The sequence below is a fragment of the Aneurinibacillus uraniidurans genome (assembly GCF_028471905.1).
Lineage (GTDB): Bacteria > Bacillota > Bacilli > Aneurinibacillales > Aneurinibacillaceae > Aneurinibacillus > Aneurinibacillus uraniidurans.
In genome coordinates, this window is sequence record NZ_CP116902.1 from 3,740,001 (window position 1) to 3,797,671 (window position 57,671).

The 57,671-nt window shown below is 47.1% G+C and carries 54 protein-coding genes, 2 rRNA genes, 1 pseudogene and 1 other annotated feature (1 of these 58 only partly in view); of the genes and pseudogenes, 2 read left to right on the plus strand and 55 right to left on the minus strand.

Translation table 11 applies throughout. The features are described 5' to 3' along the window. From PO771_RS18840 to metG, 45 genes and pseudogenes are all read right to left on the minus strand, one after another. Window positions 1-609 (minus strand): 16S ribosomal RNA (locus PO771_RS18840); it reaches 929 nt to the left of the window's first position. A 342-nt stretch (window positions 610-951) separates the two neighbouring features. Beyond that, on the minus strand, window positions 952-2,487 hold the full coding sequence (gene lysS, locus PO771_RS18845) for a lysine--tRNA ligase (RefSeq protein ID WP_272561148.1): 1,536 nt from the start codon (window positions 2,485-2,487) through the stop codon (window positions 952-954). Between the two features lie 99 nt (window positions 2,488-2,586). Further along, a complete protein-coding gene (greA, locus tag PO771_RS18850) occupies window positions 2,587-3,066 on the minus strand; it encodes a transcription elongation factor GreA (protein ID WP_272561149.1) in 480 nt (159 codons plus the stop codon). 161 nt (window positions 3,067-3,227) lie between these two features. Next, window positions 3,228-4,241 carry a tRNA dihydrouridine synthase DusB gene (gene dusB, locus PO771_RS18855; RefSeq protein ID WP_272563219.1) on the minus strand — a complete coding sequence of 338 codons (1,014 nt, stop codon included), beginning with the start codon at window positions 4,239-4,241 and terminating at the stop codon, window positions 3,228-3,230. Window positions 4,242-4,319: 78 nt separating this feature from the next. Next, entirely contained in the window at window positions 4,320-4,838 is a 519-nt protein-coding gene (gene folK / locus PO771_RS18860) for a 2-amino-4-hydroxy-6-hydroxymethyldihydropteridine diphosphokinase (RefSeq protein WP_272561151.1), read from the minus strand. Between the two features lies 1 nt (window position 4,839). Beyond that, a complete protein-coding gene (folB, locus tag PO771_RS18865) occupies window positions 4,840-5,202 on the minus strand; it encodes a dihydroneopterin aldolase (RefSeq protein WP_272561152.1) in 363 nt (120 codons plus the stop codon). 2 nt (window positions 5,203-5,204) lie between these two features. Beyond that, a complete protein-coding gene (folP, locus tag PO771_RS18870) occupies window positions 5,205-6,053 on the minus strand; it encodes a dihydropteroate synthase (protein WP_272561153.1) in 849 nt (282 codons plus the stop codon). 27 nt (window positions 6,054-6,080) lie between these two features. Further along, window positions 6,081-6,923 carry an aminodeoxychorismate lyase gene (gene pabC / locus PO771_RS18875; RefSeq protein WP_272561154.1) on the minus strand — a complete coding sequence of 281 codons (843 nt, stop codon included), beginning with the start codon at window positions 6,921-6,923 and terminating at the stop codon, window positions 6,081-6,083. A 24-nt stretch (window positions 6,924-6,947) separates the two neighbouring features. Further along, a complete protein-coding gene (gene pabA, locus PO771_RS18880) occupies window positions 6,948-7,529 on the minus strand; it encodes an aminodeoxychorismate/anthranilate synthase component II (RefSeq protein WP_272561156.1) in 582 nt (193 codons plus the stop codon). 16 nt (window positions 7,530-7,545) lie between these two features. Beyond that, window positions 7,546-9,045, minus strand: a complete 1,500-nt coding sequence (locus tag PO771_RS18885; RefSeq protein ID WP_272561158.1) for an anthranilate synthase component I family protein — start codon at window positions 9,043-9,045, stop codon at window positions 7,546-7,548. Between the two features lie 54 nt (window positions 9,046-9,099). Continuing rightward, the gene (gene cysK / locus PO771_RS18890; RefSeq protein ID WP_272561159.1) at window positions 9,100-10,032 is read right to left on the minus strand and encodes a cysteine synthase A; all 933 of its coding nucleotides are present in this window, start codon (window positions 10,030-10,032) and stop codon (window positions 9,100-9,102) included. 85 nt (window positions 10,033-10,117) lie between these two features. Further along, window positions 10,118-10,993 (minus strand): Hsp33 family molecular chaperone HslO, encoded by an 876-nt coding sequence (gene hslO, locus PO771_RS18895; RefSeq protein ID WP_272561161.1) that lies wholly within the window; start codon window positions 10,991-10,993, stop codon window positions 10,118-10,120. 107 nt (window positions 10,994-11,100) lie between these two features. Then, window positions 11,101-11,868, minus strand: a complete 768-nt coding sequence (locus tag PO771_RS18900) for a type III pantothenate kinase (protein WP_272561163.1) — start codon at window positions 11,866-11,868, stop codon at window positions 11,101-11,103. Window positions 11,869-11,881: 13 nt separating this feature from the next. Then, window positions 11,882-12,736, minus strand: a complete 855-nt coding sequence (nadC, locus tag PO771_RS18905; protein ID WP_272561164.1) for a carboxylating nicotinate-nucleotide diphosphorylase — start codon at window positions 12,734-12,736, stop codon at window positions 11,882-11,884. Next, window positions 12,723-14,348 (minus strand): L-aspartate oxidase, encoded by a 1,626-nt coding sequence (gene nadB, locus PO771_RS18910; RefSeq protein WP_272561165.1) that lies wholly within the window; start codon window positions 14,346-14,348, stop codon window positions 12,723-12,725. The genes nadC and nadB overlap by 14 nt, the downstream gene beginning before the upstream one ends. 69 nt (window positions 14,349-14,417) lie before the next feature. Continuing rightward, window positions 14,418-15,371 (minus strand): annotated as a pseudogene (gene nadA / locus PO771_RS18915) (quinolinate synthase NadA); the annotation flags it as partial. Between the two features lie 137 nt (window positions 15,372-15,508). Next, a complete protein-coding gene (ftsH, locus tag PO771_RS18920; RefSeq protein ID WP_272561167.1) occupies window positions 15,509-17,449 on the minus strand; it encodes an ATP-dependent zinc metalloprotease FtsH in 1,941 nt (646 codons plus the stop codon). A 72-nt stretch (window positions 17,450-17,521) separates the two neighbouring features. Further along, window positions 17,522-18,058, minus strand: a complete 537-nt coding sequence (gene hpt / locus PO771_RS18925) for a hypoxanthine phosphoribosyltransferase (RefSeq protein ID WP_272561169.1) — start codon at window positions 18,056-18,058, stop codon at window positions 17,522-17,524. Window positions 18,059-18,106: 48 nt separating this feature from the next. Continuing rightward, window positions 18,107-19,513: a tRNA lysidine(34) synthetase TilS gene (gene tilS / locus PO771_RS18930; RefSeq protein WP_272561170.1), complete on the minus strand. Its 1,407-nt coding sequence runs from the start codon at window positions 19,511-19,513 to the stop codon at window positions 18,107-18,109. A gap of 124 nt (window positions 19,514-19,637) precedes the next feature. Continuing rightward, complete coding sequence (gene spoIIE, locus PO771_RS18935) at window positions 19,638-22,121, minus strand: stage II sporulation protein E (RefSeq protein ID WP_272561172.1); 2,484 nt, start codon at window positions 22,119-22,121, stop codon at window positions 19,638-19,640. Window positions 22,122-22,314: 193 nt separating this feature from the next. Further along, window positions 22,315-22,638, minus strand: coding sequence for an FtsB family cell division protein (locus PO771_RS18940; RefSeq protein ID WP_272561174.1), 324 nt, complete (start codon window positions 22,636-22,638; stop codon window positions 22,315-22,317). Window positions 22,639-22,666: 28 nt separating this feature from the next. Continuing rightward, window positions 22,667-23,245: a spore cortex biosynthesis protein YabQ gene (gene yabQ / locus PO771_RS18945; protein WP_272561175.1), complete on the minus strand. Its 579-nt coding sequence runs from the start codon at window positions 23,243-23,245 to the stop codon at window positions 22,667-22,669. Next, window positions 23,242-23,532, minus strand: a complete 291-nt coding sequence (gene yabP, locus PO771_RS18950; protein WP_422664967.1) for a sporulation protein YabP — start codon at window positions 23,530-23,532, stop codon at window positions 23,242-23,244. Before yabP ends, yabQ begins: the two co-directional genes overlap by 4 nt. Before the next feature lie 96 nt (window positions 23,533-23,628). After that, complete coding sequence (locus PO771_RS18955; RefSeq protein WP_096463254.1) at window positions 23,629-23,922, minus strand: RNA-binding S4 domain-containing protein; 294 nt, start codon at window positions 23,920-23,922, stop codon at window positions 23,629-23,631. After that, window positions 23,919-25,400, minus strand: coding sequence for a bifunctional methyltransferase/pyrophosphohydrolase YabN (yabN, locus tag PO771_RS18960; RefSeq protein ID WP_272561178.1), 1,482 nt, complete (start codon window positions 25,398-25,400; stop codon window positions 23,919-23,921). The genes PO771_RS18955 and yabN overlap by 4 nt, the downstream gene beginning before the upstream one ends. Before the next feature lie 26 nt (window positions 25,401-25,426). Next, a complete protein-coding gene (locus PO771_RS18965) occupies window positions 25,427-27,061 on the minus strand; it encodes a putative polysaccharide biosynthesis protein (RefSeq protein ID WP_272561179.1) in 1,635 nt (544 codons plus the stop codon). Window positions 27,062-27,244: 183 nt separating this feature from the next. Next, window positions 27,245-27,787: a stage V sporulation protein T gene (gene spoVT / locus PO771_RS18970; protein ID WP_272561181.1), complete on the minus strand. Its 543-nt coding sequence runs from the start codon at window positions 27,785-27,787 to the stop codon at window positions 27,245-27,247. Between the two features lie 170 nt (window positions 27,788-27,957). Next, window positions 27,958-29,007: a peptidylprolyl isomerase gene (locus PO771_RS18975; protein ID WP_272561182.1), complete on the minus strand. Its 1,050-nt coding sequence runs from the start codon at window positions 29,005-29,007 to the stop codon at window positions 27,958-27,960. Continuing rightward, a complete protein-coding gene (mfd, locus tag PO771_RS18980) occupies window positions 28,994-32,551 on the minus strand; it encodes a transcription-repair coupling factor (protein WP_272561183.1) in 3,558 nt (1,185 codons plus the stop codon). Before mfd ends, PO771_RS18975 begins: the two co-directional genes overlap by 14 nt. 77 nt (window positions 32,552-32,628) lie before the next feature. Next, window positions 32,629-32,850 (minus strand): anti-sigma-F factor Fin, encoded by a 222-nt coding sequence (locus tag PO771_RS18985; protein WP_272561185.1) that lies wholly within the window; start codon window positions 32,848-32,850, stop codon window positions 32,629-32,631. Window positions 32,851-32,915: 65 nt separating this feature from the next. After that, a complete protein-coding gene (gene pth / locus PO771_RS18990) occupies window positions 32,916-33,479 on the minus strand; it encodes an aminoacyl-tRNA hydrolase (protein WP_272561186.1) in 564 nt (187 codons plus the stop codon). A 59-nt stretch (window positions 33,480-33,538) separates the two neighbouring features. Beyond that, a complete protein-coding gene (locus PO771_RS18995) occupies window positions 33,539-34,489 on the minus strand; it encodes a ribose-phosphate diphosphokinase (protein ID WP_272561187.1) in 951 nt (316 codons plus the stop codon). Between the two features lie 30 nt (window positions 34,490-34,519). After that, window positions 34,520-35,884 (minus strand): bifunctional UDP-N-acetylglucosamine diphosphorylase/glucosamine-1-phosphate N-acetyltransferase GlmU, encoded by a 1,365-nt coding sequence (gene glmU / locus PO771_RS19000; protein ID WP_272561188.1) that lies wholly within the window; start codon window positions 35,882-35,884, stop codon window positions 34,520-34,522. A gap of 114 nt (window positions 35,885-35,998) precedes the next feature. After that, the gene (gene spoVG, locus PO771_RS19005) at window positions 35,999-36,292 is read right to left on the minus strand and encodes a septation regulator SpoVG (protein ID WP_272561189.1); all 294 of its coding nucleotides are present in this window, start codon (window positions 36,290-36,292) and stop codon (window positions 35,999-36,001) included. Between the two features lie 136 nt (window positions 36,293-36,428). Continuing rightward, the gene (locus tag PO771_RS19010) at window positions 36,429-36,806 is read right to left on the minus strand and encodes a RidA family protein (RefSeq protein ID WP_272563221.1); all 378 of its coding nucleotides are present in this window, start codon (window positions 36,804-36,806) and stop codon (window positions 36,429-36,431) included. A 29-nt stretch (window positions 36,807-36,835) separates the two neighbouring features. After that, entirely contained in the window at window positions 36,836-37,654 is an 819-nt protein-coding gene (gene purR, locus PO771_RS19015) for a pur operon repressor (protein ID WP_272561190.1), read from the minus strand. A 73-nt stretch (window positions 37,655-37,727) separates the two neighbouring features. Beyond that, complete coding sequence (gene ispE / locus PO771_RS19020) at window positions 37,728-38,624, minus strand: 4-(cytidine 5'-diphospho)-2-C-methyl-D-erythritol kinase (protein ID WP_422664968.1); 897 nt, start codon at window positions 38,622-38,624, stop codon at window positions 37,728-37,730. Between the two features lie 101 nt (window positions 38,625-38,725). Continuing rightward, a complete protein-coding gene (locus PO771_RS19025) occupies window positions 38,726-38,905 on the minus strand; it encodes a small, acid-soluble spore protein, alpha/beta type (protein WP_272561192.1) in 180 nt (59 codons plus the stop codon). Window positions 38,906-38,984: 79 nt separating this feature from the next. Next, on the minus strand, window positions 38,985-39,257 hold the full coding sequence (veg, locus tag PO771_RS19030) for a biofilm formation stimulator Veg (RefSeq protein WP_096463269.1): 273 nt from the start codon (window positions 39,255-39,257) through the stop codon (window positions 38,985-38,987). 157 nt (window positions 39,258-39,414) lie between these two features. After that, the gene (gene yabG / locus PO771_RS19035; RefSeq protein WP_272561194.1) at window positions 39,415-40,302 is read right to left on the minus strand and encodes a sporulation peptidase YabG; all 888 of its coding nucleotides are present in this window, start codon (window positions 40,300-40,302) and stop codon (window positions 39,415-39,417) included. Window positions 40,303-40,378: 76 nt separating this feature from the next. Further along, complete coding sequence (rsmA, locus tag PO771_RS19040; RefSeq protein ID WP_272561195.1) at window positions 40,379-41,245, minus strand: 16S rRNA (adenine(1518)-N(6)/adenine(1519)-N(6))-dimethyltransferase RsmA; 867 nt, start codon at window positions 41,243-41,245, stop codon at window positions 40,379-40,381. Window positions 41,246-41,250: 5 nt separating this feature from the next. Next, window positions 41,251-41,799, minus strand: a complete 549-nt coding sequence (rnmV, locus tag PO771_RS19045; protein ID WP_272561196.1) for a ribonuclease M5 — start codon at window positions 41,797-41,799, stop codon at window positions 41,251-41,253. Window positions 41,800-41,862: 63 nt separating this feature from the next. Next, a complete protein-coding gene (locus PO771_RS19050) occupies window positions 41,863-42,927 on the minus strand; it encodes a resuscitation-promoting factor (protein ID WP_272561197.1) in 1,065 nt (354 codons plus the stop codon). A gap of 183 nt (window positions 42,928-43,110) precedes the next feature. Then, window positions 43,111-43,878, minus strand: a complete 768-nt coding sequence (locus PO771_RS19055; protein WP_272561198.1) for a TatD family hydrolase — start codon at window positions 43,876-43,878, stop codon at window positions 43,111-43,113. 29 nt (window positions 43,879-43,907) lie between these two features. Next, entirely contained in the window at window positions 43,908-45,887 is a 1,980-nt protein-coding gene (gene metG / locus PO771_RS19060) for a methionine--tRNA ligase (RefSeq protein WP_272561199.1), read from the minus strand. A gap of 43 nt (window positions 45,888-45,930) precedes the next feature. Continuing rightward, window positions 45,931-46,159: a binding site (T-box leader), on the minus strand. Window positions 46,160-46,570: 411 nt separating this feature from the next. Between metG and PO771_RS19065 the strand changes: the two genes are divergently transcribed. Beyond that, window positions 46,571-46,822 carry an AbrB/MazE/SpoVT family DNA-binding domain-containing protein gene (locus PO771_RS19065; RefSeq protein ID WP_272561200.1) on the plus strand — a complete coding sequence of 84 codons (252 nt, stop codon included), beginning with the start codon at window positions 46,571-46,573 and terminating at the stop codon, window positions 46,820-46,822. Window positions 46,823-46,939: 117 nt separating this feature from the next. Here the strand turns inward: PO771_RS19065 and rsmI are convergent, their stop codons facing one another. From rsmI to PO771_RS19110, 9 genes are all read right to left on the minus strand, one after another. Next, complete coding sequence (gene rsmI, locus PO771_RS19070; RefSeq protein WP_272561201.1) at window positions 46,940-47,812, minus strand: 16S rRNA (cytidine(1402)-2'-O)-methyltransferase; 873 nt, start codon at window positions 47,810-47,812, stop codon at window positions 46,940-46,942. Continuing rightward, window positions 47,812-48,519: a tRNA1(Val) (adenine(37)-N6)-methyltransferase gene (locus tag PO771_RS19075; protein ID WP_272563223.1), complete on the minus strand. Its 708-nt coding sequence runs from the start codon at window positions 48,517-48,519 to the stop codon at window positions 47,812-47,814. The genes rsmI and PO771_RS19075 overlap by 1 nt, the downstream gene beginning before the upstream one ends. A gap of 125 nt (window positions 48,520-48,644) precedes the next feature. Continuing rightward, window positions 48,645-49,028: a DNA replication initiation control protein YabA gene (gene yabA / locus PO771_RS19080; protein ID WP_272561203.1), complete on the minus strand. Its 384-nt coding sequence runs from the start codon at window positions 49,026-49,028 to the stop codon at window positions 48,645-48,647. Between the two features lie 32 nt (window positions 49,029-49,060). Further along, window positions 49,061-49,861: a PSP1 domain-containing protein gene (locus PO771_RS19085; protein ID WP_272561204.1), complete on the minus strand. Its 801-nt coding sequence runs from the start codon at window positions 49,859-49,861 to the stop codon at window positions 49,061-49,063. A gap of 3 nt (window positions 49,862-49,864) precedes the next feature. Continuing rightward, the gene (gene holB, locus PO771_RS19090; RefSeq protein WP_272561205.1) at window positions 49,865-50,845 is read right to left on the minus strand and encodes a DNA polymerase III subunit delta'; all 981 of its coding nucleotides are present in this window, start codon (window positions 50,843-50,845) and stop codon (window positions 49,865-49,867) included. Window positions 50,846-50,868: 23 nt separating this feature from the next. Further along, entirely contained in the window at window positions 50,869-51,312 is a 444-nt protein-coding gene (locus PO771_RS19095) for a YaaR family protein (RefSeq protein ID WP_272561206.1), read from the minus strand. Window positions 51,313-51,367: 55 nt separating this feature from the next. Beyond that, window positions 51,368-52,027, minus strand: a complete 660-nt coding sequence (gene tmk / locus PO771_RS19100) for a dTMP kinase (RefSeq protein ID WP_272561207.1) — start codon at window positions 52,025-52,027, stop codon at window positions 51,368-51,370. A gap of 76 nt (window positions 52,028-52,103) precedes the next feature. Beyond that, on the minus strand, window positions 52,104-53,567 hold the full coding sequence (locus tag PO771_RS19105) for an aminotransferase class I/II-fold pyridoxal phosphate-dependent enzyme (protein WP_272561209.1): 1,464 nt from the start codon (window positions 53,565-53,567) through the stop codon (window positions 52,104-52,106). Between the two features lie 77 nt (window positions 53,568-53,644). Beyond that, window positions 53,645-53,830 carry a sigma factor G inhibitor Gin gene (locus PO771_RS19110; protein WP_272561210.1) on the minus strand — a complete coding sequence of 62 codons (186 nt, stop codon included), beginning with the start codon at window positions 53,828-53,830 and terminating at the stop codon, window positions 53,645-53,647. Window positions 53,831-53,994: 164 nt separating this feature from the next. Between PO771_RS19110 and PO771_RS19115 the strand changes: the two genes are divergently transcribed. After that, the gene (locus PO771_RS19115; RefSeq protein ID WP_272561211.1) at window positions 53,995-54,561 is read left to right on the plus strand and encodes a hypothetical protein; all 567 of its coding nucleotides are present in this window, start codon (window positions 53,995-53,997) and stop codon (window positions 54,559-54,561) included. Between the two features lie 90 nt (window positions 54,562-54,651). Here the strand turns inward: PO771_RS19115 and PO771_RS19120 are convergent. Further along, window positions 54,652-57,588, minus strand: a 23S ribosomal RNA gene (locus tag PO771_RS19120). Window positions 57,589-57,671 lie beyond the last annotated feature (83 nt).

The window sequence follows — 57,671 nt, forward strand, 5'->3', positions numbered from 1 at the left end:
GCTTTCACACCTAACTTAGAAAACCGCCTGCGCGCGCTTTACGCCCAATAATTCCGGACAACGCTTGCCCCCTACGTATTACCGCGGCTGCTGGCACGTAGTTAGCCGGGGCTTTCTCGTAAGGTACCGTCAGACCGGGAGGTCATCCCGGCGGTTCGTCCCTTACAACAGAACTTTACGATCCGAAAACCTTCTTCGTTCACGCGGCGTTGCTCCGTCAGACTTTCGTCCATTGCGGAAGATTCCCTACTGCTGCCTCCCGTAGGAGTCTGGGCCGTGTCTCAGTCCCAGTGTGGCCGATCACCCTCTCAGGTCGGCTACGCATCGTCGCCTTGGTAGGCCTCTACCCCACCAACTAGCTAATGCGCCGCAGGCCCATCCAACAGTGACTCATGGTCTTTCCCAGCAAGGAGATGCCTCCTTGCTGCGTATCAGGTATTAGCACCGGTTTCCCGGAGTTATCCCTGTCTGTCGGGCAGGTTGCCTACGTGTTACTCACCCGTCCGCCGCTAACATCAGGAGTGCAAGCACTCCATCTGTCCGCTCGACTTGCATGTATTAGGCACGCCGCCAGCGTTCGTCCTGAGCCAGGATCAAACTCTCCAATAAAGTTGAAAAGATGATTCACTGAGCTCGAAAGCTAGCTTATAAATAAAATCGAAATTGATTGAACTCGCACACTCGAGTTTCACTGTTCAGTTTTCAAGGAACTTCTTTAGTAGTTCACCGCGTCTCAGCGGCGACTTTATTATCTTATAACATTCTACAGCGTTTGGCAAGTACTTTTTTGAAAAAGTTTTTTTGCTGTTTGTTCTGCTTCATGTTACCGCTACCTATCAGCAGCGACAGGAACTATCTTATCACATTATAAGTATACTTTACAACAAAAGTTTATAAATAAATTAAAAAGCAGGAGTGCATTGCAACCCCCTGCTTTTCTTTCAAACATATTTATACTTCTTCCGTGTTTTCTTCCACTTCTTCTACTTGCTCTGTAGCGCTACGCTCACGCATAAGCGGGAACAGCAGAACATCACGAATGGATGGAGAATCCGTCAACAGCATCACAAGGCGGTCAATCCCGATACCAAGCCCACCTGTTGGCGGCATGCCATATTCAAGCGCCTCCAGGAAATCTTCATCCATCATATGGGCCTCATCATTTCCTGCCTCACGCTCTAGCAGTTGCGATTCAAAGCGCTGACGCTGGTCAATCGGATCATTCAGCTCCGTAAAGGCGTTCGCATGCTCACGACGCACGATAAACAGCTCGAAACGATCCGTAAAACGCTCATCCTCTTCGTTCTTCTTAGCCAGCGGAGATACTTCTACTGGATGTCCATAAATAAAGGTTGGCTGAACAAGCGTTTCTTCAACAAAATGCTCAAAGAACTCGTTCACGATATGTCCGTATTTCGCACCTGGTGGTACCGGAACATTGTGTTTCTTCGCCAGTTCATGTGCTTCCTCATCTGTCATATGCGGCCAGAAGTCAACACCTGTCACTTCCTTGATCGCATCAACCATATGAACTCGTTTCCACTGCGGCTTTAAGTCTACTTCAAGCCCCTGATAGTTAAATGTAGTTATCCCGAATACATCCTGCGCCACATGCGCAATCAATTCTTCGGTTAAACGCATAATATCTTTGTAGTCCACATACGCTTCGTATAACTCAATGGATGTAAACTCCGGATTATGGCGCGTCGAAATGCCTTCGTTACGGAAAATACGTCCGATCTCATACACTTTCTCCAGGCCACCCACAATGAGTCGCTTCAAATGCAGCTCTGTTGCAATACGCATATACAGTTTCATATCCAGAGCATTATGGTGCGTCACAAACGGACGGGCTGCAGCCCCACCCGGAATGCTATGCATCGTTGGTGTTTCCACCTCAAGATATCCACGCTCATCAAGATAACGGCGCATAGATTGCAGGATTAAACTGCGTGCGATAAATGTATCTTTTACGTCTGGATTCATTACCATATCCAGATAACGTTTACGGTAACGGGTTTCTACATCTTTTAACCCGTGGAATTTCTCTGGCAGTGGACGGAGCGACTTACTCAGCATAGTCACTTCATGTGCCTTTACGCTTGTCTCACCTGTTTTTGTTTTAAATACGACCCCTTTAACTCCAAGCCAGTCACCGATGTCGCACATTTTATACATATCATATACATCTTCACCAACCTGATCCTGACGCACATAAATCTGTATACGACCAGATTGATCCTGCAAATGAGCAAAACCAGCTTTCCCCTGACCACGCTTCGCCATCATGCGACCAGCGATTACCACTTCATTTGTCTGCTCAGCTAACTCTTCCTTGTCCACTTCTGCAAACTTATCCAGCACTTCTTTAGCCGTATACGTACGCTCGAACTTTTGGCCGAACGGATCAAATCCTTTTTCACGCAGTGTTGCCAATTTCTCACGCCGTACAACTTCTTGTTCACTTAGTTCTTCCAAACGAGACATGATTACTTTCAACTCCTTACAAACCTTTTACTATTCATGATAGCCTAAAACCGGGCAAAAGCTCCCACGAAAATCGAAGGAGCTCATAAAAAATTCTTATTACTGTACTTTAATATCGACGATCTCGTAGCGAACCGTGCCTGCTGGTACAGCTACATCAACAGTAGAGCCTTTTGCCTTACCAAGCAGCGCCATACCTACTGGAGACTCATTGGAGATTTTATTGTTAATCGGATCAGATTCAGCCGAACCCACGATTGTAAATTCCATTTCATCGCCATACTCAAGGTCTTTCACGATAACAGTAGAACCTACATGTACAACACCTGAATCAAGCTCATCTCCGGAGATCACGCGTGCGTTGCGCAACATTTTCTCAAGCGTAATGATACGCCCCTCGATAAAAGCCTGTTCGTTCTTTGCTTCTTCGTACTCCGAGTTCTCGGACAAGTCACCATAGCTGATCGCTTCTTTAATACGCTGAGCAACTTCGCGACGTTTTACCGATTTTAGTTCTTCAAGCTCATCTTCTAATTTTCTTAAACCTTCGGCGGTTAAAATGACTTCTTTTTCGGCCATTTTCCTGTTCCCCCTATTCATCTTCTATGTCCAATTTATCGTAGAGTGTATGATGAAACCATATTTTTTATGCAAAACATATATGAAACTGCCAGTGGTTCACTGGCAGTTCCGCAGCAGATATTAAGGTATTATATGGTAGGCTGCTATCGTTGTCAAACCTACACCAGACTTGCCTGCTGTCGTGCTTCCCACTCTGCTGTTTTGGCTTCGACGCGCTCCAGATAGGACAGCAATAACTTCGCCATACCCTCTCGTGTTTCCTGCACGTTGACTTCATCACGAATCTGAGCGGATGCAGGCAACCCTTTCAAGTACCAGGCTGCATGCTTGCGCATTTCGAGCACAGCCACTTTCTCACCTTTTACTTTAATCAGGCGATCCAGATGAAGAAGGGCGATCTCGACTTTCTCGCGCGGAGTCGGATCAGGTGGAAGCTCTCCTTTTGTGAGATATTCAACCGTCCGATACAGCATCCACGGATTGCCGAGTGCGGCACGGCCGATCATAACCCCATCACAGCCTGTCTCCTCAATCATCCGCTTCGCATCTTCCGGGGATGCGACATCACCATTCCCGATTACCGGAATGTTCACCGCTTCTTTCGCCTGACGGATGTAACTCCAGTCTGCCTTGCCCTGGTACATCTGTACACGCGTACGACCGTGTACCGCAATGGCAGCCCCACCTGCACGCTCCACTGCTTTTGCATTTTCTACAACATAAATATGGTCGTCATCCCAACCGATACGCATTTTTACCGTAACTGGCTTCGATACGCTCTCGACTACGGCTCCTACCATCTCTTCAATTTTATTCGGATCAAGCAGAAGACGCGCACCTGCATCACAGCTGACGATCTTCGGCACGGGACATCCCATGTTTATATCAATAATATCGGCATTCGTATGCTGATCGACATGCTGTGCCGCCTGAACAAGCGTTTCCTTGTCCCCACCAAAAATCTGCAAACTTAATGGCTTCTCGCGATCGTCTACATACAGCATATCCATCGTTTTCTTGTTGCCGTGGACAATGCCTTTATCGCTAACCATCTCTGCACAGACCAGACCTGTTCCGAATTCTTTCGCAATCAGACGAAACGCCGGGTTGCAGACCCCGGCCATCGGAGCAAGCACAACGTTGTTCTTCAACTCGATATTTCCGATTTTCAGGTTAGCCATACTTTCACCTTCCACGTAAATCTTTTGCTGCGTTCTACACGCAAGTATTCACTATTGTATCACACGTGTCTACTTCCAGCAAAACGATTTACTACGGCGCACACCATCTGTATGTGCCAGCTTCGAAAGTATCTCCTCAATCGATACATTCGTACCTGTAGACAGCGGAATCGCCTGATGCGGCACAAGTTCTGCCAGTGGCACAAGCACAAAAGCACGCTCGATCATCCGTGGATGCGGAATACAAAGCCCTTCTGTATCCACCTGTTGCTCTCCGTATAGCAAAATGTCAATGTCTACCGTGCGTGGACCCCAGCGGATGTCACGCGTTCGCCCCAACTGTTGCTCAATGCGCTGCGTCTCTTCCAGAAGTGTCTGTGGTGGGAGTGTTACATCAGCCTCCAGTACAAGATTATAAAATACATCCTGTTCCACATACCCGACTGGATCGGTTTCGTACAGGGATGAACTTCTAAGCACCTGTATTCCCTGCACCGCTTCAAGCAAACGTACCGCTTCTTGAAGGGTTCTTTCTTTATCCCCCATATTCGAACCAAGCCCAAAAAATACCCGTGTCTCCCCTGTCATTCTATGTACGCTCCCGCTTAATTTCTACAGCTACGGACTGATAATGCCCAGGAATCGGTGGGTCCGGTTTCACAACACGAACGAGTACCTCTACAATTCGTGCATGCTCGGCGAGCAGACGAGTCGCAATCTGCTCCGCTATCGCTTCAATCAACGCATAGCGTTCGTCCTCTACAACCTGCTTTGTAGTTGTATATACATGTGCATAATTTACCGTGTCATTTAAATTGTCACTTCGTCCGGCATCAGACAAATCACAGGCCAACTCCAAATCAACATAAAAACGCTGCCCGAGCTTGTTTTCCTCAGGGAACACGCCATGATAGCCCCAAAATTCCATACGGTTAAACAAAATTTTATCCACGCTTACTCACGTCCTCTCTCCTGACGCCAGCCGTATAGCATCGCGTCCATCATCCGACAGATACGCACCGTCTCTTTTACATCATGAACACGGACAATGTGACAACCACGCTCAATGCCAAGTGCTACGGTTGCCCCGGTTCCTTCCACTCGCTCCGTTACGGGAACTCCACCAAGCGCTTCGCCGATAAATCGTTTGCGCGATGTAGCGAGTAACACTGGATACTCAAGCTCGACGAGTCGATCCAGGCGATACATCATCTCCAAATTGTGCTCGTATGTTTTAGCAAACCCGATACCGGGGTCGAGAATAATATACTGATCTTGCACACCTGCCTGTTTCGCCCGCTCTATACAGTCCCGCATGTCATTCAGCACATCGTCTATGAAGCAGTCATAATTCATGTTATCCCGGTTGTGCATTAAGATAACCGGAACATCCGCTTCTGCCATGACATGCGGCATAGCAGGATCAGCTTTTCCAGCCCATACATCATTAATAATAGAGGCTCCTGCCTGCACAGCTTGTCTAGCTACTTCTGCCTTGTATGTATCAATCGAGAGAGGGACATCTACTTCATGCGCCAACGCCTCGATAACCGGAATCACACGAGATAACTCCTCATCAAGTCCCACCGGCTCGTGCCCAGGCCGCGTCGATTCACCCCCAATATCAATGATGTCCGCTCCCTCCGCCACCATCTGACGGGCATGCTCAAGCGCTCTGTCGATCTGATTATAGTTTCCCCCATCTGAAAACGAATCCGGGGTCACGTTTAAAATTCCCATGACAAGCGTTCGTTCATGTAATGGCAGCTCGTATCTACCTGCCCGAAGAGGTACGTGTACCATTTGTCTTCCTCCTGTCTGCTTCTTTATCTAGATGCTTGCCCGATACAGCTCTAGCAGACGTTTTGTTAGCGTTCCTATTGTACCCGTACCGATCTGCTTTTCATTCACAGCCCGAATCGGTACAATCTCTAGCATCGCATTCGTAATAAACACTTCATCTGCTACCATCAGCTGATCGAGATAATAAAAGCCTTCATGCACCTCAATGCCATTCGATTCCGCAAGTTCAAGCACGAATTCCCGACGTGTGCCCGGAAGAATCCCTGTATTCACATGTGGCGTGTATAGGACCGAGTCTGACACAAAAAACACATTCGAGACGATCCCTTCCGCCACACATGTATTTTCCGTCAGGAACAATCCCTCTACATCCGGATCGTTTCCAATTTCCATTTTACCGAATCGATTGTTCATATAGTGGTGCGATTTGAAACGCCACTCCCCTTCTGGCGTATTGCGCGGACGCTTAAGCACCTGCAGCCGCTTCCCCGTCTCATACAGTGAAGTCGGAAACGCCGCTAGTGGCTTCGTAAAAATCAGCCAGTGTGGATTCTCATACACCCCAGCATACGGGCCTAATCCCTCATCTCCCGCTGTCAGATCCACACGTACATACGCATCGTCTAGATCGTTTTCATTGAGCGTCTGAAGAATTGCAAAGCGAAGCTCTTCTCGCGTCATCGTCACGCGAATACCAAGCTCATCTGCCGCCTCGCACAGACGGCGATAATGCTTGTCCAAAAGAGCAATGTGGCCGTTATATACTCGCATCGTTTCAAACAGGCCAAGTCCATAAAGAAAGCCGTGATCAAACGGCGAGATCACAGCCTGTGTTGCATTGATTAGTTGACCGTCAAGAAAAACCTTCATGCCCGGATCAACACTCCTTTTTATCTACTTTTGTACGGGCGCATAGCGGGTAAGAAAATTACGCAGCATCTGCTTCCCGTGTTCTGTCATAATGGATTCTGGGTGGAACTGTACACCTTCAATCGCCAGTTCGCGATGGCGCAGCCCCATAATTTCTCCCTCCGCTGTCTCCGCTGTAATTTCCAGACAGTCCGGCAAAGATTCTCGCTCTACGATAAGCGAATGATAGCGCGTTGCCTTAAACGGCGATGGCAGGCCCTCGAATACTCCTTGATTATGGTGATACATATCCGACGTTTTGCCATGCATAAGGCGCTCAGCCCGAACTACATTTCCCCCGAATACTTGCGCAATAGATTGATGACCCAGACATACACCAAAAATCGGAATCACCCCCGCAAAGCGCTTAATGGCTTCTAGGCTAATCCCTGCCTCATTCGGCGTACATGGTCCTGGTGAAATCATTAAATAAGAAGGAGCTAACTCTGTAATCTCGTCACACGTAATTTTGTCATTGCGTACAACCCGTAACTCTTCCCCCATCTCACCCAAATACTGCACAAGATTGTACGTAAACGAATCGTAATTATCAATCATCAAAATCATACTCAACTCTCCTCTCTCAAACTCGTCTCAACTGGTCTTCAGTCAGCGCAAGCGCCTTCCAGACGGCTTCCGCCTTCTTTAATGATTCATAATACTCTGCTTTAGGAACGGAGTCAATGACAATCCCTGCCCCTGCTTGTACATGCGCCTGACCGTCTTTGAGAATCATTGTGCGGATGATAATATTGCACACCGCATCCCCGTTAAAACCAAGCAGGCACATCGACCCTGTGTATGGTCCACGTGTGACTGGCTCTAACTCTTCAATGATCTCCATCGTCCGTACTTTTGGTGCCCCGGTAATCGTTCCACCTGGAAATGTTGCAACAATCGCATCATACATATCCTTATCCTCTGCAAGCTCACCGACTACATTCGAGACAATATGCATGACGTGTGAATACTTCTCCACCACCATCAGTTCATCTACATGCACAGAGCTATAGCGACTGACACGTCCAAGGTCGTTACGCTCTAGATCAACGAGCATGATATGCTCTGCTACTTCCTTCTCACTACCAAGCATCTCCTGTACAAGTGCCTCGTCCTCCCTATCGTCCTTCCCACGGCGGCGCGTGCCTGCGATCGGACGAGTACTCAGCTTACCACCCTTCACTTGCACAAGAAGTTCAGGAGAAGCAGAGACAAGCTGGAATTCCGGGAAGCGCAGGAGTCCCATATATGGGGACGGATTAATCTGGCGCAGCACCTCATAGATCGCTTCAGCATCCGCATCGGTTGCCCGTGTCTGACGCACAGACAGGTTGACCTGAAACACATCGCCTGCTCCAATGTATTGCTGTACACGACGCACAGCTTCCTCAAACTCCGTCTGCGTAAATGATGTTACAACAGGTAACGCCGCTACCTCTTCCTCTGTTTGGCTGCCATATGATTTGCTGTCTAACGTATATAGAAGCTCCGCCATCATTTTCAGCTTCTTCTCTCCTGCTTCCACCGTGTTGATTTGTGCAGCAGGTCCAACATGTACAATCATATACATTTCGCGGGTAACATGATCAAAGGCATATACTTCTTCTGCCATCATCAGGTACACATCAGGTAACTTGAGATCGTCCTGTGCACAGCGCGGCAATTTCTCATAATACCGCCCCATATCATAACTCAAGTACCCAACCGCACCACCGTACCAATCCGGCAGTCCGGCATGTACCGCTTCTTTAGCAGACGGTGACTGTTCATGACACATCCAGCGTCTCACAACAGCAAGCGGATCGGCAAGTGTCGTGATCGGTTGTCCATTATAGCAAGCCTGGCCATCTTTATAAGTAAGAGTAGCAACCGGGTTTGCTCCTACATACGTATAGCGCCCGCTCCGTCCACTCTCAATAATAAAAGCATATTCACTCTGTTCTCGCAGCTTTCGATACAACTGCCACGGATCTTCTCTATCCCACGCCTTCTTATCCCAAAGCGGCACACGATCATATTGGGTAAGCTGCTGACGAGTCCACGTGTTCGTCTCTGTCACATTCATCATCCTGTTCTTTCGCATTTAAAAACCCCTGCCGACATTCCGACAGAGGTTGGTCTTTCTTTATTATACGTACTATTCGTCGAATTGATAAAGAGGGGTACTTAAATAACGTTCACCATTGCTCGGAATGATGACTACAACATTTTTGCCTGGGCCGAGTTCTTTCGCCAGCTTTTTCGCTGCATAGATCACTGCCCCGGAAGAGATGCCGCCGAGAATCCCTTCTTGCTTCGCTACTGTACGGGATGTCTCGAACGCATCGTCGTTTTCCACTCGGATGATTTCATTATACACTTCCGTATTCAGTGTATCTGGAACAAATCCAGCACCAATACCCTGAATTTTATGCGGTCCTGGCTTGCCGCCAGACAGTACTGGAGACGCAGCCGGTTCTACCGCTACAATACGAACATCTGGGTATTTCTCTTTCAAAACTTCCCCAACACCTGTGATTGTACCACCCGTACCAACACCAGAGATGAACCCATCGATGCCGCCAATCTCATCACCCTGTTCCAGTAGTTCACGTGCAGTTGTCTCGCGATGAATTTGCGGGTTTGCTGGATTTTTAAACTGCTGCGGTAAGAAATAAGAAGGATCTTCCTTCACTAGCTCTTCTGCTTTACGAATGGCGCCTCCCATCCCTTCAGCACCTGGTGTAAGCACTAGCTCCGCACCGTAGGCACGCAGCAAGTTGCGGCGCTCCATACTCATCGTATCCGGCATGACAAGCACAGCACGATAGCCTTTTGCCGCCGCTACCATCGCCAGACCGATTCCCGTGTTCCCACTTGTCGGCTCAATAATTGTCATGCCTTCTTTTAGTACTCCGTCCTGCTCGGCTGCCTCGATCATAGCTAGTGCAATTCGGTCTTTTACACTGCTACCAGGGTTAAAAAATTCAAGCTTCAAATAAATATTCGCTTCCCCTTCTTCTACAACCCGGTTTAATTTTACTAATGGTGTATATCCAATTAAATCGGTAATGGATTGAGCTACTCGCATCTGATTTCCTCCTCGCAAATCCCTACTAAGGTAATCGGTTTTATAAATAATTATATAGCGAATGACCTACGTCGTCAATGCAGGTTTACAACTGTTCCCTAATATTTTCTAAATGTTCCCTATCGAGATGGTATACCTCGTTGCAAAATTGGCAGGTCATCTCCGCTTCGCCCTGCTCTTCGATAATCGAATCCAATTCTTCTTTACCAAGACTAATCAACGCCCGATTGATCCGGTCAATGGAGCAATGACAATTAAAATACACCTTATGCGTATCAAGCAGGTCAAACTCTTCCCCAAGCACTTCCTTAAGCATCTCTTCCGGTGTCAGCCCTTCATCAATCATCGTCGAAACTGGACGAATGCTAGAAAGAGACCGCTCCAGCTTCTCAATGATATGATCCGGCGTGTTTGGCAGCAATTGAACAATAAAACCTCCTGCAGCACGAATCGTATTGTCTGGATTCACAAGTACTCCAACCCCAACCGCAGACGGTACCTGTTCGGAGACAGTCAGATAGTAGGTGAAATCTTCTCCAAGCTCACCAGATATAATTGGGCTTGTCCCCTGATACGGCTCTTTCAAGCCAAGATCTTTCGTTACGGTAACGCTCCCCTCTGTTCCGACAGCCCGGCGCACATCAAGCTTACCCTGCTCATTTAGCTCCATAAAATGAACATGTGGATTGCTGACATAACCGCGCACTTCTCCGGTCGCATTCGCATCGGCCACAATTTGTCCGATGGGCCCACCGCCGCGCACAATAACAGTAAGACGTTCTTCCCCTTTTAGCATCGCACCAATCATCGCCGCAAATGATACCGTTCTTCCTACTGCTGCACTTACAATCGGCCATGTATCCAAGCGGCGCTGTATCTCGCTAATCGTTTCCGTTGTGCGAACGGCAAATACGCGCACGTGCCCATCATATGCCATCCCACGTACTAAGTAATCATTCATTTCTGTATCGTCCTTTCCTCGTTGGAAATCTATGCGTTTATTGTACCACAATTAGTTTGCAAGCAAAAAAGCGGGAGCTGACCTGCTGGCCGGGCCCCCGCTTTTTGTTATTTTTTGTTGCGATCATAAATGAGACGCAATCCCTTAACCGTCAGCCATGGATCAACTTCATCAATCTGGCTCGATTCACTTCCGATCAATTCCGCCAGCCCACCTGTCGCAATCACTTTTGGCTCAACTGGACATTCTGCTTTCATACGACGTACCAGTTCATCGACCTGGCCAACAAATCCGTAAATAATTCCGGACTGCATCGCATGAATGGTATTACGACCAACGACACTCGGCGGCTTTACAAGTTCGATACGCGGCAGCTTAGCTGCCCGACTGTATAGCGCTTCGGTAGAGATGCCGATCCCCGGTGCGATTGCCCCACCGTGATAGCCACCCTCTTCATCAATTAAACAAAATGTCGTAGCTGTACCAAAATCCACGATAATAAGCGGTGTGCCATAATAATGAATGCCTGCAACTGCGTTTACAATTCGGTCTGCGCCAATTTCACGCGGGTTATCCGCTTTAATATTCAATCCGGTTTTCAGCCCCGGACCGATTACCATCGGCTTCACATGAAAATATTTTTGGCACATTTTCTCAAGCGGGAACATAAGCGGCGGCACAACCGATGAAATAATCGCCCCTTCAATTTGCTCACAAGAGAGCCCACTGTCCAGGAACAAATTTTTGATCAGCATACCGAATTCATCCGCTGTTTTGCTGCGGTCGCTGCTGATGCGCCAGTTATGCTTAAGTTCATCCCCTTCATATACGCCGAGTACGATGTTCGTATTCCCTACATCAATGACAAACAGCATGTTTTTCCCCCGTTTATCTTTTTCTCTCGTTTAAATCCAAACTAATGTCAAGCGCTGAAACAGAATGGGTCAAGCTTCCTACCGAAATGACATCGACACCGGTAGCCGCAATGCCTGCTACCGTATCAAGATTCACTCCGCCAGATGCTTCTACAACCATGCGACCGTCTACACGCCGCACCGCTTCCGCCATCGTTTCATTATCCATGTTATCAAGCATGATAATATCCGGCTTTGCAGCTATCGCTTCTTCCAGCTGTTCGAGCGTTTCCACTTCTACCTCTATGCGCATCGTATGCGAAATCCCTGCACGCGCACGTTGAACAGCTGCTGTAATCCCGCCTGCTCCTTTGATATGGTTATCTTTAATCATAACCGCATCAAATAAACCAATGCGATGATTATGGCCGCCGCCAACTACAACCGCATATTTCTCTAGCATCCGCAGACCAGGTGTAGTCTTACGTGTATCAACAATGCGGACATGCTCATTTGTTGTCCGCGCTTTCTGTACGTACGCATGCGTTTCTGTTGCAATGCCGGACAGGCGTTGCAGCAGATTAAGCGCCAGCCGTTCCCCACTCAAAATGCTCTGTGTGCTGCCTTCTACTTCGGCAATGACAACCCCTTTCTCGACATATGTCCCATCCTCCACTTTTTTCGTGAACGTAAGGGATGAATCAAGATTGGCAAATACGTGAGTCGCCACATCAAGCCCGGCGATCACACCCGCCTGCTTCGTATATAAGATGCCTGTCCCAACTGAATCCTGTGGAATGGTCGCCTGGCTTGTAATATCGCCAAATCCGATATCTTCTGCCAGCCACATCTCAATCTGCTGATCCAGCAGTTTTTCATTCATCTTCATTCGTATTTCGCTCCTCTAACACACCGTCTTCAATCGACTGTACAATATGCTTCCGCCAAACAATGTCATCCCGTTTCGGGAAATCTTCGCGGTAATGGCCACCCCTGCTCTCTTCTCTAAGCAATGCCGCGTTCGCTGCCAGGCAGCCGCATGTCAGCAAGTTCAAGTACTCAATCTCTTCCGGTCGGTCAAATTTATAACGGAACGCCTTCACGAAGCGCTCGAGCTCCCGCACTGCTTTTGTCAGACCTTTCTCATGACGCTTCAGCCCAACATGCGTAAGCATAAGCTTCTGCAAGCGCAGCTTACGTTCGATTACCGTGTCGCTGTTCATCGTCTGTTGACGCATCAAAGAAAACGAGATCGCAGGCACTTCTTCTCCAAGCGGCTCCATTTCTTTTACGCATTCCGAAATGCGGCGGCCGAAGATAAGTGCCTCTGTCAGCGAATTGCTTGCCAGACGATTGGCACCATGTACACCCGTGCAGGAAACCTCCCCACACGCAAACAGACGCTTCGTTGCTGTTTCCCCGTTCAAATCTGTTTTAATGCCACCCATGATGTAGTGAGCCGCTGGCGCTACCGGAATCCAGTCGGTTACCATGTCTAAGCCATAACGCAGACATACTTTGTAAATAGTCGGAAAGCGATGCTTGATCAATTCTTCTGATTCGTGCGTAATATCAAGATAAACGAATGTGGAGCCCGTTGCTTCCATCTCAGATACAATCGCACGCGCTACAACATCACGCGGTGCCAATTCTTTCTGCGGATGATACTTATCCATAAAGCGTTCACCGTTAATGTTACGCAGCACAGCCCCTTCACCACGTACCGCTTCTGAGATCAGGAAGCGTGGTGCCCCCGGATAAAACAGTGCTGTCGGATGGAACTGGATAAACTCTACGTCCTTAATATAGGCACCCGCACGATAGGCCATGGCCATACCGTCTCCTGTTGCAATCTCCGGATTTGTCGTATACCGATACAGCTGGCCAGCACCACCTGTCGCCAGAATGGTTGCATTCGCCCGAATGTATACCGTCTCTCCTTCCGGTTTCCGGACAAGTGCCCCGATACATTCACCTTGATTTGTTACTAAGTCTAATGTGAAATGATCTTCAAGAATTTCGATACGCTCATTTTCTAGCACACGCGCAGAAAGAGCACGGACAATCTCCGCCCCGGTCGCGTCACCCTGTGCGTGCAAAATACGACGCTGGCTATGTGCCCCTTCTTTGGTCAGCGCTAATACTCCATCTTCTTCATCAAACTTCGTACCATAGTTAATCAGGTCGACGATACACGAAGGTCCTTCATTCACAAGTACTTCAACCGCTTCATTCGAGCAAATACCGGCCCCGGCGATCAAAGTGTCTTGGCGGTGCAGTTCGGGCGAATCTGTTTCTGCGGTTACAGCCGCAATTCCCCCCTGTGCATATTGAGTATTGCTCTGGGTGAGTGCCGTCTTGCTAATAAGTGTGACATTTTTTTGCTCACTGATTTTGAGTGCTGTATACAATCCGGCAATCCCGGAGCCAATAACGAGTACATCTGTCGTGTATGTGGTAAGCTCACCTAATTTAAAATCAAGGACATACCTCGGTACCATTTCTTGCTACCTTCTTTCTCCACTGTTTCCTATCCGTATCATACACATGTCTGTTCTATGATGCTTGACTTACTGAACAGCTTCAACCGACAACATCCGTTCGAGGGATGCACGTGCTTTATCAGCGATTTCTTCCGGCACATAAATTTGTGGCTGCATCGTTTCGAGACAGTCGGCCACTTTTTTAAGGTTATTTACTTTCATGTTCGGGCACACCAAATATTTGGAAGCAAAAATAAATTCCTTATCCGGGCTGTCAAGGCGCAGCTTGTACCCAACGCCATCTTCTGTCCCGACAATGAACTTCTTGTGATTTGATTCACGACAATATTTAAGAATACCTGTTGTACTACCTACGAAGTCCCCTAATGCAACAACTTCTGGTCGGCACTCTGGGTGAACAACGAACTGCGCATCTGGATGTTCTTCTTTCAGCGCCTGTACGTCTGCAACAGTTAGCTGATCATGTGTATTGCAATAACCCTCCCAGATAATCATGTTCTTATCAGTGAACTGAGATACCCAGTGACCAAGGTTTTTATCAGGAACCCAGATGATTTCTTCTGCATCAATGGATTCAATAACATTTTTCGCGTTAGACGATGTACAGCAGATGTCTGTCTCTGCTTTCACATCCGCCGATGTATTAATATAAGCGACCACTTTGGCATTCGGATGCTGCGCTTTTAGCTTGCGCAAGCCACTCACATTTACCATATCTGCCATCGGACAGCCTGCCCGCTCATCCGGGATAAGAACTGTCTTGTTCATATTCAAAATCTTCGCACTCTCGCCCATAAAGTGAACGCCGCAGAATACAATGACATCTGCATCTGTCGTCGCTGCCTTCTGAGCAAGACCAAAAGAATCTCCAAGAAAATCGGCAATCTCCTGGATTTCTGGACGCTGATAATAATGCGCAAGAATAATTGCATTTCTCTCTTTTTTAAGACGCATAATCTTGTCTCGTAATTCTTGATTCCGCTGTTCTTTTTTCGCTAAAGCTAACGCTTCCATTTTCGAGTAAACCTCCCGTAATGCCCCTTATGCGCTCATTGGCGCAATACAGGTAGAATAGTTGTATCATACCTTTAATCAGAAAAATTGTACAGCGGCACACGACAAGAAAAAACCTCCCAATAATCGGGAGGTTTTTTTCACTACACGCTCGGTTTGTCGTTATTCTCGCTATCAATGCCCGGATACGGAGCGGCATCATCAGCCTTACCTGTAATCTGAACTTTCACATCACCAGACGTTACTTCTTTCACGTCACCGTTTTTCATCGTTAACGTGCCTGTCTCAATGATGCTCTTGATCTGTCCAGCATCGAGAGTTTCTACTTCAAGAAGGGCTTGTGCTACGCCTTCCAGTTTATCCATATGCTCAGTCAGCAGTTCTGTACAACGCTGATGACAATCGCGAATGATCGTCTGGATTTCCTGATCGATCTGACGCGCTGTCTCATCACTATAATTCTGCTCATGACCGAAATCACGACCAAGGAATACTTGCCCCTGGGTCTGGCCAAACTGCATTGGACCCAGATTCGTACTCATCCCGAACTCTGTAACCATACGGCGGGCAATGCCTGTCGCACGTTCAAAGTCGTTATGTGCGCCTGTGCTTACTTCTTTTAGCACAAGTTCTTCTGCTACGCGGCCGCCAAGGAGACCAACGATTTTATCAAGCAGGTCGGACTTAGTGGCAAAGAAACGGTCTTCCTTCGGCAACATGACAGTGTATCCGCCTGCGCTGCCGCGTGGAATAATCGTAACTTTATGCACCATATCCGCATTTTTGAGGAAATAACCACAAATCGTATGACCCGCTTCGTGATAGGCGACGAGACGTTTCTCATCGTCACTAATAACGCGTGACTTCTTCGCTGGTCCAGCGATTACACGGTCAATCGCTTCATCCACTTCATCCATATCAATCTTACGCTTGTTGCGGCGGGCTGCAAGAAGTGCTGCCTCATTCAACAAGTTCTCAAGATCTGCTCCTGTAAAGCCTGGTGTACGGCGAGCAATAACATCAAGGTCAACCTCTTCACCAAGCGGTTTATTACGGGCATGTACATGAAGGACTGCTTCGCGGCCTTTCACATCTGGGCGATCCACCGTAATTTGACGGTCAAAACGTCCCGGACGAAGAAGTGCCGGATCAAGAATATCTGGTCGGTTTGTTGCAGCAACGATGATGATCCCTTCGTTTGCACCAAAACCATCCATTTCTACAAGCAATTGGTTAAGAGTTTGTTCCCGCTCGTCATGACCACCGCCAAGACCAGCGCCACGCTGACGCCCAACTGCATCAATTTCATCAATAAAGATAATACATGGTGCATTCTTCTTCGCATTCTCAAACAGGTCACGCACACGCGACGCACCGACACCGACAAACATCTCAACAAAGTCGGAGCCGCTAATGCTAAAGAATGGTACACCTGCTTCACCTGCTACAGCACGAGCGAGAAGCGTTTTACCGGTACCCGGAGGACCAACAAGCAATACACCTTTTGGAATACGCGCACCCAGTGCCGCGAATTTACGCGGGTCTTTTAAGAACTCAACCACTTCTACCAGTTCGGCCTTCTCTTCATCTGCACCGGCTACATCATTGAATGTAACCTTTTTCTTCTCATCGTTATAAAGCTTCGCCTTACTTTTGCCGAAGTTCATCACTCTGCTGCCGCCACCCTGCGCTTGATTCAGCAGGAAGAAGAACAGAATGAAGATAATAACGAACGGAATGATCGATGTCAGGAAGGTAAGCCAGACGGAGTCACCCTTTTGTTCCAAATATTCTTCCTTGGAAAGGTTAGCAGCTTCAATCTTCTGAATCAGGTTGTTGTTATCATACAAAGGTCCATTCGTGTAAAATGCAGTCTGGTCCTTCATTTTACCCTGAATATAATACGTACCGCGATCCGGACGAACCTGGACCTCTTCAACCTTACCCTGGCTTAAATACTGCCGGAACTCATTATAAGGGATTTTTGTGGTGTCCGGTCCCGTGTTGGTGATAAAATTAACAATCCCAACTGTTACTAGAATAATTAGCAAATAAAATCCTGTATTGCGGAAGAACCGATTCATTCCTTACCTCCTCTCGCGCTCAAACACTACATTATTTTACCACACGCCATACAGGCTCACAACTTGCTTAATTTAGCTATAAACCGACGGCTTCAAAATTCCAATATACGGGAGGTTGCGATATTTCTCCGCATAATCGAGCCCGTATCCTACTACAAAAGCGTCTGGAATCTGGAATCCGCAAAAATGCGGCTCTAGGTCAACAGTGCGGCGTGCTGGTTTATCCAGCAAAGTTACAACCTTCACAGTTGCTGCATTACGGCGTTCCAAATTATCAATCAGATAACTCAATGTAAGTCCGCTGTCGATAATATCCTCTACAACGAGAACATGGCGGCCCTCCACCGATGTATCCAAGTCTTTCATGATGCGAACAATACCGGACGATTGTGTTGACTTCCCATAACTCGATACTGCCATGAAGTCCATTTCAAGAGGAATCGTCATACGGCGCACAAGATCAGTCATGAACGGTGCCCCTCCGCGTAAAACACAAATTACAAGCGGATTTTTGCCTGCGTATTCTTCAGAGAGAATGCTGCCTAGCTCGCTTACTTTTGCGGAGATTTCTTCCTCTGAAAACAGTACTTTTTCAATGTCTTTTTCCATGGTGGTCCTCCTGACGCTTCATACCTTTGTTTCATCTATAAAAGCGACTTACTGAAATTCTACATATAACAAATCGTCCGTGCCTTCTCCTGGTGTACAGACAGCAGAACGCCGCACGCCTGGAATCCAGAGAATTTGACTTTCATCCGTAAGCAAAGGGATAGATTCGCGATCCGACTGTGGAATTTTGGCATCGATAAAAATATCTTTCACCTTTTTGGTTCCAGTCATGCCCAAAACTGTCATCCGATCTCCGTCCCGCCGCTGCCTCACATATAGCTTACCCTTGATCTTAGCAGGATCAAACACGGCAAATGTACCCGGTAAATTAACGTTCTTCGTATCCGTCCTTTTACCGAAATAGCTACGAAACGTTCTGTTAATTTCAGGAATATATGTCATTCCCGGAACTTCCAACGTGTATATGTAGGGGGGTATAGAAACATCCTTATATATAGACGAAAAAATCACCCGCTGATACTCCCGGCGTACTTGTATGCCACCCGGCAGATCAAGTCGGCCAGAAGGATACGTATCGGCGATGATTTGTCTGATATGCTCAATATGAAAATAACGGATGTTACCGATGTCGCTTTTCAGCAGATAACTTAATATTAGTTTAATCATCCTCCTTTGTAAAGCAACGTGATGCAATACAAAACCATTTTGTACTATCACTATTGTATTCATTTTTTTGGTGTGTATGATTTCGGCAAGTGTGTCCCGAGCGATTTGATCCATCAGGTCATTTTCATCCCGAGCAAGCACGGTTAGCTGCGTGATTGCATCTGTCAGATGTGGATTTTCCTGCTTCATAAGCGGTAGCCAATGCCTGCGAATACGATTGCGCAAATACGTATCGCTGTCGTTACTCCGGTCATGACGCGGTTGTAGCTCATGCGCAGCACAGTATGCTTCGATTTCCTCCCTCGTCACAGCCAGCAATGGTCGGATGATGGACAGCCCCTCTTTCTCACGCTGTATAGGAATACCACTAAGTCCCTCCATTCCTGTACCACGAACTAGACGCATAAGCACCGTTTCTGCCTGATCATCTGCGTGATGTGCAGTTGCAATGATCCGGCTTTCTGTTTCTTTCGCTACCCTATGCAAAAAATGGTATCGCACCTGTCTAGCCGCTTCCTGAGTACCCGCTCCTGTCTCTGCCATAATACGCGGAACATCAATGGACTCAGCCACGCACGGAACAGCAAGCTTTGCACATAGTTCCTGTACATACTTACTGTCTGCCTCGGACTCCTTGCCACGAAAGCAGTGATTGAGGTGCGCAACAGTCAGATGAAGATCATATTGCTCCCGAAGACCCACTAGCAAGTGAAGCAGTGCTACTGAATCCGGGCCGCCTGAGACTGCGACTACAATCGCATCTCCTGCACGTAGAAGGGTGTGCTCCTTAATAAAATGCTGCACACGTACAAGCAAGTTATCCCTCATGTTGACTGACCTCCTCGGCCTATATGTACTATACGTATCGAAAAAACATACGGTTGCACATTTTTTCGATATCGTTATCATATCAAAAAAAGGGCCTGGCAGGGGAATGCCAGGCCAAGGATCATTAGCTCACATAACGTGGTCGGTCAATATGCGGTGCATTCGGTACAGGAATGGTCGCCCATGGCAGCATATACCGATCAACACGCGCTACCATCACGGTCATATCATCATGAATTTCACCATAATGATGGCGAATCACCAGCTCAAGCAGACAGTCAGCCACCTCCTGCGGGTCATTTGTTTTCAATTCGGAGATTTTCCGCTTCATCCACAACGTTTTGTTCTCAACGGTACGCGCTGCTTCATAAATGCCATCTGTCATCATAATAAGAAGGTCGCCCGGCTTCAACTGCTGGCTTACAATATCTACGTCGATGTCGTCAATGATCCCAATCGGCAAATTATTAGCCGAGATCGGAATGACCTGATCACCGCGTTTAATAAAGCTTGGGGTTGAGCCGGTTTTAATGAATTTCGCTTTTGCATTATGCAAATCAATAAGCGCAAGGTCTACCGTCGCAAATATCTCATCTGGTGAGCGCAGGGAGAGCACCGTATTCACCGATTTGATGCTGAGTGATTCTTCCATGCCGGATTCGAGAAGCTGCTGCAGCAGCTCAAGCGTGGAGGAACTCTCCCGGTATGCTCGCTCTCCATTGCCCATCCCGTCACTCATCGCAAGCGCCATTTTCCCTGGCCCAAATTCCATGATTTTAAAGCAATCACCGGATAATAGCTGTCCTCCTTTGGCGGCTCCGGCTACCCCTGTCAGTAGTTCAAACTCTTGGGCCGATCCTAGACACATTTTGCATGATCCATCCGCAAACGCCTGGCACCCTTTTTCCTTTACCGTAATTTTCTCGCCGAGAATGTCCGTCAACAGCGGTGAAATCAGCTTCGAACACTCATCCCGTCCCTGGCAATACGGCTGAACAATCTCAATATCCACCTTCCCTTCTTCTAGGTTCAATATGTCGACATCCCGCACTGAGAGCCCCATCCCTTCAAGTGCCTGCAAAATCTGCTGTTCCTGCAGATGCAGATGAATGCCTTCTTTTTGCAACTCCCCGGCAAAATTGTGCATGACACGCGATACCCCGGCTAGCTGCTCTGCCACAAGGCGCCTGCTGTCGGCGATTTGCTGTTTTAAATACAGCTGATTCTGCCAGCGGACGAATTCCCGTTCCATCCCCTGCATCACACGCTCCTGTCGCACACATTTGCGCAGGAATTCTTTCGGCATGTCATTAACCGTAACTTCTCCCTCACGCTTCATCACGTGAACCATGTCGCTCATAAATTCATACGTCCCTTCAAAATTGCGGCTCCAGCACTGCTCCCGCTTCCAGCAGCGATCACACGTGTTTCTTGTTACCTCTGCCAAAAACGCCTCCACCTGCATCTCTTCACTCGCCTCCTCTACCAGGTGAGGATTCACGAACGTATCGGACAGTTTGGTAAACAAACGTGAGAATTGCTCAATTCGATCGACGGTCACATCCCGGACTTTGCGCAAATACTGCTGCTGGGACGACTCGTTCTCTTCCGTACCCGGAATAAAGGTGGCAATCTCATTCATCACCGACCGCGGTGTAAACAGGAACAATAATACCGCAATAAAGGTCTCAAGCGTTGACTGCAAAATCTCCCGATGCTCTCCTACATACAACGTAAGAATAGATGAACCCATCAGGAGGCCCACAGCAATCACCAACTTATTACCTTCACGAAGCAATCCGGCCAAAAGACCGGAAAAGGCTAGCAAGCTAATCTGATAAACAGCCTGAACATTCGCCAGACTCAAGATCAAACCGGTCACAACCCCGACAGCAGCCCCCACTGTCCCTCCACCAACTGCTGCAAACATCAGCACGAGATAACGGGCCAAAATGTTATCGACCGCTACATCTTGCACAATCCACCCTGCCGTTCCTGTCATGACGGAGGCTAATAAAATAATCAGGCAAATAATTTCTTCTGTTCTCAGGTGATTAGCATTTCGTCGCTTGGTAAGAAGAGGAATGGCCTGCACAAAGATATGAGCGAGAATTAAGCTTAGCACCGCTTCAACCACATTCATGAAGGCTGTATATAGCCCAAGATGGCCTGTAAAATAGTCAACTGTATTGCTTGCGAGGAGGACCGCGAGAAATGAGAGGAGGGGCGCGTAATGTAAGTCGGACTTTTTTCGCCTCTCCAGGATGCTTAGCATCACAACGATAAAAACCATCGCCGTAAAATTTGACGCTGCGATTCCCGTTGACTGCATGGCGCTGCCCGTAATAACCGAAAACATAATGAGCAACAACCTGTTTTTCTTGAGGAAATACATAACGGCGAAAAAAGGGACAGCGAACGGGGAGAGCTCTTGCAAAATAACAGCCCGTCCAAGCAAAAAACCCATAAGAAGGTGAAGTGCTCCCCATCGCGTAGCAACACTTGTAAGCCACCCTTTTCCTTTTTGTCCTATTTTCTGGCCTGCCTGTTGAACTGAATCAGACATACTCATTTTTCCTGTCCACTTTGCTGATGCTTGATTTGCCATCGTCAACACCACCTATTCGGATTTTGGTGATTCCCATTATAAGCACATGGCAATCGGATAATTTGTCAAAATTTCAGCACGATAAATAAAAATATTCCGACAATTTATCCTCTTCTTTTCGGGCGATATCGACGTTTCGACGGCAGGAAACCAACAAGAAAAAAGAGAGGCAAATGCCTCTCAACCATTGGTATTACTGTGCTTTTTTGTTTTGTTCAGGTGTGATGAAGATGACTTCACCCTGCTTCGAAAGAAAGAGCTGTTGACGAGCCAGCTCGGCAATATACTGGCTGTCATTTAAGCGTTTCACCTGTAATTCGAGTTCTTTCTGCTTTTGCTTTGTTTCATCCGCCTGGCGCTGTAAATCCGCGAAACTGCGCTGTTTTTCAGCCAGTTCCTGGCTTTGCTCATAGTACGTATACCCGGCCCATCCCAGAAACAGAACGACAAAAATCTGCAAAACACGCATTCGGCGCTTACGTCCGTAGTTTTGTGGCGTAGATTGCGGTTTCTGCATAGTCTTCCACCTTTCCTGTGTGGTCACGTTACATTTTCTTACCTTTTAGCCACGCAGTCAAGGCTTGCCATCGTTTCGTACCATATCGCTTTGCCCGGCCAAGCGGTTTTCGTATTCGACTCCATACCATATTCCACACCCATCGTCCTACCCAGTGGAACGGGCGAAGGAGCCATTGCCCGGTAACGAGCAGGCAGGTCAGGAGAAGTAGCACACTCTTCTTGACGACCCGATACAAGAAAAGAATCGGGACAACAAGCAAGTAATAGCCTGTACGAACCAGAAGCCGATATAACCACAAGCCAAACGTGATCATTCGGTTCAGCAGAGCAAGATATGGATACCTGAGCATCAGGAAGTAGACAATCGCCCCAATGCCAATTCCGAAAAAAATATAGAGGCGTACAACCCCCTCATTTATCCGTAGCAGCGTACCGAACACGAGAAATATACAGCTTATCCAGAATAAAAAATCACATATCCAGACGAGCCAGCGGGTCAGGTGGCAGCGCCGCTCAAATGTCCGGTATGTATCATATAAAATTCCGACCGCGCCCCCGCACAGTACCATCGACAGCATCGTCACAGCTTGCCCGGTAAGCGTCACTTAAAGATCCGGCCAAATAACCCTTTGGCCTTCTCCGCTTGATACGCTTCGTCGATATACTCCATCGCAAATACGATCCCCTCTATCGACACTTGCCCGGTCTCAAGGCTCAAGTTTTTCATATGCAGATTTTTTCCTTTTATCGTTAGGAATCCTGCTTCCGTCTGCAGGAGAAATTCCTCGTGATCGAAGCTCTCAACTTTTAGCACGCCTGTGATATCAAGCTTTTTACGGTTGATCATCACAATATCATGGCGGATCTGCTTCTTCGGATTCGTGTCCATCATCGCGGCATACCCTCCTTTTTATACCATCGTATGGAGGATGAGCGTCCTTTAGAACAGAAAAAAGACGAGCCACATACGGCCCGTCTCCTTGTACGCCTACCAGATGCCTGTGTCGACATTTTCCCGGTCTTCGCGCGGAATCATTTCTTCTTTCAGCAACGTGTAAAGTGTTGCTGCCTCGTCTTTCTTTGTTGTGTCGAGCAATTTCTCAACTTTGACGGTAACCGTCTTATTGCCATACCGCACAGCTAGCTCATCACCGACCTTCACACTAGCACTCGATTTGGCTGCTTGCCCATTAATGGTAACCCGCCCCTGGTCACACACTTCTTTGGCAAGGGTGCGTCGCTTAACGAGACGCGACACCTTCAGATACTTATCCAGTCTCATTCCGCTTCCTCCTCTTTTTCTTCTTGTTTGGCTGCCTGCCATAACGCTTCCATCTCATCAAGTGTTACCTCTTCGAACGCTTTGCCCGCTTCCGCAAGGCTTTGCTCGATATAGGAGAATCGGGAATAAAATTTCTTATTCGTCAGTGCCAGCGCTTCCTCTGGATCAATCTTCATGAAGCGGGCAACGTTCACAATTGCGAATAACAAATCCCCCAGTTCCTCCCGCTGATGTTCCGGCGTTTCCGCCTCCTGCAGTTCCTGCCATTCTTCCTTCACTTTATCCAATACTTCCGCAAGCTTGTCCCAATCAAATCCAACCTGGGCCGCTTTCTTCTGGTATTTGTAAGCCTTCATCAGTGCAGGCAAGTCACGCGGTACACCATCTAGGCGGGATGCTACCAGGTCATCCCCCTTCTCTTTCTTCTCTTCTTTCTTAATCGCTTCCCAGTTCGCAAGGGCTTCTGCTTCATTACCTGCTTCCAACGTACCAAACACATGCGGATGACGACGAATCAACTTCTCATTTAGCCCGGCAATGACATCGTGTACGGTAAAATACCCGTCCTCTTCTGCCATCTGTGCATGCAGCATGATCTGAAGAAGCAGGTCTCCCATCTCTTCACACATCGCATCTGGATCATCATCGTCAATTGTTTCAAGTACTTCGTATGTTTCTTCAATCAGGTTTTTCCGAATCGATTCATGCGTCTGAGCACGGTCCCATGGACAGCCTTCCGGACTGCGTAAAGTCGCCACAATATCACGCAGACGAAAGAATTGTCGATTCAATGCTCGATCATCCTCGGTTGGTGGCACGTATACAGTCGTTAAGTTCGTATATGTATCAAGTCGGTCTAGCTCATACAGCGGCACGGTTGTAATCTGTTCTTGCCCGGCAATGCCCGCTGCTGTAACAACCGTTACCGGGTACTCATCCGGATATACCTCCATCATCGTCAGCTTTACATCAGACGCAACGAACGTATCATACACCTGACAGATCAATTGATGCATCGTCGGTTGTAATTGATGTTCACGTAAGTCTGTCGCATCAAGCAGCGCGAAACCCTCAACCGGATCAACTTTAAGCGCGGCAAATGCCGGGTCAAGGAAACTCTGCCCACCTTTTACTTCTACCTCTATGCCCCGTTCTGGCGCTTTAGCAAGCAAAAGCTGTACTGCCCGTTCCGCAACAAGTGGGTGACCTGGTACGGCATACGTAATAGTCGTGTATTCACTCGCAAGCTTTAGCAGGCGCTCACTAATCTCTTCATATACTTCTGGAAAATCATCATGCGCTTCGTATACAGAATCAAAACTTTCGAATGTAACCCCTTCTGCGGCTAATTCATCTACAACCGGGTGATGCGCTGTACGCAAATACAGATGTTCTGCTTCCTTAATTGCCCGGTACACACCGAGCGGCAGCCCTTCAAGGTTGCCGGCTCCAAGCCCGATAATAACCAGTTTCTTCATTAATAGTACACTCCTTTCCATACTCTCTATTCGTGAAGCAAACGCAGACGCTTAAGCAAAGGAACAAGTCTACGTCCTGCCTTTGTACTCTCTAGCTCAGATCGCGTTACCGTGCCCGATAGTAACAGCGATGCCGCGTACATCATTACCCCCACTCCTACAGCGAACAAGCTAACTGCTGTACAATACAGTCGTGGGGAAGAAATAAGCCCTGCCAGACTGTGCTCTGCCGCCTGCCGGGCAACAAATGCAGCAAGCGCCATCATACCAACAGCAGTAAACGGCTTCAGGAAAAATGAAACCAATCCGAATCTTACGCCAGTCAAAGACACCACAGCGTATACGTTCAATATTGTTGCAATCATATAGGAACAAACAGTGGACAGTGCTGCACCCACAATGCCAAACATCGGAATGAGCACAATATTAAGCCCCAATTTAATAAGCACGCCGATCAACAAGTTACGAACCGGTAGTATGACCTGCCCCATTCCCTGTAGAATCCCAGCGGATGTAATCCCAAGCGTTGAGAAGATCGTCGTAAACGCCAGAATAGTTAGCGCAGTCGTCCCATTTCCGTTCTCATACAGCATAACATTCACCGGACCTGCGACGATAGCAAGTCCAATCGAAGCAGGCAGCCCGAACAGGAACGTAAGACGCAATGCCAGTTCCGTACGTCCGGCAATCAGATGGTACTCTCTCCGTGCTGCTGCCTCCGCAATCGCTGGAACAATCGACAATGACAATGCTGTCGCAAAGAACGCCGCAAACTGTACAAGCGGCTGCCCCCGGTCGAATATCCCTTTTAATACATACGCCTCGTCTGATCCATATCCTCCCCGCATAAGCATACTCACAACCGAGAACGAATCAGCAAGCTGCATAAGTGGGAGCACGAGTGAACCCAGACAGATCGGAATCGCATAATAAAACAGCTTGCGAACAATCTCACGCACTGTGTCACTTTGCCCGGCCATTGCCCCGGCCTGCACCTGACCATACTGCCGCTGTCGATCCCGATTGTGCCGCCAGAACAACAGCATAATACAAAAAGCGAAGATCGCACCCGTAACTGCACCGAAGACCGCACCAGACCCGGCCAGATATACATCTCCGGTTGTCTTCATAAACCAGTACGATAAAATAATAATCGTTGTAACCCGAACGAACTGCTCTCCGATCTGTGACACAGCCGTCGGCACCATGTTATGATGCCCCTGGAAGTAACCTCGCATCGCTGCCATAATCGGTACGATTAGAAGTGCAAAGGAAACACTCCGAATTGGCTGCGTTAAGCGTACATCTCGCATAAGTGATGCAATCCACGGTGCCCCAGCCCATAACAGCACAAAAAACAGCAGTCCCGTTATACTCAACACGACAGCCGATACACGAAAAACACGTTTGGCTCCGTACACATCCCCAATCGCTAGCTTCTCTGCCACAAACTTGGAGATCGCAATCGGAAAGCCTGCGGTTGCCAGAATCAAAAGTGCACTATAGAGTGGATACACCTGTGTATATACATAATAGCCCAGGTCACCTGTAATATTTTGATACGGAATGCGATATACGACACCCAGCATCTTTGACAGCAAGGCCCCGGCCCCGAGTATGGCCGCCCCTTTTAAAAATGATGCCCCTTGATCCCTGGACATAGATTCCCCTCTCTCTTCCCGGTAAATTCCTGGTTATTATACCACAAAACCACTTTAGCTGAGGGCACCGCCAGAGCTTGCCCCCTGTTAGTAAGTTTATGCGTACCTTCTGTCTAACTTGTCTTCTTTTCGCAAAAGAAAAAAGCTTCCCGCCAGGATGAATCCTGTGGAAAGCTTTCTTTTTTACTGCTCCATCTGTTTGGCAAGAAAGCCTGCCGCAGTCTCTGCAAGCTTCACTTCCAGATCAGCCATTTTTACCTGATCCTCTTTTGTCAGGAGAATAACAGCGCCGATCGGGTCGCCCCCTGCGATAATTGGAGCAATGACATACGATGTATACGTCTCTTCATTGTCACGAATAATTTCGCAGGCACCCGTATTCGTTTGCAGGGTTACTTTGCGCTCCTCCATACACGATTCAATCATTTCACCGACTGGCTTATCCATATACTCTTTCTTCGAAGCCCCGGATACAGCGATGATTGTATCACGGTCGCTAATCAGCGTAATATGGTTCGTGCTTTCATAAAGAGAATCCGCATATTCCTTCGCAAAATCTCCGAGTTCGCCAATTGGCGAATATTTCTTCAGAATAACTTCCCCATCGCGATCAACGAAAATTTCGAGCGGATCGCCTTCCCGGATACGAAGCGTACGGCGAATTTCTTTCGGAATAACAACACGCCCCAGATCGTCGATACGGCGAACAATTCCAGTTGCTTTCATAAGTTCTTGATGCCTCGCTTTCTTGGAGTAATGACATGACTGCAACTTCTAGCTTGCTTGTAGTATTTATCCCCTGCTTGGAGAATATTCACCATACATACCGCAGTAAAGTGCAACCAATGAAAAAAACCGCTCTTTCTGAACGAAAAAGCGGTTTTTCTATTCTTTTCTTATTGATTAGCTGGTTTCGGAGCTTGTTCTGGCTGCACCGGTGCTTGTGGAACCGGAGTCTGTCCAGGTTGATTTGGTGTTTTCTGTTTTGGCTGCTCCTTAATCATAGTAGCCGGAATTTTTTCTTCTTTAATGATGCCCTTTAATTTATCCGTATAGAACTCATTTTCCTTCTGCTGTGCCAGCATGCGGGTGATATCTTTTTCCACCTTAGCATACGGCTCATCTGTGCGTTTCTCAACGCGCATAATGTGATAGCCGTATTCGGTTTGAATTGGGTCACTGATTTGGTTAAGCGGCAGCGTCATAGCGGCTTTGCGATATGCCTCCACTGTTTGTGCAAGCGGGAAGTCTTCCATCGTATGGTGATACAGGCCACCTGTTTCTTTGCTGCCCGGATCGTCTGTATTTTCTTTGGCCAACTTCGCAAAGTCTGCACCAGTACGCAGCTCTTTTACAAGCGCGTCCGCTTTTTTCTTCGCTTCTGCTTGTGATCGTTTTTCTGTCGAAATCAAAATCTGGCGTACATCAGCCGATGTCAGGAAGCCCTGAGCTTTTGCCTTCTCATATTCTTTCTTCTTATCCGCTTCTGGAATTTCGTTTGAGAAGTACGTAATCAGCTTAAGTTGGTTCAAGAAAAAGTCCTGTACATCTTTCTTTGCAACGTTATGCTCCTTGTAGTACTGCTCCAGGGTTTTCCCTTTCTCAAGCTGCGCTTTGGTCATCTCTTCGAACTGCTTGAAGTTCGCATCTGCTTCTTTCTTCATGTCATCTGTTTCTTTTACTTGGTCCGCAAAATGTGCCGTCATAATCTCATAATGAAGAACCGAGGTCAGCGCATCTTTATTTCCCGCTTTAATCGGCTGCTCAATACTAGGTTCAATTGTCTGAACGATCGCAATATAATTCTTGTACTGAGATTCTGTAATTACTTTATCATTATCGTATTTCGCTACCGTCACTTCTTGCTTTCCACATCCTGCAAGCAGGATTCCAGCTGCTAGCACACCTGTACCAATTAGGCGACCAGCCTGTTTAATTTGCCACATCTGCTGCTTCCTCACCTTCTGTTTTCTTTTTGGCTTCATTGAATTGTACAAAAAACATTTCCAGTTGTTCTACAATCTCTTCTGATTTTAACCCTTTTACCTTCAAACTGGCTACTACTTGTTGCCCCTGACGTGACAATGAGATGCGGCGCGACAACGAACCTTCCAAGTCATACAAAATACTCCAGTCCACTTCCGTTGTCTGATCTTCATGGAATGTCAGAAGAATAGCTTCTCCCTTCTGGGCAATCTCCACGATTCGGTTTTCACGCGCATATATACGCAGCTTAGCTACATGCAAAAGATTGATTACACTGTGTGGAATCGTACCAAATCGATCCATCAGCTCCTCTGTCAAATCATCAAGATCGCTAAATGAAGCCACGGCTGCAAATTTCTTATACATTTCGATTTTTTGTTTACCGTCCTGAATGTAATCAGACGGAATAAACGCATCAATGGTAATCGTAATCTCAGGGTGAACCTCTTCTTCTTTTTGCGGCTCCCCTTTAAGCTCTTCGATGGCATCCTTAAGCATCTGGCTATATAAATCAAAACCAACTGATGCGATAAAGCCATGCTGTTCAGCGCCAAGCAGGTTGCCCGCACCCCGAATGGACAAGTCACGCATTGCAATTTTAAAGCCAGAACCAAGTTCCGTGAATTCTTTAATCGCCTGTAGACGTTTCTCTGCTACTTCTGTCAGCACTTTATCACGCTGATACGTGAAATATGCATAGGCAATTCGATTGGAGCGTCCGACACGCCCCCGCAGCTGATACAACTGAGATAAGCCCATTCGGTCGGCACTTGTGACAATCAATGTGTTTACATTTGGAATATCAACACCGGTTTCAATAATCGTGGTACTAACCAGTACATCCGCTTCTCCTTCCAGAAAGCTGAGCATGACCGATTCGAGTTCCGTTTCACTCATTTGACCGTGAGCCACCACTACTTTCGCTTCCGGCACAAGCATTCGAATCTGCTCGGCCATCTGATCGATACCCTGTACTTGATTATATAAGAAATACACTTGACCTTCACGTGCAAGTTCGCGCTCAATTGCTTCCCGTACTAAACTTGCGCTATATTCCATTACGTACGTCTGCACCGGGAACCGATTCTCCGGCGGTGTCTCAATAACGGACAGGTCCCGCACACCGAGCATGGACATGTGAAGCGTACGTGGAATTGGTGTTGCCGTCAGTGTCAGTACATCGACGTTTGTTTTCAAGCGCTTCAGCTTTTCTTTATGCGTTACACCGAAGCGCTGCTCTTCATCCACAATAAGCAGACCAAGATCTTTAAATACAACATCCTTAGACAGCAGACGATGTGTCCCGATCACAACATCAACCGTTCCATCTTTCACACCTTTAAGCGTCTGCGTCTGTTCCTTGCGGGTACGAAAGCGGCTAATTACGGAGATCGTAACTGGATAGTCCGCAAAACGCTCTCGGAATGTCTCATAATGCTGCTGTGCCAGAATCGTGGTAGGCACAAGCACGGCTACTTGCTTGCCATCCATTACAGACTTAAAAGCAGCACGAATGGCCACCTCTGTCTTCCCATACCCCACATCTCCACACAGCAGGCGATCCATCGGACGGGGCATTTCCATATCTTCTTTTATCTCGTGAATCGTACGCAGCTGATCATCTGTCTCATCATACGGAAACATCGCTTCGAACTCGCGCATTTCTTCTCCATCTTTACTGAAGGCATAGCCTTTTGCCTGCTGACGCTCGGCATACAGTTTAATTAAGTCTTGCGCAATATCTTGAACGGATGCCCGTACTTTATTTTTAACTTTCTTCCAGTCTGTACCGCCAAGCTTATATACTTTCGGCTCTTTTTCTTCACTGCCGACATACTTTTGCACCTGATCGATCTGTTCAATCGGCACATACAGCTTATCATTGCCTGCGTACTTAATATGAAGGTAATCTTTATGAATCCCGTTAATATCAAGTGTCTCAATCCCGAGATACTTCCCAATCCCATGATTCACATGCACAACATAATCGCCAACCACAAGCTCTGTGTAGCTTTTGATCCGCTCGGCGTTGCTTAAGCTTTTACGAGTTTTGGACGCCTTACGTTGCTTTTGTGTGAATACTTCGCTTTCTGTAATCACAACAAGATGCTGCATCGGGAGCTCGAACCCGCTCTGTAGATTACCAAGCGTAATGACCGGATGCCTGCTTACTAGCGCCTTCTCCGGCTGAAGTACAATATCTGCTTCTATGTCATAATCGTGGAATACACGTTCGAGACGACGGGCGCGTTCCTCATCTGCTGCACAAAATATAACGGTCGTGTTCGATTTCTTCCAGCGCTCTAGCTCACCTTTTAGCACATTCATCTGACCATGGAAGTTCTGCATGGTTTTGCAAGTAAAGTTCACGATATTTTGTGGGCTTGTTTTCGGAACTTGTCGTAAGAATAGCGCAACATGCAAAATCGGGTGCTTTTTCGATGAAAGAATCTCTTCTATAGGATGAGATACCTCTACATCGGGAAGGAATTCTCCTTCCTGAATAAGTGCTATTTTCCATTCCGCTTCGTCTTTCTCCATCTGGGTCGCAGATTCTACAATACGAGACGGCTCATCCACAATAATCAAGGGCTGGCCACTCATATACTCTAGCAGTGTATGGTGCCCTGGATATAAAAACGAACTATATTTATAGATTCCAGTAAAAGTATGTCCCTGACGCAGCTGCTCGATTTCCCAACCGACCTTCTCCATAACAGATTCCTGCACCTGTTTTGCCTTAATCTTCGGAAGCGTCATTTTCATATGAGCTTCTACCTTCTCGGCAGCAGTAAGGAAAACATCACGTTCCCCAAACACTTCACGGGTCGGTCCGACTGTAATCTCCTGCAAATTCTCAATGGAACGCTGATTGCTACTATCAAATGTACGAATTGAATCAATTTCGGTATCAAATAGCTCAATCCGCACCGGATGCATCATATAAGCCGGAAAAATATCAATGATTCCACCACGCACACTCATCTCACCGCGTGTCTCTACCATTTCAACCCGCTCATACCCGAGTGCAATCATTCGCTCTAAAAAGCGTTCTCTGTCGATCTCTCCACCGACCGTAAACGTAATCTGGGCCTGGCGCCATTTCTCCACTGGCACTACAGAACGACGCACACCGGCATACGGCACAATCAAAATCCCACGCTTCCCACTTGAGAGCGCATTCAACACCTCAAGTCGCTGACTAAGCGTTTCCGGGCTTGAAATCGCCACTTCAGAGAGAACCATTTCATTTGCAGGATACAGCCACAACTCTTCTCCTGGTACGAATTGGCTTAAATCATCATGTACTTTTTGTGCCTGATACATGTTGTGCGTGACAATGACAAGTGGCCGCCCTATCTTTTGATATAGCGCAGCAAAAAACACCTGACGCGCTGAGCCGCTGAGTCCTGATGCGAGCTGCTCACGCAATCCTCTTTCATATCCATTAACGATGGTTGCAAACTCATCATCATGCATAAAGGTCTCTAGTAGACCTTTCATATCTCGTTCCTCCTCTCCGCATAGTCCCTACCATACAAAAAGAAGCCTTAGCGCAAAAGCCAAGGCCTTATCTGCGTTTATTGCAGAGGATATGCAAGCTCTGGATAGCGCTCAATCGCTTCACTGCAAAATTCGCATGTGACACTGGCTATCATATCCCCGTTCGCTTCATAGCTAATTATATGTTTCCTCTCTGCCTCGGTCAAGGAATCAAAGCCCAGGCGCTGCTCTGTGGCTTCTGGATGTGTAATAACAGCATGAATAGCAGTACAATGCGGACAAATATAGCGTATGGTCATACGTATGCCTCCAGAAAGAATCATATTCTTAATCCTATTCTGTCCAGAAGCGATTTGTGCCATACTTACCCATTGTACTGGTTCATTACGCGCAGGAACGAAATCTCTGTCCATGCTTTTGATGCATCTGCGGCTCGTTTGACAGCCTCTTCAACGTCTGCTTTCTGCTCCGACGGGAATGTACCGAGAACATAATCAACGACTTTGCGTCCAGGCTCAGGACGATCAATCCCCACCTTAATGCGTTTGAACTCTTGCGTCCCCAGATGGGCAATCAATGACTTAATGCCATTATGTCCGCCTGCACTCCCTTTCGTACGAAGACGAATTTTACCACAGGGTAGATCAAGATCATCATAAATCACCAGTAAGTCTTCTTCAGGATCAAGTTTGTAAAAATTCAGCAAGGGTGCCACACATTCACCGGATAAATTCATATACGTCAGCGGCTTGACGAGGATGACCTTCTCACTTCCTACACGCCCTTCTCCAATCAGTCCCTTAAACTTACCTTGATTCAGCGTAATTCCCCATTCATCTGCTAAACAATCAATCGCCCAGAAACCTACATTATGTCGTGTCATCTCATATTCACGACCTGGATTACCCAATCCTACAATAACTTTCATATGTTATCCTCCATTATAAAAAAGCGCACCCGCTCAGGATGCGCTTTTCTTGCATTCAATTAGTCAAACAGCTTACTTACTGACAGTTCTTCATGGACGCGAATAATCGCTTCCCCAATAATCGGCGCAACCGAAAGTGCCTTGATTTTTTCACTCTGTTTTTCCGGTCCGAGCGGAATCGTGTTCGTTACAATCAATTCTTTGATGCTTGAGTTCTCAATACGCTCGATGGCTGGACCAGACAGTACAGGGTGTGTACAGCACGCATACACAGCTTTTGCTCCAGCTTCCATCAATGCATTCGCAGCCAGTGTAATCGTACCTGCTGTATCGATGATGTCATCGATGATGATCGCTGTTCTGCCTTCAATGTTACCTACGATATTCATAACTTCTGCCACGTTCGGTTCCGGGCGGCGTTTATCGATAATCGCAATTGGTGCTTCCAGGCGTTCAGCCAGTTTCCGCGCACGTGTTACACCACCATGATCAGGCGATACAACCACAATATCTTCCAAATTTTTCTCTGCAAAATGCTGACCAAGAATCGGAACACCAAGCAGGTGATCAACCGGAATATCGAAGAAACCTTGAATTTGAGTGGCATGGAGGTCCATAGTAATGACACGATGTGCCCCAGCTGTTTCAATCAAGTTCGCTACCAGCTTCGCTGTGATCGGATCACGAGCGCGAGCTTTACGATCTTGACGAGCATATCCATAATATGGAATAACAACGTTGATGCTTTTAGCAGATGCACGTTTTAATGCATCCACCATAACGAGCAGCTCCATTAGGTGCTCATTAACCGGTGCACTTGTGGACTGAATGACGAATACGTCCGCACCGCGAACACTTTCGTTTAGCTTAATCTGTACTTCCCCGTCACTAAAATGGATAACCTGTGCATTTCCCATCGGAAGACCAATATGATCTACGATTTCTTTTGCCAGAGCCGGGTTTGCATTACACGTAAAGACTTTCAACTTCGGGTCGCGATAATTCGCCATACTGCTCTATAACCTCCATACTCTCTATACTTATTTCTTTATAATTTTGCTTGCATAATTTTCTTTGTTCGTCTGACGTGTACGAGCGATAGCAAGTGCACCATCGGGAACATCCTGATTAATTGTGGAACCCGCAGCAATATATGCTCCTTCTCCCACTGTGACAGGCGCTACCAGATTGGTATTACAGCCAACGAAAGAACCGTCTTTTACAACCGTCTTATACTTCTTCACGCCATCATAATTCACCGTTACTGTACCGCATCCAACATTTACATCAGCACCGATCTCCGCATCTCCAAGATAAGTAAGATGTGAAACTTTGCTGCCTTTGCCAAGTGTCGTATTTTTCAGTTCGACGAAATCGCCAACCTTAGCACCCTCGCCTACATGTGAGTTCGGGCGCACATACGCAAATGGTCCAACCGTTGCATCGCTGTCAATGCGGCTGTCCATTAATACCGACTGCTTAATGTGAACGCGATCTCCTACTTCACAATTCATAAGTTGTGAGTTCGGTCCAATTATACAATCTTCCCCGATGACCGTACCGGCTCCAATCAACGTACCCGGGTAAATCACAGTATCCCGACCAATTACTACATTCGTCTCGATATACGTATTCTGTGGATCAATAAGGGTCACACCTGCACGCATATGAGCTTCCAGAATTCGGATGCGCATCATCGCTTCCGCTTTTGCAAGCGCTACACGATCATTCACCCCAATGGTGACTTCATCTGTAACAGATGCTTCAATGCTTTGACCGTCCTTCTGTAGAATTTCAATTACATCAGTCAGGTAAAATTCACCTTGGGCATTTTTATTATCTACTTTCTTCAGTGCCGCGAACAACTTTTGGTTATCAAAGCAATATGTTCCCGTGTTAATCTCCTGAACACGCTGCTCTTCTTCATTCGCATCTTTCTGCTCTACAATACGCTCCACTTGTCCGTGTGCATTACGAATAATACGTCCGTACCCGGTTGGATTGTCCATAATCCGGGTTAGAATCGTTCCGGCAGCTCCGCTCGCTTCATGGTCTGCTGTAAGCTTTGCTAATGTATCCGCGCTAATGAGAGGCTCGTCTCCGGAAAGCACAAGGGTAGTCCCCGGCGCATCTTCCAAGAGAGGGGCAACCTGCATAACTGCGTGTGCTGTTCCGAGCTGCTGCTCCTGCATGACATACTCAACATGCGTGCCAAGCTGCTCCTGTACTTTCTCCGCTCCATGCCCAACCACTACAACAATGCGGTTTGCGTTCAGCTCTTGCAGGTTATCCACAACGTGCTGAACCATCGGCTTGCCGCAAACGGGGTGCAGCACTTTGTACAGCTTCGATTTCATTCGTGTGCCCTGTCCGGCAGCTAATACGACCGCAAATTTATCTGACATAGTACCCTCCCGTTTCGAATAAGTTCCACAATGACTATATCTTAATTACAACTTGATTTCAAGGCAAAAGAAAAAGAGGCCCTCTATATAAGGCCCCTTTGTTTGCAGCTGTTTTTACGCGCCCTCTTCTACGAGTTCTTCACTCTCTGTGACTTCCCCTACACGTTCGTATTCAGCCAGTACAGCGGCTTGAATCTTTTCGCGAGTAGACGAAGAGATTGGATGCGCGATGTCGCGGAATTCCCCTTCTGGCGTACGTTTGCTCGGCATTGCCACAAACATACCGTTGTTACCATCGATAACGCGGATGTCATGAACCACGAATTCATTATCGATCGTAATGGAACAGATCGCTTTCATGCGTCCATCTGTGTTGACGCGGCGGAGTCTTACGTCCGTCACTTCCATGTCTGCTCACCACCTTTTTCCAATTATCAAAAGCTTGATAACTGTAATTCCACTAAAGGTGGTGAAAATCCTTCCACAATTCCGAAAAAAAATCAATTTTTTATAAAATTTGGATTTTTACCTACTGACATGGTAGTTATCTAGCCACAGAAGCAACTAATTCGATCTCGATTCCCACATCTTTTGGAAGGCGAGCTACTTCTACGAGGGAACGGGCCGGGCGATGCTCATTGAAATACTGGCCGTATACTTCATTAATTGTTCCGAAGTCCTCAATATTTTTAACAAAAACTGTTACTTTTACAACATCATTTAGCGTCGCGCCAGCCGCTGCCAGCACTTCTTTCAGATTCGCAAACACTTGATGCGTCTGAGCCGTAATATCACCAGCTACAAGCTCCCCTTCTGCTGTCAACGGAATCTGTCCTGATGTAAAAATCAGGTCCCCTGCTTTAATTGCCTGTGAATACGGTCCGATAGCCGCTGGTGCTTTTGTGGTTGAGATGGATTGCATCATACATAAATCGCTCCTTACTTGATTTATTATACAAATCGATTTCCAAGTTCAAGCTTAATTTCTTTATCTCGTATATCCATTTCTTTCATCTTTAGCAGCGAAACATACTCATCTACTAACCGTTCTTCCACATCTGACGTCTCCATCAGCACACCGACCCCTACAACCTGGGCCTTAAATTCTGCAAGCAGGTCGATCATTCCCTGAATCGTACCGCCGGCTTTCATGAAGTCATCAATAATGAGGACCTTAGAATTCTCAGGCAGACTGCGACGTGCCAGTGACATCGTCTGGATTCGTTTGCTGGACCCGGATACATAGTTAATACTTACGACCGAACCATCGGTCACCTTGCTATAACGGCGCACGATCACCACCGGTACATTCAGGTATGCAGCCGCCGCATAAGCGAGCGGAATTCCCTTTGTTTCCACTGTCATTACATAATCTGCTTCCGCGTCGGCAAAAATAGAAGCAAATACTTTGCCAATTTCCGCAAGTGCTTCCGGGTCACCAAGCAAATCAGCCATATACAAATAGCCACCTGGGAGCAAGCGTCCTGGTCCTTCTAACTTTTCTTTTAGCTTATTTACAGCTTTGCAGGCTACTTCTTTATTCATTTGTGGAATATATTTCACACCGCCTGCCGCTCCGGCTACTGTCTTCAGCAACCCAATCCCTTCTGTCTCGAATAACTCTTTGATGATGGATAAATCTTCACTAATAGAAGATTTGGCCGCTCCATACTGTTCCGCAAAGTATGTTAATGGGATCAACTTATGCGGGCGAGCAAGTAGGTGCTGCGTCATATCAACGAGGCGGGCACTTCTGCGCAATTTATTCATTCTTGTTCCTCCGTATCAAAAAACCGAATATTATGAAGTGAATATACCACTTTTGTACGGAATTACGCAAGTGCTACCCGTTATTTTCCCCGAGAATCCGAACGGCATATACTTCCTTACAAAACCCGCGAAGTCCGTTATAAATGCGATTCATACGGGACTCCCGATCCGTTAATGCAAAAACCGTGGGTCCACTTCCAGACATCAATACCCCGTCCGCTCCAAAGCGGCGCATACGCTCTTTAATCTGTTGTACCTGCGGATGCATCGCAAGCGTAACTGACTCCAGATGATTGCCTAGCGCACGACAAATCCCTGAAAAATTCTGTTCGGCAATCGCCTTCATCATCTGTTCCGAGCGACATCCATCCGTTAATTCCGATACTTTAAGCGCTCCGTACACTTCTGCAGTCGAGACCCCGATCGGAGGCTTGGCAAGAATAACCCAGCACGGTGGGGGAGATGGGAGCTTCTCAATTTTTTCTCCTCGCCCACGAGCAAGTGCCGTTCCTCCATATACACAGAATGAGACATCCGAACCGATACGCGATCCAAGATCAGCCATTGTCTCCAGGCTCATCCCTAAGTTCCATAGGCGGTTTAATCCGCGAATGGTAGCAGCTGCATCACTGCTGCCGCCTGCAAGCCCCGCCGCAATCGGAATCTGCTTATCAATATGAATATGCACACCCTGCTGGATACCGAACTGCTCTTTGATCAGGCGTGCAGCCTGATAGACATGATTGCGTTCATCAAGCGGCAGGTAGCTTACTGTGCAATCCAGCACAATCCGATCTTCTGCCAGTGTCGTAATCGTCAAACGGTCTGCAAGATCGATTGTTGTCATGACCATTTCAATTTCATGATATCCATCCGGACGTCGCGCTAACACATCAAGTGTCAGATTGATTTTAGCCGGAGCTTTTACCATAAGGCGTGCTTCTTTCACCTGGATTTTCTTCCCTTCCATATTCATGCTTTGCTTATTTTAGCATTAATACGGAACAGGTCGCAATGTGTATAGAAATGACCGGGCCATTGCCCGGTCATAGTGGGGAAGAATTTTATCGATCAGGATTTTTGTTTTGCGAGCGCTTCTTCGGCCAACTGGATGGCACGCTTCACCATGTTCCCGGCATCCCGGGTTGTGATCCCGCCCCATCCCTCTTTTTGTACCGTATCATAAAAGCCTAAATCCTTTGCTAATTCAGTCTTGAACTGCTCGGACATTATGCCTCTTCTGCGTCCCATCAAATACAGCCTCCTTTTGATTCCTTCCCTGTATATGTAGTATGCCCCGAACAAAATAAAAACAGCAGGATAAAATCTCCTACTGTTCAAGGGCAATACGGATGTTTTCGTCACTGCGGCAAATCATGAGTTCTACTGTTTCAGTAAGCACATCTGCATAGCTGTAGGAAACGCGTTCAAACGAATGCTTGTCCTCATCCAGCTTAACAATAAATACGGATGGATATGTCTCTTCGAGTACACCCATCCTCTCCACGGTCTTGCGACGGCCACCGTTCGCACGAAGCAATATGCGTTCTCCGATGTGGCTATCCAAACTACGTTTTATATCCTGTAACGTATTTCTCGCCATTCAGACCACCTCACTACGTATAATTATACCATCACCTTTTTATTATGTCAAATAAATCGATAATTATAGCAGGGATAATTATAATATGTCAATAATATTTTTCCCGGCAATCTCAAACAAAACTGAAAAATCAAAAAAAGAGCTCGCTATACGAGCCCTACGCTTCTCCTACCTGGGATCTGAGGTTTTTCGGAATACCGAGACGAAAGCACCCGCGGGTTTCAATCCCGCCCACTCCTTCAATTCCTGTAATCGTATGTTTCACCATGTCGTATACACTCACTGGCCGCTGAATGGATGTATAGGCTACCTGCTCCGCTATGTATACAGGATCCAGTGTATGAATATTAATACGCTTCGGTGAACTAGCAAAGTTAGCCCCGGCACTCAGAATCGCTTCGAAATGAGACTGGCACGCACCCGCAAAAATCACAAGGCTATCTTTGCACTGCTGGAATATACGAGCCTTTCCCACTGCCTCTACAAAAAAGCGGGAATGACGGTAGTTATTCAGATCATCAGCCGATCCCCGTCGCGATTGATAGGCATCATGTCCGGTCAGTACCAGAATGTCCGGACGGTGCTTCTCTAAGAGCGGGATAACGTGCACAGGAAATTCTCTTTCCGGCAAATAATACCCATCCGCAGGCACTTTCATTTCCGCGTATACGGCAAGACACTTACGAAGATAATTCCGATCCCCGTCGAGATGTAGCACCCGACCCGGCCAGTCAAATGACCCTCCCATCTCCCCCGTATGATTAATCTGCCGCCATACATTCTGCTCCCGTGCCCCCGGTCGCGTCTGCTGAATCATCCGCATCGCCTCTTCATGCTTCCGGCGGCATACCTCACGCAGCCGCTCTTCCTGTTCCGGATCGACTTTTATGAGATCAGCAAGCGGTGCATCAGCAAGCAGTCGGAAGTCTACCCCGATAAGAGAACACATCTTGCCGTCCTGCTGGATATCAATGATTTGAAATAACACGTCTCCCCCGTACGATTTACGCACGACCCGATCACCAATCTGCAAACTATTGGCCATAAAAAAACCCTCCTTTCTGCTCCATCGTATGCAGAGCGGAAAAAAGGGTTCTTGCCCGGCAGTTGCCGGGTACACACTATGAGATCAAGTTGCTAATACGAGCAAACTCTTCAAGGGACAGCGTTTCCCCACGCCGCGCCGGGTCAATGCCGGCTTCCTCCAACATCGCCAGCATCTCTTCTTTGCGGTCTTTCCCAAATAAATTGTTCATCAAATTATTAGATAGTGTTTTACGGCGCTGAGCAAAGCTCGCTTTTACAACACGGTAAAACATCTTCTCACTTTTCACTTCCACAGCTGGCTTCTGTCGAATGCGCAGACGAAGCACGGCTGAATCCACATTTGGCTGTGGAATAAAGACCGTATGCGGCACAATCGTGACGATATCTGCCTCGGCATAAAACTGTGCCAGTACACTCAATGCCCCATACGCTTTTGTGCCTGGCTTGGCAGAGATACGTTCTGCTACTTCTTTTTGAATCATGACGACAATATTCTCAAGCGGCAGACGCTCTTCTAATAGCTTCATCAAAATCGCGCTCGTTACATAGTATGGTAAGTTCGCCACTACACTGACAGAAGATTGTTCCGTGAACGTATCACGAATAAGCGTTGCTACATCCATCTCCAGTACATCCCCATGCACAACTTCCGCATGCGGATACGGAGAAAGCGTGTCTGCAAGGATCGGCAGCAGCCGCTGGTCAATCTCAATCGCGGCGACTTTGCCTGCCTGCCGGGCTAGCTGCTCCGTAAGCGCACCAATTCCCGGTCCGATCTCAATAACACCTTTTTCCTTTGTCAGCTCAGCCGCTCCGACAATTTTACTTAAAATATTCAGGTCGATCAAAAAATTCTGCCCTAGGCTTTTCTTAAAAGAAAAGCCGTACTTCTGCAAAATTTCTTTCGTCCGCTTGGGTGTTGCAATATCTCGCGTGTCCATTTCGTCTACTCCTCCTGTGCCTCCACCCAGGCCAGTGCATGGGCGAACTCCTCCCGCGTAATCTGCAGCATTAAAATACGCTTGTGAAGCTGATTGGCGTTTGCATAGCCGACCCCAAGCTTCTCCCCAAGCTTCGTACGCCTTTCTTTCGCGCGTGCGCCCCCAACGAGTCCGGCATCAATCATATCATTCATCGTAATGAGCTCCGCAGGCGCCTCTGCTTCCGTACGAACCGATGCAAGGGCTTCACGAATCACCTCAGGCGTCGCATATTCGACTCCGAGATTGCGTTTCCCTTTCCCATCCGCTTTTGTAATAAAAGCATGCTTACAACCCGGTACCTTCTGACTGATAATTTTACGAATGCGCTCCCCTTGAAAATCCGGGTCCGTAAACACAATCACTCCCCGTGCCTTCTGAGCGCGGGCAATCCGCTCAATCACCCAGGGAGGAATGGCAGAGCCACCCGTTTCAATTGTATCCGCATCTACCGCACGTCTAATTGCGGTTGTATCTGACTTACCTTCTACCACAATAATCTCTTTTATTCTCATCGTAAAATCCTCACTATGTATAAAAGGACAGGAGGACACTTGTCCCCCTGCCTTATCATACCGTTAATTTGGTTTATTCGGGCCAATAATATACACTTTTCGATGCTGCACACCAAAATCCTCTGCCTCTTTGGAAGATGCGAAGAACAGGTCCATGCGGTTGCCTTTAATCTTTCCGCCTGTATCCTCTGCCTTCCGAAAACCGTACCCTTCAATATAAACCCACCATCCAAGCGGTACAACGCTCGGGTCTACGGCCACTGTTCGACCTTCCGTCGCCACTGTGCCTGTACGTGTATCCGCATATTCCGGATCTGAACCCGGCGAGTAGGCGGTCATCCGCACATTCAGTGTTTTACGTGGTGTAAAGCTTCCGTCTTCCTCTGCTATTCGCTCTGCGCGGCGTGTTGCTTCCGCACTGCGAGAAGCCAATGCAGGACGCGCCGTACCGACAGCTACGATATGATCTTTCCAGTCTTTCGTCACTTCATGGTCAATGAGCTTGCGCGAAGTCGGTTGACCATTCGTGTAGACGACCTCATATCGATCGACAATTGTACCATTCTGGCCTTCCTGAATGACTTTCTCCTGTCCTTCAGGCAGCGTGCTATCTTCACGCTTTTTTGTATTGAAGGCTACCGTTTTCTCTTCTGCCACAACTTTTTTCTCGATACGGGTTATCGTAATCGTATCATTTGCTTGTACATTAGCGGTAAGTGCCGGGGTAACCTTGTCCAGCTGACCAAGTGTAATATGCTGCTCACCCAGAATATCCTTAACGCTACACAACGAAGTAGTCACTTTCTTTTTCTGCCCTGCGATATCGAGCGTAACCGGAATCGCCTTGGAATAATAGACATGCATCCCATCTGCAAGTGGTGTCGTCACAGAAGGTGTTATATGATCGGATGGTCCGGGCGTAATACCACGCTCCGTCAAAAATTCTCCAAGTGTATCCGCCTTTGTGGTGGCGGCTTCGACTTGTCCATCATGGACAAATCGGATCGATTTTGTCGGCCACACATTCATGATAAGCACAAGACTTATGACAACAAACACGACAATAGTGGTGAGAAGAATGGCTCGAACATTCTTCTGAAAACCTGACTTACTACTGCTTTGCTTCAAAGTCTATCTGCCTCCTTACGTGGTCGAGAGCCATTGTATGCGATTATGCAAAACGTTGTCAAACCAGTTTTTTACATAACGTTTTACAATTCTCGCAAAAACTCAATGATTATTTTGACCCAATTAATCTCTCGACCGTTGATACGACTGGGGTAAGGAGGTAGGTATAATTTCACATGCGCATTAAATCTGGAATAATTTTTTAGCGTTAGCTGTCGTAATTTGTGCCATTTCCACTACCGAAATATTCTTTAATTCAGCAATCTTCTCAGCTACATATCGTACATATCCACTCTCATTTCGTTTTCCTCGATATGGTTCAGGAGTAAGATATGGGCAGTCTGTTTCAATCAAAAGACGATCCAGTGGAACCGCTTCCGCTACCTCTTTTGGTTTTTTGGCATTCTTGAATGTAACCGGTCCACCAAGTGAGATATAGAAGTTCATTTTGATGCACTGCTCAGCCATTTCTGGACTACCGGAGAAACAATGCATGATGCCGCCGACTTCCTCGGCTTTTTCTTCTTGCAAGATATCCAGAATATCCTGATGAGCTTCCCGGTCATGAATGATAATCGGCAGTTTCAACTTTTTTGCCAGTCTAATTTGTTTACGGAATACGTCATGCTGTACATCTTTTGGTGACGTATCCCAGTAATAATCAAGCCCGATCTCACCAATTCCGACCACTTTCTTCTCCTCAGTAGCCAGCTTCTCAATCCAGATAAGATCGTCGTCGGTCATTGTGATCGCGTCCTGCGGATGCCATCCAATTGCTGTATAAATAAAATCATATTGACGGGCTAATTCGAGAGACGATTCAATCGTCTCTCGGTTGTACCCGATGTTGCAAATATACGAAACACCGTTTGCTTGCGCTCGGGCAATGACTTCTTCTCGGTCTTCGTTAAACTTTTCATCATTCAAGTGCGCATGTGTATCAAACAGCATGTGGAATTCCTCCCCTCGGTAAAGCGGTGCTATTTTACGATGGCACCATTCGGCATGTCAGCCGGTACTGTGGCAAGCGTCAGTTTATCTCCTTCGGAAGCAGCCAAAATCATACCATTTGACATCTCACCACGCAGTTTTACCGGTTTAAGATTGGTTACACAGATCACTTTCTTACCTACTAGCTCCTCCGGTGAATAATGCTTAGCAATTCCTGATACCACCTGGCGCTTTTCAAAGCCAAGATCCAGCTGTAATTTCAGAAGCTTGTCCGCCTTCGGAATTTTTTCTGCTTCGATTACTTGTGCTACACGGAGTTCTACTTTAAAGAAATCGTCGATCGCAATTTCCGGGGCAATCGTTTTTTCTTCTGCCTGCTCCTGTGCTTCTTTCTTCTTTTTATTTTCTTCTGCTTGTTTACGAGCTGCTGCTGTTGTCTCATCAATTGCTGCGATTTCTTTTTCCAGCTCAAGACGTGGGAATAGTGCATCGCCTCGATTTACTTTTATACCAGCTGGTAGCTTGCCCCATGTTTTAGCTGACTCCCAATCGGTTACCCCTTCACCTGCTGTCAGGCCCAGTTGATTCCAGATGGCAGCCGGAGTTTTTGTCATGAATGGCTGCAACCCAACTGAGATAATACGGATACTCTCAGCCAGGTTATACATCACTGTACCAAGACGCTCTTTATTTGCCTCATCTTTTGCCAGTGCCCACGGAGCTGTTTCATCAATGTATTTATTCGTACGGCTGACAAGCTCCCATAAACTTGCTAACGCATTGCCAAATCGCATCTGTTCCATATGCTCTTCCAATCCGGCAAAAGCAGTGCGCGCTACTTCTTTCAGTGACTCATCCAACGCTTCTTCAGCTGTAGGAGCCGGAATTGTTCCAGCAAAATATTTATCGATCATTGCCGTTGTGCGGCTTACGAGATTACCCAGATCATTTGCTAAATCAAAGTTCAGGCGCTGAATGAATGCTTCTGGTGTGAATACACCATCCTGACCGAACGCAATTTCGCGAAGAAGGAAATAGCGAATCGAGTCAGAACCATATCGTTCGATGAGGAACTTCGGATCGATGGCGTTTCCTTTTGATTTCGACATTTTTCCGTCCGGCATAAGTAACCAGCCGTGCCCAAACACTTTTTTCGGAAGTGGCAATTCAAGTGCCATCAGAATAATTGGCCAATAAATTGTATGGAAGCGCAAAATGTCTTTGCCGATCATATGCACATCTGCTGGCCAGTATTTATTGAATTTCGTATCATCTTCGCTCATATAACCAAGTGCGGTAATGTAATTCGCCAGCGCATCAATCCATACATAAATTACATGCTTCGGATCATTTGGCAGCTTGATGCCCCAATCGAATGTCATACGGGATACACTCAAGTCTTCAAGACCTGGCTTCAGGAAGTTGTTCACCATCTCGTTACGACGAGACTCCGGCTGGATGAATTCTGGATTCTCTTCAATATATTGAAGCAGGCGTTCCTGATAATTGGACATCCGGAAGAAATAACTTTCTTCTTTTACAAGATTGACCGCGCGTCCACAGTCCGGGCAGACATGTTCACCCTCTTTTTTCGCCTGATGCTCGGTCCAGAACGCTTCACATGGCACACAATAGTAGCCTTCATATTCTCCGAGATAAATATCTCCTTTATCGATAAGCTTCTGGAAAATCTTTTGCACCGCTTGTTTATGACGCGACTGTGTAGTGCGAATAAAATCATCATATGAAATATCCAGGCGCTGCCACAAATCTTTAATCCAGTCTACAATTGGATCAATGAATTCAAGCGGCTGCTTCCCTTCTTCCGCTGCTCGCTGTTGAAGCTTCTGCCCGTGCTCGTCTGTTCCTGTTAGATAGAAAACATCGTATCCACGCAAGCGTTTGTAACGAGCCATTGCGTCACAGGCGATGGTTGTATACGCATTTCCGATATGCAGTGTGTTACTTGGATAATAAATTGGTGTCGTAATGTAATACGTCGGTTTCATAAAATTCCCACCCTTTCTTCTCATTAAAAAAACCCCACGTCCGCACTGGGACGAGGAGCTCTCGTGGTACCACCCAAATTCCCTGCTTGTACAACTATTTCTCAGACACAAACAGGCTTCAGTCCCGTAACGAGGGCTACGTCATACCCTTACTCAAAAGCTCAGGCACGAAAACTCCGGGGCCATGTTCATCCTGCTTTCCTTACCGGCTCTCACCTACCCCGGCTCTCTGAAAAAGTCCACAGAATTACTCTTCCCATCATCGTTATTTCCATTATTCACTACTATTCTATACAGAATTACCTGCATATAGTCAAGTAAAAGCCGTTTTTTGTTCGTCTTTTCCTTTTTTATGGTGTAAATTTACAGTTTTGTCGAATGAAATCACATTTTTTTCTTCATTTTGTCGAAATTCAACACTTTATATAATAAGTAAAAAATCCCTATTTTTAAATATATTAGAATCAAAATGTCATTAAAACGTTTATTAACTTGCTTAAAAAATGAATTTTATTCCTTTTATATAAGATAACGGGATGTAAATTTTGCATTTTTACATTTCAATCCCAGCAATTGGTTGACCAAAAGCACAATCCTTGATAATATAAGACTACAAACTATTGTCGAAATTTGACGACGAAATCAAAGCATACTTAATGGTTTGAGAGGAGACGCAATAAAAGATGAAATCAACAGGTATTGTAAGAAAAGTAGACGAACTGGGTCGTGTAGTAATTCCAATCGAACTTCGCCGTACACTGGGTATCGGGGAAAAAGACGCTTTAGAAATCTATGTAGATGGCGAGCGCATCATGTTGAAAAAATATGAGCCAGCATGTATTTTCTGCGGCAGCACGAACGAAACAGTTACGTACAAAAGCAAGATCATTTGCGGAGATTGCCTGAGCGAAATGCCGACTCCACAAAAAGCATAATTGTACTAGCCAAGTATTCATTGCATTTGCACGCCCTGTTATGAACTTCACTATAAAATAGATAAAATGAAACGACGAAGGCGCTTCCTTTATAGGAAGCGCCATTTTCTTTACTTTCTATTGATGATATTCATTATATACATCTCGCTTCGGAACACCACGATCATCTGCTGCCTGCTTCACCGCTGCTTTAGCGGGCATTCCCTGTTCTATATAATGATCCACATGCTCAACTACGCTCATAGCCTGCCACCACTCTACTTCTGTATCCGCTGCATCATGACCTGCCCCTTCAACAATAACCGTGAACTCACCGCGCACTTCTCCTTCTCCTTCCAGAAAAGCAAGAACATCGTCAAAAGAGCCGCGTATAAATTCTTCATAGCGCTTTGTCAGCTCGCGTCCAAGCGCAGCCTGACGATTCCCAAGAACTTCGCGCATGATGTGAAGCGTCTTAGTAATTCGATAAGGTGACTCATAAAAAATCAGTGTTTCCTTATACATACGCAAACGCTCCAATTCCTTGCGCTGATCTTTCTTTTCACGTGGTAAAAACCCCCGAAACACAAAACCGTCTGTCGGCAGCCCCGATACGATTAAAGCAGATAGGCCAGCGTTTGCCCCTGGAATCGGAATGACAGAGATGCCTTCTGCTACCGCATCCCGTACCAGCTCCTGTCCAGGGTCAGAAATAGCCGGTAATCCAGCATCACTTACAAGCGCTATTGATACTCCCTCTTCTTTCAGAAGCCGAATAATCTCTGGGCCGCTTGAAAGCCGATTATGCTCATGATAGCTAATCAGACGTGTATCAATCGCAAAATGTGTAAGCAGCTTACGCGTCTGACGTGTATCTTCTGCCGCAATAATATCAACCTCACGCAATGTGCTCACAGCTCGTACTGTCATATCATCCAGGTTGCCGATCGGTGTTGCGACCAGATACAGCTTTCCATACGGACTATCTGCAAAACTCTTTTGCACGAACATTACAATTCCTCCGTTTTACTTCCATAATATATGTCATGGATTTCCTCGCAATAGTGTCCGTCCTCCCGGTACACAATAAGCGGTGGCATCACTTTCAGATCAGGCTTTGCTCCACGTATACCTTCTATTAATACCATGTTTGCTTCTGCACCTGGTTTTGGATACACAATCCGCAGCCGCTTCGGTTCTAGATCATACTTCCGCATCTGATCCATGATCTCTGCCAATCTCCCGGAGCGGTGTACATACGCTACCTTGCCCCCTGGACGCACAAGTCGACTGCTTGCTTCAATCATCTCTTCAAGCGTAAGCATAATTTCATGCCGAGCAATCGCCACATGGTCACGTTTATTTAAGAATGAGGCATCGCTTGTCACGGGCATGTATGGGGGATTACAGGTAACCATATCATAGCGTCCGTATCCAAGGAACTGAACCGCTTCTTTTACATCACCATGATGAACTGTAATACGCTCGTTAAGTCCGTTTAATGCCATATTACGCACAGCCATATCATATAACCGATCCTGAATCTCAACGGCGTCAATTGGACATTGGCTCCGCGCACTCATCAGCAATGGCACAACTCCACTCCCTGTACACAAGTCGAGAATTCGCCCCCGTGTCCGTGGTACACTCGCAAACCTCGCTAGCAGAACAGAATCAATCGAGAAACAGAACACTTCTTTACTTTGAATAATTTTCATGTCTTCGGTGAGCAGATCATCAATCCGCTCCCCTGGATACAAGGTAATGTCTTTCAACGTACGCTGCACTCCTTCGTAAATCTTCCTATAAAAAACGACCCGTCCTATATCGCGGGTCGTTTTGATTATCCCTGTTTGTTTAAAAATGAGAGGCAGAATAAACAATCACCATCTGTTCGCAAACTTCCATAATGAACATTGCATATATGGAATCCTTCCTGATACAAACGAGCCAGATTATCGTATCCCTCTCCGACAGTAGCCGACTGCTGCTTTCCTTTTTTTGCACGAGAACCAGATCCACCAGCCGCTTTTAGCTTCGCTCGCTTCTCTAGTTCCTGCTCGCGCTGCTGCAATCGCTCGCGTAAATGCTGGTTTTCAATTAATAAATTCTTATTTTCCTCCAGCAGCGTAATCATACCTTCTTTTAGCTGACCGATCTCCTGGTATAAGCCGCCTACCTTCTCTTCAATCAGAGCAAGCTGGTGAAACATGCTTTGTTTATTCACAATCCCACCTCAGTTATTCTCTGGTCTCTTTCTCAGACGACACTAATCTCATCGAGCGGAAATTCCAGCATTCCCTCTGCTTCATACAGATTAACCTGTACTTTACGTTCTAACAGATTGACCCCTACAACTTTCCCATATCCCATCGCAGTTGCCACTTCTTTACCGATATCCGGAAGATCATCTTTTGCGCTTTCATAGTTGTCATTCTCATATTTCAGGCAGCACATCAGTCTACCGCAAAGGCCGGAAATCTTGGCTGGATTAAGTGATAAGTTCTGGTCTTTTGCCATTTTGATCGATACAGGTTCAAAATCCCCAAGGAAGGATGAACAACAAAGTATACGCCCACAAGGCCCGATTCCCCCAAGCATCTTCGCCTCATCACGCACACCAATCTGGCGCAGCTCGATTCGGGTTCGGAAAATAGCAGCCAGATCTTTAACCAACTCTCGGAAATCTACACGACCGTCCGCTGTGAAATAAAAGATAATCTTGTTTTTATCAAATGTGTATTCCACATCGACAAGTTTCATCTTAAGCTCGTGCCCGACGATTTTCTCCTGACAGATGATAAAGGCTTCTCCGGCAAGTCGCTTGTTTTCTTCCACCTGCAGCCTGTCCATCTCATCTGCGATCCGCAGCACTTTTTTAAGAGGCAGCACGACATCGTCGTCTGAAACTTGCTTACGTCCGATGACAACCTGACCATATTCGACTCCACGTGCTGTTTCCACAATGACACAGTCATTTTTCTCGACCGGAAATTCACCCGGATCGAAGTAATATATTTTACCCGCTTTTTTGAAGCGGATTCCTACTACGTCAAACAAACGTTATCCCTCCTGCAGACGAAGCACCATATCCTCCAGTGACAGCTGCAGATTCGCGTAATGGGCAAGCCGGTTTTTGGTCTCAAGAATAATCTTCATTCCAGTGGCCAACCGGCGCTGGCTTATGCGTAATGCCTGTTTCTGAAGGGGCTCCACCTGATCAATATTCATAATCTGGGACTCCTGCCCCAACAAGCAAAGAAGTATATCTCGAAACCAAAGCAAAAGGAGGTCAAGAAACAAGTCGATTCGCTCGACTGTTTTCTCTTGTTTCAGCAGTTTATCATGAAGGGTCACAAGGGCATACGTCCCCCGCTCCCATATATCCTCACTTAATTGTATCATTAGGCTTCTCAACTGCGCAAACGATTCTGTTTCACACAGCGCATGTGCCTGCTCAAAATCATTTGTAATAGCAGCAGCCGTACGGGCAAGACCTGCTTTTATGCCCACAGCTTCTAGCTGGCTTGCGATCTGTTCAGGGGACGGGGCAGCGAATTGAACAATCTGACAGCGTGACAGAATTGTCGGCAGGAGATTGTGAATCTGGTTCGTAAGCAGAATCGCCACAACTCCTTGCGGCGGTTCTTCTAGAAATTTAAGCAAACTGTTCGCTGCTTCCCGACTCATCTTTTCTGACTCTTCCATAATGTAAACTTTATGACTCGATTCCGCTGCTCGATAGGAAAGCTTTTTCTGAAGCGTCTGTACATCCTCAATACTAATGACATTTTTCTCAACGGCAATCCGATGAATGTCGAGATGATTGCCTTCTTCAATCAGGCGACAGTTTTTGCAAGTCCCGCAGCTATCTCCATCCTGACGTACACAAAAAATGGCCTTCGCAAAATGAAGAGCCATTTTCTTCTTTCCAGCACCTTTGGGTCCTGCGAACAAATATGCATGAGACAGGCGGTTATATTGTAAACTTTGATGAAGAAAAGAAGCAGGCCGCTTCTGCTCCGCAAATTCGCTCCACATCATACTTCACTTCTTTCATTTGTTTGCTACACGTACATATTCACGAGCAAGCCGCGAATTTCTCCTACTGTATCGAGGATATTAATCCCCTTCTGCTCTTTTTTCAGAACAGCATCGGTTACTTCATTCAGTTTCTTGTCGACTTCGGTAATGATTTTGTAGACTTTGCTGCGACCACGGCGGCTGAACCCGTGCCGTTCTTCAAGTGCGACACCGTTTTTCACCGCTTCTTCCATGAAATTTTTAACAAGCGACTTATATTCTTTCAAGTCTTTGACCGTCCGAGAACGGGCCAGGCGTTCTCCCTGTGTGTCGATCTGCTGAATCAGCTTATTTAGTTTTTCTACATCAAGATCCCGGCTTTGCTTCTGCATAACTTCGTCGAATTCTTCATAATACTGTGGGATCACTTTTTGCTTCTGCTCAATCCCAAGTGCTTTCTCGATTGGCATATTCTCGCCAATGCGCATGCTCACTCATCCTCTCGTCTGTTTCTTACGTTATCGGAAAAAATGACCGCTTCTGTTACGAAGGATGTACCGAGTGTTTTTGAGCCTGCAAATAAGGAAGGATATCCGCCTGTAATTCCTGCTCGATCTCTTCTACAGAACGATTCGCATCCACGGGCACAATTCGTTCCGCATACTGCTCACGAATAGTCATGAAGCCTTCATATACACGCTTATGATAGCTCGATGGCTTCTGTTCGATACGATCAGGTCCTTCCTGACTTGCAAATCGAGCAGCAAGACGTGCCTGGCTTACCTCAAGCGGCAGCTCAAGAAAATACGTTCGATCCGGTGCAACCCCACCTGTCGCAAAACGGTTTACGGCCAAAATGTCTGACAGTGGGAGTCCTAGTCCATATCCTTGATATGCCAAGCTGGCATCAAGAAAGCGATCACACAAAACAATTTTTCCTTTTTCAAGTTCCGGGACAATTTTCTCCCGAACATGCTGGGCGCGAGATGCGGCATATAGCAGCACTTCTGTCGCTTCCTCCATCTCCTGATGTTCCGGGTCCAGTAGAAGCGCTCGAATACGGTCGCTAATCCGTGTGCCACCGGGCTCCCGTGTGAGAATAACTTCATATCCCTGTTCTTGTAAAAATGTATGCATACGCGCGATCTGAGTTGTTTTCCCCGATCCGTCGATTCCTTCAAATGTAATAAAGCAACCTTTCACCTGCTGCTCCTCCTCTATGGGTATATCGCTATCATATCGGAAAAAGAACCATGTGAACAGCGTAAGAAATAGGAGATTAGCAGAGAATCTTTATCGTCTTCATAGCAGGGTCCAAGGCCCCCTGAAAATAGCCGCCCGACTCCCGAATCTGAACAATCATCTGAACGTGTCGACCTGTAATGATTTCCCCCGGAATGAGAAGTGGAATCCCCGGTGGATATGGAATAACCATCTCTGCGCAGCAACATCCGATTGCCTTATCAAGCGACACAACGAGATAGCTGGAATGAAACGCTTCTTGAAGCGGTCTTGCAGGCACGGAAGTCTCCCCTGCATTCAGCCAAAGTGATGCAGAGTTTCCCGTTCTTACTGGTGCCACTGTTTGTTCTACTTGCATAAGACGCCTGTCTATTCGGCTAAGTGCCTGGGCTGCACGCTCGATTACCTGCCTGTCTGTATCGATTGCAAATACAAGCACCACATTACGCGGGTCAGCCATCTCTGCCGTACATCCTTCTTCTTCCAACCATTCTAACAGCTGATATCCTGTCACTTGGCTTTGCGTACTCCTAATCACCCATTTCAATGGATCACGACTATAGATTCCCTCTGCTCCGCTCCAGATCGTTACGGATTGAAGATGCCTGCTTAGTTCTATCTGAGCCTGTTCAAGTCGCTCAATGCTTTCTGTTAGCTTCTCACGCCCTTCCTGTACGAGATAGCGCCGCGCAACGTCCAATGATGCTAATAAAGGATACGAAGGACTGCTCGACTGCACCATAGCTAGTACAGTAGCTAGACGATTTCGATCAATCCGCTCCCCCCTCACATGCAGCATAGAAGCCATCGTCATAGCCGGAAGCATTTTATGGGTAGATTGTACAACAAGATCTGCCCCGCACATCAAAGCACTCTCTGGCAATACTTCTGCCTGTCCATAATGCGCACCATGTGCTTCATCTACAAGCAGCGGAACCCCTGCAGTATGGCATATTTCCGCTGCCTCTTTCAGGTTCATTCCCATTCCATAGTAGCTTGGATTCGTAAGCCAGACCGCCCGTATGTCTGGATACTCTTGTAACGCTTTTTTAATGAAAGACGGGTGGAGACAAGATGCTACTTCCGTCTCGTGCTCGATTTCTGGTGCGATAAATACAGGATTAGCTCCCGCTAACAACAATCCGTTAAACACGGACTTATGAGCATTGCGCTGAACAAGAATCTGCTCCCCTGGTCTGCATACCGCCAATGCCGCAGCCAGATTTCCTGCGGTAGTCCCTCCTACCAGAAAAAATGTTTGCTCTGCTCCAAATGCTTCTGCTGCAAGCTGCTGTGCTACAGCAATAGCTTCTTCTGGATGGTGCAAATCATCAAGTCCTTTTACTTCTGTAGCATCAATAGGTAGGATAGATGCAAAATGCCTGCGCGCTTCTTGATCAAATACCTGTCCATCTTTATGGCCAGGCACATGCAATGGTTCGTTTTTAGTTGCTACATATGTACAAAGTGCCTCATATAGAGGTGCCTGTTTCTGATTCATATTATAATCCCCCTCTCTGTATTCTCCCACATTACCATTCAAAAAAGAAAACCTTTCCCACACAATGAGAAAGGTTACTACGCATTTTGTTTGAGCCAAATCTGGCGCATTTGTTTAATGAAAAACATATATTTATCTTCCGTTGCATCCGTCTTAATCATTTCTGTCTCACAGTGCCTGCATACAAATGAGTCAAAAATAAAAATACCTTCTGGTTCATCCTGACTGCAAACGATACAGTTACGATAAGTGTGCCCCGTCATGAAATTGTACCGCCTTCCTTTTTTAAATCTATTCTTCCCCATTATATTTATTTTCATACACAATGTTCATGTTGTGATAAAGTAGTAAAATTAGCCCAAATAATTCGATTTGGGACGCCGATAAATACTTAGAGATATCTTTTATTAAGGAAAGAAGGGTTTGGGTGAATAGCTTGGAAAATATAATACATAAAGGAAAAGTAGAAGAAAATGCTACCATATACAGCTATACGCTTCATTATCGTTATCGCTGGAAAATCCCTATGATTATTATGCAATTGGTATTACTTGCTTTGTTTTCAATTGGATTTCTTTATACTGCTCGATTTGAGGCAACCCAGCTAGTGAGTGTACTCGGTCAGCTTGCCCTTCTCTGGATGCTGCAGGGATTTTCATTTTGGCTGTATTGTTTCACTTCTTCTTATTCACTACGCTGGCATATTGATGCATTTCTCTCTCCCTGGGGAGGATGGCGAACAAAACAGCCTCTTTCTATTATAGATTATCAACAGAATGAGTGGCTTTTTTTCTCTTTAGGCATAGCCATAAGCCTATTTATTGGCGCATGGTGGGGACTTTTATATGGATATTACATGGGAGTTTTTCATGTTGTTTGCAGCATTCCTCGTCTTTTAACCGTTTTTCAACTACAGAAGTGGAAACAAACAAGTCGTCCTTACATTATTAAGCATGAACCACTCGGTATCGGTCTATATTCTACAACAGGATGAATTGACCAAAATAAAAACCTCTATCGTGATTAGATAGAGGTTTTTTCTGTACCTTCAAAACTGAATCGAAACGTTTTTGTAAGCTTATTATTGGTTAAGCCCTCGACCGATTAGTATTCGTCAGCTCCGTACATTGCTGCACTTCCACCTCGAACCTATCTACCTCATCATCTATAAGGGGTCTTACCAGCTTATGCTGTGGGAAATCTCATCTTGAGGGGGGCTTCACGCTTAGATGCTTTCAGCGCTTATCCCGTCCGCACATAGCTACCCAGCTGTGCTCCTGGCGGAACAACTGGTGCACCAGCGGTGCGTCCATCCCGGTCCTCTCGTACTAAGGACAGCTCCTCTCAAATTTCCTGCGCCCACGACAGATAGGGACCGAACTGTCTCACGACGTTCTGAACCCAGCTCGCGTACCGCTTTAATGGGCGAACAGCCCAACCCTTGGAACCTACTTCAGCTCCAGGATGCGATGAGCCGACATCGAGGTGCCAAACCTCCCCGTCGATGTGGACTCTTGGGGGAGATAAGCCTGTTATCCCCAGGGTAGCTTTTATCCGTTGAGCGATGGCCCTTCCATGCGGAACCACCGGATCACTAAGCCCGACTTTCGTCCCTGCTCGACTTGTAGGTCTCGCAGTCAAGCTCCCTTGTGCCTTTACACTCTGCGAATGATTTCCAACCATTCTGAGGGAACCTTTGGGCGCCTCCGTTACCTTTTAGGAGGCGACCGCCCCAGTCAAACTGCCCGCCTGACACGGTCCTTCATCCCGGTAAGGGATGCAAGTGAGAAGGCCAGCATTGTCAGGGTGGTATCCCAAGGACGCCTCCCCCGAACCTGACGGTCCGGATTCAACGGCTCCCACCTATCCTGTACAAACAATACCAGCATTCAATATCAGGCTGCAGTAAAGCTCCATGGGGTCTTTCCGTCTTGTCGCGGGTAACCTGCATCTTCACAGGTAGTATGATTTCACCGAGTCTCTTGCCGAGACAGTGCCCAAGTCGTTACGCCTTTCGTGCGGGTCGGAACTTACCCGACAAGGAATTTCGCTACCTTAGGACCGTTATAGTTACGGCCGCCGTTTACTGGGGCTTCGGTTCAAAGCTTCGCCTTGCGGCTAACCTTTCCCCTTAACCTTCCAGCACCGGGCAGGCGTCAGCCCCTATACTTCGCCTTGCGGCTTCGCAGAGACCTGTGTTTTTGCTAAACAGTCGCTTGGGCCTTTTCACTGCGGCCCCCTCGCGCTTTGACACGCTACCGGGGCACCCCTTCTCCCGAAGTTACGGGGTCATTTTGCCGAGTTCCTTAGCAAGAGTTTTCTCGCGCGCCTTAGGATTCTCTCCTCGCCTACCTGTGTCGGTTTGCGGTACGGGTACCTCACTCCTCGCTAGAGGCTTTTCTTGGCAGTGTGAGATCAGGGACTTCGCTACTTTAATTCGCTCGCCATCACAGCCTGGCGTTACAGTGTACGGATTTGCCTATACACACGCCTCACTGCTTGGACAGACATAACCAGCAGTCTGCTCACCCTACCCTCCTGCGTCCCCCCGTTGCTCAAACGGAGTGGAGGTAGTACAGGAATTTCAACCTGTTGTCCATCGCCTACGCTTTTCAGCCTCGGCTTAGGTCCCGACTAACCCTGAGAGGACGAGCCTTCCTCAGGAACCCTTAGGCTTTCGGCGGAAAGGATTCTCACCTTTCTTTTCGCTACTTACACCGGCATTCTCACTTCCTACCGCTCCACCAGTCCTTCCGGTCTGACTTCACCGCTGTAGGAACGCTCCCCTACCACTGCACCATACGGTGCAATCCACAGCTTCGGTACTACGCTTAGCCCCGTTACATTTTCCGCGCAGAGTCACTCGACCAGTGAGCTATTACGCACTCTTTAAATGGTGGCTGCTTCTAAGCCAACATCCTGGTTGTCTGGGCAACTCCACATCGTTTCCCACTTAGCGTAGATTTAGGGACCTTAGCTGGTGATCTGGGCTGTTTCCCTTTTGACTACGGATCTTAGCACTCGCAGTCTGACTCCCGGACCGTCTGTATCTGGCATTCGGAGTTTGACTGAATTTGGTACCCCGCGAGGGGCCCGCGTCCAATCAGTGCTCTACCTCCAGTACAGGCATCCGAGGCTAGCCCTAAAGCTATTTCGGGGAGAACCAGCTATCTCCGAGTTCGATTGGAATTTCTCCGCTACCCACACCTCATCCCCGCACTTTTCAACGTGCGTGGGTTCGGGCCTCCAGTGCGTGTTACCGCACCTTCACCCTGGACATGGGTAGATCACACGGTTTCGGGTCTACGACCACGTACTCATTCGCCCTATTCAGACTCGCTTTCGCTACGGCTCCGGCCTATCCGCCTTAACCTCGCACGTAATCGTAACTCGCCGGTTCATTCTACAAAAGGCACGCCGTCACACATTAATTGTGCTCCGACTAGTTGTAGGCACACGGTTTCAGGTTCTCTTTCACTCCCCTCCCGGGGTGCTTTTCACCTTTCCCTCACGGTACTGGTTCACTATCGGTCGCTAGGGAGTATTTAGCCTTGGGAGATGGTCCTCCCGGATTCAGACGGGGTTTCACGTGTCCCGCCCTACTCAGGGTACGTCTCGGAGAGACAGTCATTTCGACTACAGGGTTGTTACCTTCTCTGACGGGCCTTTCCAGACCGCTTCATCTATGACTGTCTTTTGTAACTCCATGTGAGACGCCCTACAACCCCAGAAGGCGAACCTTCTGGTTTGGGCTACTCCGCGTTCGCTCGCCGCTACTGACGGAATCACTATTGTTTTCTCTTCCTCAGGGTACTTAGATGTTTCAGTTCCCCTGGTATGCCTCTCCCTGTCCTATGGATTCAGACAGGAGTACTACCCCATTACGGGCAGTGGGTTTCCCCATTCGGACATCTTCGGATCAAAGCTCGCTTACAGCTCCCCGAAGCATTTCGTCGTTCGCCACGTCCTTCATCGGCTCCTAGCGCCAAGGCATCCACCGTGCGCCCTTTGTAGCTTAACCAAAATTGGTTTCACCTTAAAGGTCTATACTTTGGATATAAATCCTTAGCTTACGTTTGTTTCGATTCAGTTTTCAAAGAACAA

Coding starts and splice junctions, on each gene's coding strand:
- ispE (WP_422664968.1), bottom strand. CDS start 38,624: ATGGAAGGGAAGAAAATCCAGGTGAAAGAAGCACGCCTTATGGTAAAA.
- hslO (WP_272561161.1), bottom strand. CDS start 10,993: ATGAATGATTACTTAGTACGTGGGATGGCATATGATGGGCACGTGCGC.
- yabG (WP_272561194.1), bottom strand. CDS start 40,302: ATGGCCAATAGTTTGCAGATTGGTGATCGGGTCGTGCGTAAATCGTAC.
- spoIIE (WP_272561172.1), bottom strand. CDS start 22,121: ATGGCAAATCAAGCATCAGCAAAGTGGACAGGAAAAATGAGTATGTCT.
- rsmA (WP_272561195.1), bottom strand. CDS start 41,245: ATGGACACGCGAGATATTGCAACACCCAAGCGGACGAAAGAAATTTTG.
- yabN (WP_272561178.1), bottom strand. CDS start 25,400: ATGAAGAAACTGGTTATTATCGGGCTTGGAGCCGGCAACCTTGAAGGG.
- glmU (WP_272561188.1), bottom strand. CDS start 35,884: ATGTCAGATAAATTTGCGGTCGTATTAGCTGCCGGACAGGGCACACGA.
- lysS (WP_272561148.1), bottom strand. CDS start 2,487: ATGTCTCGTTTGGAAGAACTAAGTGAACAAGAAGTTGTACGGCGTGAG.
- folP (WP_272561153.1), bottom strand. CDS start 6,053: ATGGTACACGTACCTCTTCGGGCAGGTAGATACGAGCTGCCATTACAT.
- pth (WP_272561186.1), bottom strand. CDS start 33,479: ATGAAAGTTATTGTAGGATTGGGTAATCCAGGTCGTGAATATGAGATG.
- yabP (WP_422664967.1), bottom strand. CDS start 23,532: ATGATGGACACGAATCCGAAGAAGCAGATCCGCCATGATATTGTGATG.
- rsmI (WP_272561201.1), bottom strand. CDS start 47,812: ATGTTCGTGCAAAAGAGTTTTGCAGATAGTCCGTATGGAAAGCTGTAT.
- ftsH (WP_272561167.1), bottom strand. CDS start 17,449: ATGAATCGGTTCTTCCGCAATACAGGATTTTATTTGCTAATTATTCTA.
- PO771_RS19055 (WP_272561198.1), bottom strand. CDS start 43,878: ATGCTGTTTGATACACATGCGCACTTGAATGATGAAAAGTTTAACGAA.
- cysK (WP_272561159.1), bottom strand. CDS start 10,032: ATGCGAGTAGCTCAATCCATTACCGATTTAATTGGATATACACCATTA.
- spoVG (WP_272561189.1), bottom strand. CDS start 36,292: ATGGAAGTGACGGACGTAAGACTCCGCCGCGTCAACACAGATGGACGC.
- greA (WP_272561149.1), bottom strand. CDS start 3,066: ATGGCCGAAAAAGAAGTCATTTTAACCGCCGAAGGTTTAAGAAAATTA.
- PO771_RS18940 (WP_272561174.1), bottom strand. CDS start 22,638: ATGCAGAAACCGCAATCTACGCCACAAAACTACGGACGTAAGCGCCGA.
- PO771_RS18955 (WP_096463254.1), bottom strand. CDS start 23,922: ATGAGACTGGATAAGTATCTGAAGGTGTCGCGTCTCGTTAAGCGACGC.
- folK (WP_272561151.1), bottom strand. CDS start 4,838: ATGACAGGGGAGACACGGGTATTTTTTGGGCTTGGTTCGAATATGGGG.
- PO771_RS18900 (WP_272561163.1), bottom strand. CDS start 11,868: ATGCTGTTTGTCATTGATGTAGGGAATACGAACATCGTACTCGGCGTA.
- PO771_RS18975 (WP_272561182.1), bottom strand. CDS start 29,007: ATGTGGCAAATTAAACAGGCTGGTCGCCTAATTGGTACAGGTGTGCTA.
- PO771_RS19095 (WP_272561206.1), bottom strand. CDS start 51,312: ATGCGCATTGGCGAGAATATGCCAATCGAGAAAGCACTTGGGATTGAG.
- PO771_RS18965 (WP_272561179.1), bottom strand. CDS start 27,061: ATGTCCAGGGATCAAGGGGCATCATTTTTAAAAGGGGCGGCCATACTC.
- PO771_RS19105 (WP_272561209.1), bottom strand. CDS start 53,567: ATGAATCAGAAACAGGCACCTCTATATGAGGCACTTTGTACATATGTA.
- nadC (WP_272561164.1), bottom strand. CDS start 12,736: ATGAAGATGAATGAAAAACTGCTGGATCAGCAGATTGAGATGTGGCTG.
- holB (WP_272561205.1), bottom strand. CDS start 50,845: ATGATGTGGAGCGAATTTGCGGAGCAGAAGCGGCCTGCTTCTTTTCTT.
- nadB (WP_272561165.1), bottom strand. CDS start 14,348: ATGGTACCGAGGTATGTCCTTGATTTTAAATTAGGTGAGCTTACCACA.
- hpt (WP_272561169.1), bottom strand. CDS start 18,058: ATGGAAAAAGACATTGAAAAAGTACTGTTTTCAGAGGAAGAAATCTCC.
- purR (WP_272561190.1), bottom strand. CDS start 37,654: ATGAATAAATTGCGCAGAAGTGCCCGCCTCGTTGATATGACGCAGCAC.
- pabA (WP_272561156.1), bottom strand. CDS start 7,529: ATGATTTTGATGATTGATAATTACGATTCGTTTACGTACAATCTTGTG.
- spoVT (WP_272561181.1), bottom strand. CDS start 27,787: ATGAAAGCAACTGGAATTGTTCGCCGTATCGACGATCTGGGGCGTGTT.
- PO771_RS18885 (WP_272561158.1), bottom strand. CDS start 9,045: ATGCGAAAGAACAGGATGATGAATGTGACAGAGACGAACACGTGGACT.
- PO771_RS19075 (WP_272563223.1), bottom strand. CDS start 48,519: ATGAAAATTATTCAAAGTAAAGAAGTGTTCTGTTTCTCGATTGATTCT.
- PO771_RS18995 (WP_272561187.1), bottom strand. CDS start 34,489: ATGGCGAATTATCGCGACCCGAAGTTGAAAGTCTTTACGTGTAATGCA.
- PO771_RS19065 (WP_272561200.1), top strand. CDS start 46,571: ATGAAATCAACAGGTATTGTAAGAAAAGTAGACGAACTGGGTCGTGTA.
- metG (WP_272561199.1), bottom strand. CDS start 45,887: ATGAAACCGACGTATTACATTACGACACCAATTTATTATCCAAGTAAC.
- veg (WP_096463269.1), bottom strand. CDS start 39,257: ATGGCGAGAAATACGTTACAGGATATAAAACGTAGTTTGGATAGCCAC.
- PO771_RS19025 (WP_272561192.1), bottom strand. CDS start 38,905: ATGGGACGCAGAAGAGGCATAATGTCCGAGCAGTTCAAGACTGAATTA.
- rnmV (WP_272561196.1), bottom strand. CDS start 41,799: ATGAGAATAAAAGAGATTATTGTGGTAGAAGGTAAGTCAGATACAACC.
- PO771_RS19110 (WP_272561210.1), bottom strand. CDS start 53,830: ATGACGGGGCACACTTATCGTAACTGTATCGTTTGCAGTCAGGATGAA.
- tilS (WP_272561170.1), bottom strand. CDS start 19,513: ATGAGGGATAACTTGCTTGTACGTGTGCAGCATTTTATTAAGGAGCAC.
- pabC (WP_272561154.1), bottom strand. CDS start 6,923: ATGAAGGTTTTTCTTGACGGTCAACTAATCAATGCAACACAGGCTGTG.
- PO771_RS18985 (WP_272561185.1), bottom strand. CDS start 32,850: ATGACCATACGCTATATTTGTCCGCATTGTACTGCTATTCATGCTGTT.
- PO771_RS19010 (WP_272563221.1), bottom strand. CDS start 36,806: ATGCAATCCATCTCAACCACAAAAGCACCAGCGGCTATCGGACCGTAT.
- mfd (WP_272561183.1), bottom strand. CDS start 32,551: ATGAAAGGTCTACTAGAGACCTTTATGCATGATGATGAGTTTGCAACC.